A 57,020-nucleotide genomic window follows, 5' to 3' on the forward strand; every position below is an offset into this window, starting at 1 on the left:
GAGGCGGGCGCCACGGTGACGCCGGGCACGGAGGCGACGGCGGAGGAGACCGAGGAGATGACCGCCTTGTCAGCGTTCTGGGCGAACACGTCGATGGGCGGGATGGAGAAGAGGGGGATGGGCGGGATCTCCCCGGGCTTGTACCCGGGCACAGCGGTCCCGGGGGCCTGGGAGGAAGGGGCCTGGGTGGGGCCGACCGATTGCGCGGTCCCACCCGCGGACTGGTGCGATCCCCCAGAGCACCCCGCGGCCACGAGGATCGCTGCGGCCGCGAGGACCGCCGCTGTCATCGGGTTCTTCCTCATCATGTGTACTCCTCCTGAACTAACTGCGCGCCCACCGGTATCGCCGGGGGCACCCCTTTGATCGGAACACCGCCGCCCGCGCCGCGGGCCCTGGCGGTGATGGGGCTCTCCCGGCAGGAGCGCCTGTCACCGGCAGCATAACGCAAATTATGACCAATCGGTAGCACTGCGACCCATTGGTACGTCTCGGAGTCGTGTTCTGATTGTGAGTGGATGGGGCGGATGCGCTTGAATATCAGGAATGCGGTCAGGGGTGCTGGGGGGCTGAGCGCCGTGCCGCCCTCCGGACCCGCTGGCCAAGCCGTGTGTCCCGGTGGCACAATGGGGGACGAGTACTCCGGGGTCGGTGCAATTCCGAACCGGCGGTGAGAGTCCGCGACCCGTCCGCCAGACGCGGACGGCTGATCCGGTGGGATTCCGGAACCGACGGTGAGAGTCCGGATGGGAGGAGTGCGGAGGGCCTTCGGCGCCCTCTTCACCGTGCGTACCCGGATGCCGGAAAGAGACACCGTGGCACGCGGATCGAAGCCCCAGGGCGCACTCGCAGTGGTCGCTCCGCTCGCATTCCTCGCCATCTGCCTGCTCGGCTGGTGGGCCACGACGTCGACGACCGGCATCGAGGCGTGGAGGCTCCCCTCGCCAGCGGCGGTGGCAGCCCGGGCCGCGCAACTGGCCCGCAACCCGCAGACGTGGTCGCGCGCGGCGGTGACGGGCGGGGAGGCCCTGGCCGGGTGCGCAATAGGGACGGCAGTGGCGCTGCCACTGGCCTACGTCGTCTACCGCAGCCGCCTCGTCTCCGCCGCGGTCGAGCCATTCCTGGGGGCCACCCAGGCCCTCCCGGCCATCGCGATCGCCCCCATCGTCGTCCTGTGGACCGGCTACGGCCCCCTCTCCGTCGCACTCCTGTGCGCGCTCATGGTCTTCTTCCCCATCCTCGTCTCGTCGGTGGTCGGACTGCGCCACATCGACCCCGAGCTGCTCGAGGCCGCCGCCCTCGACGGCGCCTCCGGGGCCACGATGGCGCTCACGATGGAGCTGCCGCTGGCCGCGCACTCCATCCTGGGCGGGCTGCGCAACGGCTTCACCCTGTCCGTGACGGGCGCGGTCGTGGGGGAGATGGTCATGGGGGGCACCGGCCTGGGACAAGTGCTCGTCCAAATGAGAACCAATGTCGACACGGCCGGCATGTTCGTCGTCATCGCGCTGCTGTGCCTCATGGCGACCGTCCTCTACGCGGTCATCTACCGAGTGGAGCGGTCGAGGCGATACGACACCACCCGCTGAAGGAGCACCACAATGACCCTCTCACGCATCCTGCGCGCCGCAGCCGCCCTGGCGGTCACGGCCCTCGGGCTGAGCGCCTGCGGATCGCAGCAGGCCGCCCCCGACTCGGGCGGGAAGGACCGGTCCGCATCGGTCGTCGTGGGCCTCACCTACATCCCGAACGTGCAGTTCGCCCCCGCCTACGTGGCGGTCTCCGAGGGGATCTTCGCCAACAACGGCGTGGACGCCTCCGTGCGCCACCACGGCTCCGACGAGGGCCTGTTCACCGCGCTGCTCGCCGGCGAGGAGGACGTGGTCATCGCCTCGGGCGACGAGGCCGCCGTCGCCTCCACGCAGGGCATGGACCTCGTGTCCATCGGGAGCTACTACCGCGACTACCCGGGCACTGTCATCGTGCGCAGCGACTCGCCCATCCAGTCCCTGGACGACCTCAAGGGCGCCACCATCGGGATCCCCGGCGAGTACGGGTCCAACTGGTACGCGACCCTCGCCGCCCTCCAGGGGGCGGGCCTGACCCTGGCCGATGTCACCATCTCGTCCATCGGGTACACGCAGCAGGCCGCGCTCAAACAGGGCGACGTCGACGCCGTCGTGGGCTTCTCGAACAACGACCTCGTTCAGATGCGCCTGGCGGGCCAGGACGTGCGCTCCATCGACCTGCCCGACGACGCCCCGCTGGTCGGCGCCTCCATTATCACGACGCGCGCGTGGGCCGCATCGCACGCCGATGAGGCGCGCGGGGTCGTCGCCTCGCTGGGCGCGGCCATGGAGGCCATCCACGAGCGCCCGGACGCCGCGATCGAGGCGACCATGGCGCAGACGGGCGCTGACTCCGGAGCCGAGGCGGCCGCCCGCGCAGTGCTGGAGGCGACGGATCCCCTGTGGGTCGACGAGTCGGGCAGCGCCAGCACCGCGCAGGACTTGGAGCGGTGGGGCATGATGGCCGACTTCCTGCGCCAGATCAACGCCGTCACCACGGACATCGACGTGTCTGCGGTGGTGACCAACGACTACGCGCCCGCGCCCCGGTCCAGCTGAGGAGGGCGAGTGCGCTGCGGCCGCCCGCGGCTTCGAAGTAGGGTGGTCGCGTGGTAGAAACGCTGTCCGCCCAGGCCCGCCTGCTTGAGCTCTTCTTCGAGGTGCTCGGCGCTGAGCGCGGGCGCTCGAAGGCCCGCATCCGCCGCATGGACGCCTACAGGGAGCTGGGGGAGCGCGCCTTCGAGTCCCAGTTCCAACGGGACAAGGACGCGCTGCGCCAGATCGGCGTCGACCTGCGGGTGGGGGCCGGGCCCGACGGCGACACCTACTCGATCAGCCCCGGCTCCTTCGCCCGCGTCGGCGCGCGCCTCAACCCCGTCCAAGCCGTCCTGGTCGGCCTCGCCCTGCAGGCGTGGTCGCCCAGCGCGGGCCCCAAGGTCGCTGCCGCCTCGGACGGATCGGGGGCGCCCGACCTGCTGCGGATGGACCTCACAGGGGTTCGCGCCGCCGCGGACTTCGCCACCGGTATCCGCGAGCGCCGCGTCGTCTCCTTCGACTACGAGGGGGCGCAGGGCACCACGGAGCGCAGCGTCGAGCCCTGGAGGATCGTCGTGCGCGGCCGTGCGCTGTACCTGTGGGGCTTCGATCTGGACCGCGGGGAGGACAGGCTCTTCCGTATCAGCAGGGTCGCCTCCGCGGTGTCCTTCCTCGGGCAGGCCGGGGACGCGGACGAGGCGCCCGCGCGTCTTGACGACCCCTTCGCCGACCGTCGTGTCGCCCCGGTGCTCGCCGTCCTCGGCGACCCGGGGCGCTTGGCCCGCCACCTGGACGGGCCGATGGGAGGGGAGCTCCCATCGTCCCCGTGGCGCCTGTGGCGGGGGCGCGAAGCGGACGTGGGCCGGTGGATCAGCAGGGTCCTGGCGCGCGCCGAGGACGTGGTCGTCGTCGAGCCCGTGGAACTGCGCGACGCGGTCCTGCGGCGCCTGGAGGCCGCCGCCCGCCTCGACGGGGACCGGGGGAGGGAGGGGGACAATGCCTGAGGAGACATCGCAATCCGTCGTGCGCCTCCTGTCGCTGGTGGCGTGGCTGTGGGACCACCCCGGGGTCGGTGTCGACGAGGCGGCCGCGCACTTCGGGCGCTCGAAGCGCCAGATGCTGCGGGACGCGCGCCACCTCGCTGAGGTCGGCGACTCCCTGCCGGGCGCCTCGCTCGACCTCGACTGGGAGCGCCTGGAGGAGGACGGCGCCCTGGTGATCCGCTCCGCTCTGGGCGCCGACGCGCCCCTGCGGCTCAGCGCCCAGGAGGCGACTGCGATCCTCATCGGCCTCCAGGCCCTGTCCGACGTCGTCGGCGACGAGTACCGGCGGCAGATCCCGGGGGCGGCCATGGTGGTGCGCGCCCTGGCCTCCGGGGACGGCGGAGGGGATGTGACGCTGCGCTCCCGGGAGGACGACCAGGACCAGGACGCGGCGCTGCGCGTCCTCTTCGACGCGCTCGGCCGGGCCATAGCCGACCGCAAGCGGGTGGCCTTCACGTACACCAAGGCAACGGGGGGAGTCTCCTCGCGGCGCGTGAGCCCGTGGGCGCTGGAGCGCTCGGCCACGGGGTGGCTCCTGCGCGGCTGGTGCCACGGCGCCGGGGCGCAGCGGTCCTTCCGCCTGGACGGCATCGGCGGCCTCGAGGTGGAGGGGGGCCGTGCCCGTCCCGCTCCCCGGACCGGCGCCGGGGGCGGCGCGCCGTCGGTGCTGCGCCTGCGCGCGCGCCGGGGCGCGGCGTGGATCGTCGACGAGTACGGCGCGCGCGTGGCGGGCGAGCACAGCGACGGGACCCTCGCCCTGGAGGTGCCCGTGTGGGACCGGCAGTGGGCGCTGTCCCTGCTCATCGACTTGGCGCCCCACGTCGTCTCCGTGGACGGGCAGTGGGCCCGGGGAGCGACCGACCGGGCGCGCAGGGCCCTCGCCCGCTGGCGGGAAGCGGAGGAGGCGGTGGCCCTCCCATGAGTCCCAAACGCAAGAGGCGCCGCGCCCAGGCACCCGCCGCCGAGCCCCTGGCGCGCACCGGGCCATGGCAGGGCAGCCCCGCCCAGCGCTACGCGGCCTTCAAGGAGCAGGTGCGGGTGGACGCATCGGAGCGCGCCCGGTGGACGGCGGCCCTGCCCTTCACACCCGACGCCTTCCAGGTCGAGGCGCTCGACGCCGTCGAGGCGGGGGCGTCGGCCGTGCTCGTCGCCGCGCCGACGGGCGCGGGCAAGACCGTGGTCGGCGACTTCGGGGCGCACATGGCGCGCCGGGGCTCGATGCGCGCCTACTACACGACTCCCATCAAGGCCCTGTCGAACCAGAAGTACCTGGAGCTGTCGGATATGTTCGGCGCCGACCAGGTGGGCTTGGCCACGGGGGACACATCGATCAACCCCGGCGCCCCGATCGTGGTGATGACCACTGAGGTGCTGCGCAACATGATCTACGCGGGGGCCGGCCTGTCGGATCTGGCGGTGGTGGTCCTCGACGAGGTCCACTACCTGTCGGACCGGATGCGGGGGCCGGTGTGGGAGGAGGTCATCATCCACCTGCCCCGCCACGTGCAGATCATCGCCCTGTCGGCCACGGTCTCCAACGCCGAGGAGTTCGGCGCGTGGATGGGCGAGGTGCGCGGGGGGTGCGCCGTGGTGGTCTCCGAGGAGCGTCCCGTGCCCCTGTACCAGCACATGGTCGTGGGGGACGAGATCATCGACTTGTACACCCCCTCGGGCGCGCTCAACCCCCGGCTGGTCCAGCTCACCGCGCCTCGCTCCAGGCGGCCCGTCGGCGCCGCGGGGCGCCGGGGGGCCGGAGGGGGGCCCCGTGGCGGGAGGCGGCGCGAGTCGCGCCCCTCGACCCTGGTTGCCCTGGACAGGGCGGGCTTGCTGCCCGCGATCACCTTCGTCTTCTCCAGGGCGGGCTGCGAGGACGCCGTCCGCCAGGTCGTGGCGTCGGGCATCACGCTGACATCGCGGGCCACGGCCCGCCGGATCAGCGAGTACGTGGACGGGGTGGTCCGGGCGATCGCCCCGGAGGACTACCAGGTCCTCGGAGTCGACGCGTGGCGGGATGCGCTCGTGCGCGGCGTCGCCGCCCATCACGCCGGCATGCTGCCCCTGATGAAGGAGGCGGTCGAGCACCTGTTCTCCCAGGGCCTGATCTCGATGGTCTACGCGACCGAGACCCTTGCCCTGGGGATCAACATGCCCGCCCGCACCGTCGTCATCGAGTCCCTGCAGAAGTGGAACGGCTCGTCCCGGGCCCCGCTCAGCGCGGGGGAGTACACGCAGCTGTCGGGGCGCGCGGGCAGGCGCGGCATCGACACGGAGGGCCACGCCGTCGTGTCGCACCGGGGCGGCGCCGCACCCGAGGAGGTCGCCGCCCTCGCCTCGAAGCGCACGTACCCGCTCGTTTCGGCCTTCCGGCCCACGTACAACATGGTCGTCAACCTGCTCGAGCACTCCACTGTCGAACAGGCGCGGGAACTGCTCGAGTCGTCCTTCGCCCAGTTCCAGGCCGACCGCGCGGTGGTGTCCCTGGCTTCGCGCCTGCGCGACGCCAGGGCGCGGGCCGGGGCGCTGCGCGGGGACCTGGCGTGCCAGTACGGCGACGCGCTGGAGTACTGCGCGCTGCGCGACCGGATCTCCCGGGCGGAGAAGGAAGGGGCGCGGCGGCGCAGGGTGGCAGCGGGGGCCGGAGCCCGCGCCGTCATCGACTCCGCCCGCCCGGGGGACGTCCTCGCCTTCCGGGCGGGACGGCGCGTGCGCCACGTCGTCGTCGCCGCGTCGGCGCGCGCAGCCGATGGCAGGACCGCGCTGCGGGCCGTGACCATGGACGCGAAGTGGCGCACCCTCACCCCCCACGACTTCGCGGGAGGCGTCCGCATGGTTGGCCGCATGGCCCTGCCGGGCGCGGGCGGGCCGCGCGGGCGCAAGGGCCTGGTGCGCCTCGCGGCGGAGCTCGTGCGACTCGTGCGCTCCGGGGCGCTCGCCCCCTTCGAGGACGCGCGCGGGGACGGCGACGACGCCGACGAGCTGCGGACGCGGATGCGCGCCCACCCCGTGCACCGCTGCCCCCACAGGGAGGAGCACGCCCGCGCGGGGGCCGCGTGGGCGAAGGCCGACCGTGAGGCCGCCTCGCTGGCCCGGGCCGTCGAGTCGCGGACCCACTCCGTGGTCAAGCAGTTCGACCGCGTGCGCCGCGTCCTGGAATCCCTGGGCTTCCTCGACGGCGACCGCGTCACCGCCCGCGGCCAGCAGCTGCGCCGCGTCTACGGTGAGCGCGACCTCGTGATCGCCGAGGCGCTCGCCTCGGGCGCATGGGAGGGCCTCGACGCGCCCGCGCTGGCCGCCATCGTCTCGGCGTGCGTGTACGAGTCGCGCGGGGACGGGGCCTCGGCCCTGCCCGCTGGCCTGGGGCCCGCTTCGCGCCGGGCGTGGGAGGAGACCTCGCAGGTCGCCGCCAGGGTCGCGCGCGCCGAGGCCGCGGCCGGCGTCGACGCCTCCGCGCCCCTCGACCCCGCGCTCATGGCGGCGTGCTCCGCCTGGGCCCACGGCTCCACACTGGCGACCGCCCTGGCCGACTCGGGGATAGCGGGCGGGGACTTCGTGAGGTGGACGCGCCAGGTCATCGACGCCCTCGGGCAGATCGAGTCGGTGGAGCCCGCAGGGCGGGTGGGCGCCAGCGCGAGGCGCGCCCGTTCGCTCCTGGCGCGGGGAGTGGTCGCCTGGTCGGGAGTGGAGGAACGATGAGGGACGAAGAGGCGCAGTGGCGCGGGGCGAGGGCCGGCGCGCCCAGGGCGCTGGGGGCGATGGCGGTGTGCGCGGCAGCCGGATTCGCCCTGTACCTGGCGTTCCCGCCCGTCGGCTGGTGGTGGACGGCGGTGCCGGCGCTGGCTGTCCTGGTGGCCTGCGTGGACCGCGCCCGGATGGGGCGGGCCCTGCTCAACACCATGGCGTTCGGAGTGGCCTTCTGGACCCCGCTGATCCCGTGGGTCGTGGTCTCCACGCGCACGCCCCTGGCGTGGGTGGCGCTGGTCGTCTCCCAGGTCCTGTTCCTGTCGCTGTGGTCCCTGTCGGTCAGCCTCATGCGGGTGTGGTCGTGGGCGCGCTCGCCCGTCGGCCAGGCCCTCGGCTGCGCACTGGCGTGGACGGGCGTGGAGCAGGCGCGCTCTGCCTTCCCGTGGTCGGGGTTCCCCTGGGGGACCGTGGCGCTGCCGCAGGTGGACTCCCCGCTCGGGCGCCTCGCCCCCTACGGAGGGGTCGCCCTGGTGTCCTTCGCCGTCATGGCGGTGGCGGTCCTGGTGCGCCGCGCCTTCTCCTTGGCGGGATCGGCGCGGGAGCGGTGGTGGTGGCGCCCGGCCATGCTGGCAGGCGCCACCGCCGTGTGCGTGGCGCCCCTGGCCATCGACTTGCCCAGCGCCCAGGAGGCAGGCGCCCTGACGGTCGGCGTCGTCCAGGGGAACATCTCCCTGCCCGGCTCGCAGGCATACGCCCACGAGGGCGAGGTGACGGACAACCACGCCGCCCAAACGCGGCGGATGCTCGAGTCGGCGGGCGGGGGAGCGGTGGACCTGGTCGTGTGGGGGGAGGGGTCGGCCGACCGCGACCCGGCCGCCTCGGCCGTTGTGGCGCGCGAGCTGGAGGAAGTGTCCGACGAGGCCGGCGCCCCGGTGCTGATGGGCTACTCCGTCCTGGCCGACGACGACCACGTGTGGAACTGGCTGGCGCTGTGGTACCCGGACTCGGGCCTGGACGCCCAGTCGCGCTACGCCAAACAGGTGCCCGTGCCCTTCGGGGAGTTCATCCCGTTCAGGCCGCTGATCGCGAGCCTGGCGACCGAGGCGGCCCGGCAGAACCACGACATGGCGGCCGGAGGGGAGCCGGGGCTGATGACGGCGCGCCTCGCTGACGGCCGTGGGGTGCCGATCGCGGTGGGCATCTGCTTCGAGGGCGCCTACGAGTCCGTGATCGGCCAGGGGGTGGCCCTGGGCGGGCAGGTCATCATCACGCCGTCGAACAACTACCTCTTCGAGTCCTCCGCAGAATCCGCCCAGCAGGCGCAGCTGCTGCGCATGCGCGCCATGGAGTACTCGCGCAGCGCGGTCCAGGCGTCCACGACGGGCGTGTCGGCGGTCATCCGGCCCGACGGCTCCGTTCAGGCGTCCACGGCGGTGATGAGCGCGGCGAGCATGGTCGAGACGGTGCCGCTGCGCACGTCCCTCACGCCCGCGGCGCGCATGGGCGCGCTGCCCGCCCGCGCCGCCATGGTCCTGGCGGGGGCGCTGCTCCTCGCCTCCGCGGTCCGCGCCCGCATCGTGCGGGCCGCCGCGGCGAGGGCGGCCGGGGATGCGCGGGAGGAAGAAAACGGAGATGATTGAACCCATGTCACATTCTTCATCCCCGCGGCGGGCTCCGGGCAACGACGGCTCGGGACTCGTCATCGTCATCCCCACGTTCAACGAGCGCCAGACCCTGCCCGTGGTCGTCGAGCGCGTGTGGGCGGCCCTGCCCGCTGCGCACCTGCTCATCGTGGACGACTCCTCGCCGGACGGGACGGGGGAGTGGGCGGACTCCCTGGCCCAGGGGGACGGGCGGATCCACTGCCTGCACCGGCCGTCGAAGTCGGGTCTGGCGACCGCCTACGTGGAGGGGATGGGGTGGGCGCTGCAACGGGGCTACGACTTCGTGGCGCAGATGGACGCCGACGGGTCGCACCGCCCCGAGGACCTGCCCAAACTGGTGGCGCGCATGGGCGGCCCGGACCGACCGGACCTGGTGATCGGCTCCCGGTGGGTGCGCGGGGGCAGGGTCAACGGGTGGTCCCGCAAAAGGGTCCTGCTATCGAAGGCGGGAAACCGTTATGTCAGATTCTGCCTGGGGACGCCCGTCAGGGACGCGACCGCCGGCATGCGCCTGCACCGCGCCTCGTTCCTGCGCGACAGCGGGGTCCTGACGGAGGTGTCGACCACGGGCTTCGGTTTCCAGGTGGAGATGACGCAGGCGGAGGGGGCGCGCGGCGCCCGCATCGTCGAGGCGCCGATCACCTTCGACGAGCGCATGTCCGGCGAGTCGAAGCTGTCGGGCGCGATCTTCGTCGAGGAGCTCGTCATGGTGACGAAAGGCGGCCTCGGCCGTCTGGCCGGGGCCGCCCGCCGCCTCGTGGGCCGCTGAGCGAGCGGGGCTCACCCCTTGCGGTAGTGCCCCTCGGGGCGCAGGCGCCCCTCGCGGTACGCCGCCAGCTGTTCGGCGAGCACCTGGTCGAGCTCGGCCATCGAGCGCCGTTCGAGCAGCATGTCCCAGTGGGTGCGCTGCGGCTTGGCGGGCTTGGCGTCGTCGTCCTCGTCGGTTTCCCCGAGCAGCTCGGCGCTGCGCCCGCAGCGGCACTCCCACGTGGGAGGCGCGGTGGCCTCGGTCGACAGGGTCACCTCGAACTCGTGCCCTTTGGGGCACAGGTACCGGACGATGAAACGGTCGGCGAACACCACTCCGTCCTCGGACTCGAGGGACTTGGCGCCGATTTGCATGCCACGCAGTGCGCGGTCTGCCATGGTTTGCCTCCTGGGGGCTGATGGTGAACCCTTCGATTCTACCGGACTCGTCGGCGGGGCGTGCCCCTGTCCGCCGGGCCGGCGCCCTCATTCCCCGCACTCCGATCCGATAATGTACATTATGTCAGATTCGGCGGGGCGGCCCCGCCCCGCCGTGGCGGTCCGCCCCACTGGCCGCCGACCAGTACAGTTGACCGCATGACAGACGCATCCACCCGGCCGTCCGCCCCCATCGGGCGGCACTGGAGGCCGGCGGTCCTCGAGGCCCTGATGCTCATGGGCTGCTGCTGCGCGTACTCCGTGGCCTGCTTCCTCGCACCGGTCACGCGCGAGGCGGCCATGGCCCACGCCGCCCAGGTCGCGTCCTTCGAGGCGCGGATCGGCATCGACATCGAGCTGGCGGCCAACCAGTGGCTCGTCGCGCGCCCGCTGATCGCCCAGGTGGCGTCCCTGCAGTACGCCGTGTCCTTCTTCACCTTCACGGCCGCCGCGCTCGCCATCATGTGGTGGCGCAGGCCCGACCGCTACCACCAGGCCCGCAACGCGCTGTTCGTCATGACGGGCGGGGCGCTCGTCACCTACTGGACCTATCCCCTGGCGCCCCCGCGCCTCGTCGAGGGCAATGGCATTGTCGACGCTGTGGCGCGCCACACGTCCGCGTACTCCAGTGCCTTCGGCGCCCTCGCCAATCCCTACGGCGCGATGCCCTCGATGCACACGGGCTGGGCGGTATGGGTGGCAGTCGCCCTGGGGGCGTTCGTGTGGAAGCGCGCGTGGCAGCGCGCGCTCCTGGCCCTGCACCCCCTCGTGACGATCGCGTCCATCATTGCCACGGGCAACCACTACGTCGTCGATGCCGTTGCCGCCGTGGCCTACTTCCTCGTCGCGTGCGCGCTCGTCGCAGCCGTGGGGTTACTAGGAAACGTGAGATTGTGCCGCCCCAAGTCCTAGTCGCGGCGCTCTGCGGGGGCTAACCTTATGGCATGAAATGTGGCGTGGATTTTGGAACGACGACAACCACAGTCGCCGTCGCTGACAGAGGCAACTACCCCGTCGTGTCCTTCGAGGACGGCGCCGACACCCGGGACTACATTCCCTCGGTGGTCGCCTTCGACGACGGCAGACTGGTCTTCGGGTTCGAGGCCGACCGGGCCGCCCGGGCGGGCGCCCCGCACATCCGCTCCTTCAAGCGGTTCCTCGCCGACCCGGACGTCACGGCGTCCACCTCGATACGGCTGGGCTACCGCGACGTGGAGCTCATGGACGTGCTCACCCGCTTCCTCGCCCACGTCGCCGATTGCGTGCGCACCGGCTCGTCGGTGTCGCGCGTGAAGAAGTCCGAGCCCCTGGAGGTCGCGGTCGGCGTCCCCGCGCACGCGTGGTCCGGTCAGCGCTTCCTCACCCTGGAGGCGTTCAAGAACGCCGGCTGGGACGTCACCACGATGCTCAACGAGCCCTCCGCCGCCGGCTTCGAGTACACGCACCGCCACGCGGGCACTCTCAACTCCAAGCGGACGAGCGTCCTCGTCTACGACCTCGGCGGGGGCACCTTCGACGCCTCGCTCGTCGAGGCATCGGGGCGGCGCCACGAGGTCCTGGGCTCGCGCGGCCTCAACCTGGTCGGCGGGGACGACTTCGACACGATCCTGGCCAATCTGCTCGCCACGGCCGCGGGCACGGACTCCGCCCGCCTCGGCGAGCAGCGCTGGGCCGCCCTGCTCGACGACGCGCGCGCCGCGAAAGAGGCCCTCATCCCCCAGTCGCGCCAGATCACGGTCACCATCGACGACCAGCAGGTGACGATCCCCGTCACCGCCTTCTACGAGGCGGCGACCCCGCTGGTCGCCTCCACCATCGACGCCCTGGAGCCCCTGCTCACCCCGGTCGATGGCGTCGGCCAGCTCGGCCCCGACGTGGCCGGCCTCTACGTCGTCGGCGGCGGCTCCCAGCTGCCCCTGATCTCGCGGGTGCTCCGCGAGCGCTTCGGGCGCCGCGTCCACCGTTCCCCCCACACCGCGGCGTCCACCGCGATCGGGCTGGCCATCGGCGCCGACCCCGACTCGGGGTTCACCGTCCGCGAGCAGCTGTCGAGGGGCGTCGGCGTCTTCCGCGAGCTCTCGTCGGGCTCCACCGTCTCCTTCGACACGCTGCTCACTCCGGACATGGGCAGGACGCCCGGACAGAGCGCGGGCCTGAGCCGCCAGTACCTGGCCGCCCACAACGTCGGCTTCTTCCGTTTCGTCGAGTACACGTCGGCCGACGAGGCCGGCGTCCCCCGGGGCGACATCCACCCGTGCGGCGACGTCTACTTCCCCTTCGACCGCGCCCTGCAGGACTCGGACGCGGATCTGTCCTCCGTCGAGGTCGTGCGCACGGACGAGGGGCCGCTCATCCAGGAGCACTACTGGGTGGACGAGAACGGGATCGTGACCGTCGAGATCCGGGACACCGGGACGGGCTACACGGTCCGTAAGGAGCTCGGCAGGTAGTCAGCGCAATGGAGCGCCGGAGGCCGGTGCCCGGAGAGCGGATCTGCGGGCACCGGCCTGTTCGCGTCCAATGCGCTACTGACCGCCGCCCACTGGTCGCGCGGTCCCGGCAGCCCCTCGTGGCCGCTGGCTGGGTTCCACCCGGCTCTTCACTGGCCTGTTGCCATCGCACGGTGCGGCCAGGCGCAGGGACGGCGGCGCCCGCCGGAGCGGTGCCGACGGGCGCATGGGCGATCGGGGTGCGGCGCCGCTTGGCGGCGCGGATCTCAAGAGGCCGAGGACATCCTCTGCCTGCGCCTCTCGGCGAGCTCATCGACGAAGGCCCCCTCGTCGTCCGGGCGCTCGATCGGCAGTTCCGCCAGTGAGCCCTCGACCTCGCGCCAGACCCGCCCGACGGCGATGCCGAAGACGCCCTGCCCGCCCTGGAGCAGGTCGATCACCTCGTCGGTGGAGGTGCACTCGTAGACGGATGCGCCGTCGCTCATGAGCGTGATGGAGGCGAAGTCGTCCACTCCCCTGTTCTGCAGGGTGCCCACTGCGACCCGGACCTGCTGGAGGGACACGCCCGCGTCCAGCAGCCTCTTGACGATCTTGAGGACCAGGATGTCCTTGAAGGAGTACAGGCGCTGGGAGCCCGAGCCGCGGGCGGCCCTGATGGAGGGCTGCAGCAGGCCCGTGCGCGCCCAGTAGTCCAACTGGCGGTAGGTGATCCCGGCGGCGGAGCAGGCGACGGGGCCCCTGTAGCCCATGTCGTCGGTGTCGAGCCCTTCGAGGGGGTCGCCGAAGAGCATGCCCTGCCGCGCGGCGTCGGCGTGTAAAGGCTCGGCACTCACTGATGGCTCCTTGTGTTCACGTTCTTGATCCATTTAATACGCTAGAGGCTCGCACCCACCGGGTCAACGACCCACGCGGAGGGCCTCACCCTCAACTATAGGTTGAAACTCACTCGCCTATTCGGCGAGTTGGGACAGGGACACGCGCAGCAGTTCCCGGTGCAGGTCGGCCACGGCCTCCCCCAGCTCCAGGGAGCGCGCCGAGGCCCTCTCCTTGTCGGCGCTGCGGCCCCGGGCGCGCGTCGAGGAGACCGCCTGGTCGATGATGTCGGCGTTGCGGTCGGCTCCCGTGCGCACGGTGCGCAGGACGCGCGCGTCCACGCCCAGGGACTCGATCCGGGCGAGCAGGGCGACCACTTGGACGCACCGCGAGGGGAAGTACCCGGCCAGGTCCGGGGTGATAAGACCCAGGCGCGCGTACCGCGTCACAGTATCGACATCCACGCCAGTCAGGTCGCACAGGTCGGAGGCGGGGATGAAGCGCCTGCCCTGCGTGGACACGACCCTTCCCTCCGATGCGACCACCTGCGCCTTGCGGGAGGGGCCGAGGTCGTGCCCGGCGTCGAGGGCCGCCAGCTTCTCGCCGATCACGCGCAGGGGCGTGAAGGAGTCCCTCTGCTCGGTCAACACGAAACGAATGCGCTCGACATCCGCCTCGGAGTACTTGCGGTAGCCGGCCCCGGTCCGCGCCGGGCGCACGAGGCCCTGGTCCTCCAGGAACCGTATCTTCGACAGCGTAACGGCGGGGAACTCGGACCTCAACGATTCAACGACCCTGCCGATGGAGAACGCCGGCGCCCTGCTCGCGCCGTGGGGCCAGGGGCCGGAGCCCCGACCGGGGGACGCCTCGTCGTCGATCGGCTCGAAGGCGCGGGCCGCGTTCGCCATAGCGCCCCTCACGCCTCGTGGGGCGAGGGCTGGTAGGTGAGGCGGTACTTGCCGATCTGCACCTCGTCGCCCGCGCTCAGGCACGCCTGATCGACCCGCTCGCGGTTGACGTAGGTGCCGTTGAGGGAGCCGGAGTCGCGGACGATGTGCCCGCCGTTGTCGGCGATGAACTGGCAGTGCTTGCGCGAGACGGTGACGTCGTCGAGGAAGATGTCGGCCTTGGGCGAGCGCCCGGCGTTCGTCACGTTCGGGTCCAGCAGGAAGCGGGCGCCCGTGTTGGGGCCGCGCTGGACGATGAGGAGCGCGGAACCGGCAGGAAGGGCGCTGACCGCCTCGCGGTCCCTGGCAGACAGGACCACCGGCGTTTCCTCGCTGTCATCGGGGACGGGCGTGATGCCGAAAACCGATGTCGCTGTAGGATCGAAGTCTTGCTGGGGTTCCATGGCGGGCTCCGTAATTTACGTTGTCGAAGGCTGTTTCCGTTGCTTGTTTCCAGTGTAACGGGCATGGGGGCGGAGGGCATAGCCACCGGGCCGTCCGCCGACGGGAATTGCGGCCTCAGCCGAAGGACGCGTACTGCGGGCTCAGCGGCACCGCCAGGGAGTCGATGACCACGTCGTCGACGGGGGCGATGGACACCACGGCGCCCTTGGCGCGCATCTGCGAGGCGGAGCCGGCCTGGATCTCCAGCGCCGTCGATATCGTCTGCGACGAGCCGATCACCCTCCACTCGTAGGGCGGGTCGATGGCCGTGCCGTCGACGCTGATCCGCCCGTCCGCGCTGGTGAACGACGAGCGCGTGGACAGGCGGTTGCCGTTCAGCTCGATGGCCTCGGCCCCGGCGTTGCGCAGTTCCCCCAGCGTCATGACGAATTGCGCGGTCGTGAGCGCCCCCGCCGGATCCGAGATCCGCATGATGACGCCCGGCCCGTGGACTGCGACGGTGCCGGCGTTGATCTCCGCCTGCAGCTGGGCGTTCTGGGCGGCCTGGTCGCGGGCCTCCTGCTGGGAAGCGGCGTTCTGCAGGGCGCTGAGCCGGTCCTGCAGGTCGGTGCGCCTCGTGCGCAGCCCCCGCTCCTGGGTGGTGAGCTCGTCGAGGAGGACCACGAGGTCCTGCTCGGACAGGGAGTCGATGGGGTCCTGGCGCTGCGAGCGCACCTGCGTGACCAGGGCGAATCCCAGGACCATGCATATGACCAGCAGCACGGCGTGCAGTCCGCGCGGGACCGCCCAGAAAGCGCGGTAGGCGCGTTCCCACAGGCGGTGGGCCAAGTGGTCGTGGAGGCCGGCGCCCCCTCGTGCGAGTCGAGCCAGGCGCGCAGTGCGTCGAGGGTCTGGGCGATGGTGCCGGGCCTGTCGATGTCGAGGCCCGCGGCGAGCACGCCGCGCACGTAGCGCAGCGACATCCCGATCGTGTGGGACTGCCAGAACTCCTCCATCCGGTCGATGGCCGCGCCGGTGCCGGCCTCGCCCTCCCACGAGGAGGCGGCCAGCCCCGCCAGTGTGGCCGAGAGGATGTCGTTGGAAAGGCCGCCGGAGAACACGGACTCCCACGCGGCGGCCCGCGAGCCGGCGTCGGGCAGGGAGGCCAGGGCGCGGGCGGCGTGGCGGCGCGCCTCGCCCGACCCGTCCGCGTCCCGCCACGCGGTGATGCTATCGGCGTCCACCAGGCCGCGTGCGGCCAGGGCGCACCGGGCGCGCCACGCCAGGTCGGTGTCGTCGCCCTCCGCGTACCCGCGCACGGCCTCCGTGAAGACGGCGGGGCCGTAGGCCTCGAACTCGGTGATGAAAGCGCGGGTGAAGGCCCGCTCGGCGTCTTCGTCCCCGGTCTCGCGCGCGTAGCGGATCGTCGCGGCGGACAGGAGCTCGCGCAGGCCCTGGCGGGCGCCGCCGGGCAGGTAGTCGCGGATGGCGGTGCGGGCGAGCGCGAGCAGGCGGTCGCGCACGGCTGGCTCGGCCTCGGACTCGACTGCGACGAGGGCGGACCGGACGAAGCGCCGGGGATCCACCAGTCCGTCGCGCAGCGCGTTCCACAGCGCCGCCCAGACGACGGCCCGGGTGATCGCCTCCGGGCAGGTGCCGACGTAGGCGAGCGCCACGTCCGTGGAATGGGGATCGAGGCGGGACACTGCGTAGGTGAGGTCCTGGTCGTTGACGACCACCATGTCCACCTCGGCGGCCCCGCCCGGGTGGGCGAGGGCCCCCTCCGGGTCGATGGGGGCCGACTCCCCCTCGATGCGCACGTCGAAGCTGTGCGTGGCCTCCAAGCACCCGCCGCCGAACTTCCACGTGGAGACGACGAGCCTGTGGGGGCGCAGGACGCCGCCGCTGGCCCCGCCGCTCTGGTGCAGGGTGAAGTCGGTGACCTCGCCGAAGGGGCCGGTGGACCACGACGCGGAGAGGACGGAGGGGCCGGTGGTCTCCAGCCACGCGTTCTTCCACTGCTCCAAGGACCGCCCCGAGGCGGCCTCGAGGGCGGCGAGCAGATCCCCAAGGCGGGTCGCGCCGAAGGCGTGGTCCTGGAAGTAACGCCGGGCGCCGGCGTAGAAGGCGTCCTCGCCCACCCAAGCGACCAGCTGCTTGAGCACGGCGGCCCCCTTGGCGTAGGTGATGCCGTCGAAGTTGGTCTTGGCGGCCGCCACGTCGGGGATGTCCGCGGCGATGGGGTGCGTGGTGGGCATCTGGTCCTGCTCGTAGGCCCAGGCCTTGCGGTTCACCGCGAAACTCGCCCACTCCCCCTTGTAGCGGGTCGCTTCTGCGGCGGCCGTGGCGCCCTGGTTCTCCGCGAAGGACTCTTTGAGCCACAGGTCGTCCCACCACGCGGGGGTCACCAGGTCGCCGAACCACATGTGGCACATCTCGTGCAGGATCGTGTTGGCGCGGCGCTGGCGCTCGGAGCGGGTGGGGGCCGTGCGCGACAGGTAGGTTTCGTTGAAGGTCACGCAACCGGGGTTCTCCATGGCGCCCAGGTTGTACTCGGGCACGAACACCTGGTCGTAGGTGCCCCACGGGAAGGTGGTCCCGTAGCGCGCGTGGTAGAAGTCCAGGCCCGCGCGGGTCACCTCCAGGATGTCGTCGGAATCGATGAAGGGCTCCAGCGCCTTGCGGCACATGAGCCGCAGGCGCAGGTCCGCGCGGTCGCCGTCGGCCGCGCCTCCTTGCCAGTGGCCGCCGTCGACGACCGCCCACGGGCCCGCGACGAGGGCGGTGATGTAGCTGGACAGTGGCGGTGTCGTCCCGAAGTCGTGGCGCACTGAGTCCGGGGCCCCGGGCTGCTCCGCGGAGGCGTCCAGGGGCCCGTTGGAGGAGACGACCCACCCCGCCGGGGCGGTGACATGGAAGGTCCACCGGGGTTTGGCGTCGGGCTGGTCGATGCAGGGCCACGCCCTGTGGGCGTCGTTGGGCTCGAACTGCGTGTACAGGTAGACCAGCCCGTCCTCGGGATCCTGGTAGCGGTGCAGTCCCTCGCCGGTGCGCGAGTACCGGCAGCGCGCGTCGACCTCGATCTCGACGGGGGCGCCCGTGGGGACGCCGTCGATCCAGACACGGTCCTCCTCCGCGGTGAAAACGTGGTCCTCCCCGTCGATCCGCACGGCGTCCACCCGGCCGACGACGTCGATGAACAGACGGGGGCTGGCGGTGGTGAGCGCCAAGCGCGATGTGACGGGGTAGTCCTCGCGAGCGAGTTCCGGCGCGCCGGAGACATCCACCGTGACGTCGACGGAGGAGAGCTGAATGTTCTCACTTCGGTCAGATGCTTCGCTGCGTGACAGGATCTGCATAGCCCTATTCTAATGCCCGGGGCGGTGCGCCAGCGCATCGCGACACGTTGACCGCCCGCAATAGGCACTAGAGTGGGGGCCATGAGCTCCGTGACAGACATCCGCCCCTCCACCTCCGCCGTGCCCCTGGCCAAGGTCCTCCCCGGTTCCGCCGTGCGCGCCGTCTACGGCCCCGACGGCGCCGAGACCGACTGGGCGGAGCTGGGCACGCGAATCACGGGCGTCACCGTCTCCTCCGACGACTGCGAGCCCCAGTGGCTCTTCGTCGCGATCCCCGGTCTGTCCCAGCACGGGATCCGCTTCGCCCACGCCGCGAAGGAGGCGGGGGCCGTCGCGGTCCTCACCGACGCCGCCGGGGCCAGCCGGGCCACCGCCGAGGGCCTCGGGCTGCCGGTCGTCGTCGTCGACGACCCGCGCTCCCACGTGGCGGCCCTGGCCGCCGCCGTTTACGGCCAGCCCGCCCGCGGCCTCGTGACTCTGGCGGTGACGGGGACCAACGGCAAGACCACGACCTCCTACCTGATGCGCGCCGCCCTGGCGGCCGCCCACCCGCGGGCCGCGCTGTGCGGCACTGTGGAGACCCAGGTGGGGCCGGTGTCCTTCGAGGCCGAGCGCACCACCGCCGAATCCCCCGTCGTTCAGCGCTTCCTCGCCCTGGCCCGCGAGTGCGGGGCGGGTGCGGCGGTCATCGAGACCTCCGCGCACGCCCTGAGCCTGCACCGCGTCGACAGCGTCGTCTTCGATGTCGCCGCCTTCACGAACCTGCAGCACGACCACTTGGACTACTACGGGGACATGGAGGGGTACTTCAACGCGAAGGCACTGCTGTTCACACCCGAGCACGCCAAGCGCGCAGTCGTGTGCGTCGACGACGAGTGGGGCCGGCGCCTCGCCGGCTCCGCCCCGATCCCCGTCACGACCGTGTCGGCCCTGACGGACGCCCCCGCGCACTGGCGCGTGCGCGGCGCCCACCCCGACCCGTCCATCGGCCGCACCGTCTTCACTCTGGTGGACCCGGACGGGACGGGACACGAGGTCCGCATGCCGATCCTGGGCGAGGTCAACGTCCAGAACACCGCCGTCGCCCTGGTGTCCGCCGTGGCCGCGGGCATCCCCCTCGACGGGGCTCTGCGCGCACTGGAGGCCGCCCCCCAGATCCCGGGGCGGATGGAGAAGGTCAACCCCGAGCCGGGCAACCAGCCGCTGGTGGTCGTCGACTACGCGCACACCTCGGAGGCGCTTGAGTGGACCCTGCGCTCCACGCGCGAGCTCACCGCCGGCCGGGTGCACATCGTGTTCGGCACCGACGGGGACCGCGACGCCTCCAAGCGCGAGCAACTGGCCGGGATCGCCGCGGCGGGGGCGGACGTCCTGTGGGTCACCGACGAGAACCCGCGCACCGAGGACCCCCAGTCGATCCGCGACTACCTGCTCAGGGGCATCGCCTCCCAGCGGCCCTCCATGGCGGACGTCACCGAGGTGAGGACGTGCAGGCGGGACGCCGTGCGCCGCGCGATCCTGGCCGCCCAGCCGGGCGACACGGTGATCATCACGGGCAAGGGCGCGGAATGGTACCAGGAGGTCGAGGGCATCAAGCACCGTTACAACGACGTGCCCGTCGCCCGCGAGGTACTCGAATGCGACCTGCGCTCCCACGTGTGAGGCGGCGCGCCGCCGCCCCGCCCCGCGCCCAGGGCGGGATTTCCACGTAAACTGGGCCGGTGAGCGAGCACTACCCCATTCACGGAACCGAAGCGGAAGGCGCCCCGGCCGCGCCCGGGGAGGGCAGCGGGCAGGACGACGAGGCCCGCGCGCGGGCAATGCGCGCCTCCCTCGACCAGTTCGAACTGGACGAGGAGGATCTGGCGCTGCTCGATTCCCCCCTGTCGGAGGACGACGACGCGGGCACCCGGCCCGCTCTCCCGGTCCTCGCCGTCGTCGGGCGGCCCAACGTCGGAAAATCGACGCTGGTCAACCGCATCCTCGGCAGGCGCGAGGCCGTCGTCCAGGACACACCGGGCGTCACCCGCGACCGCGTCTCCTACCCCGCCGAGTGGGCGGGCCGCGACTTCACCCTCGTGGACACGGGCGGATGGGAAGTCGACGTCAAGGGCCTGGACCGCGCGGTTGCCGAGCAGGCGGAGACCGCCGTCGACCTGGCCGACGCGGTCGTGCTGGTGCTGGACGCCACCGTCGGAGTCACAGCATCGGACGAGAGGATCGTTACGATGCTGCGCGCGAAGCGCAAGCCCGTGGTCCTGGCGGCCAATAAAGTCGACTCCGCGGTGCAGGAAGCGGACGCCGCCTACCTGTGGGGCCTGGGCATGGGCGAGCCCCACCCGGTGTCCGCGTTGCACGGGAGGGGCATGGGGGACCTGCTCGACGCCGTCGCCGCCGTGCTGCCCGACGAGTCGGCGCACGCCCCCGCCCAGCCCTCGGGCGGGCCGAGGCGCGTCGCCCTGGTGGGGCGCCCCAACGTCGGGAAGTCGTCGTTGCTCAACGCGCTGGCCGGGTCCCGGCGCGTCGTCGTCAACGAGCTGGCCGGCACCACCCGCGATCCGGTCGATGAGCTCATCGAGCTCGACGGGCGCTCCTGGTGGTTCGTCGACACCGCCGGGATCCGCCGCAAGATGCACCGCACGACCGGCGCGGACTACTACGCCTCCATCCGCACGCAGGCGGCCATCGAGAAGGCCGAGGTCGCCCTGGTCCTCATCGACGGCTCCGAGCCCCTCACCGAGCAGGACGTGCGCGTCGTCCAGCAGGTCATCGACGCCGGGCGCGCCCTGGTGGTCGTCACGAACAAATGGGACCTGGTCGACGAGGAGCGCCAGCGCGCGCTCCGGGGCGAGCTGGAGCGGGACCTCGTGCAGATCCAGTGGGCTCCGCGCATCAACCTGGCGGCCAAGACCGGGTGGCACACGAACCGGATCGTGCGGGCACTGGACACGGCTCTGGAGGGCTGGCAGACGCGCATCCCCACCGGCCATCTCAACGCCTTCCTCGGGCAGCTGGTGGCCGCCCACCCGCACCCCCTGCGGGGCGGGAAGCAGCCGCGCATCCTCTTCGGCACCCAGGCCTCCTCCAAGCCCCCCCGTTTCGTCTTGTTCACGACGGGCTTCCTGGACCCCGGGTACCGGCGTTTCATCGAGCGGCGCCTGCGCGAGGCATTCGGTTTCGCGGGCACGCCCATCCGCATCTCAGTGCGGGTGCGCGAGCGCCGCAGGAGGTGACGGCCCCACCGGGCGCGGATCCGTCAGTCGTCGACGTCCACGAACTCGTCGTCCTCCAGGTCGTCATCGTCATCGTCGAACTCGTCGTCGTAGTCGTCTTCATCGTCGAGCAAGTCGAAGGGCAGCTCGACGCCGTAACGGGTGAAGAGCTGGTCGTCGTAGGTGAAGAACGCGTCGCGCAGCGCCTCCTCGGCGGCCACCAGGGTGTCCTCGTCCACTTCCCCGCCGTCCCGGGCGATGTCGAAGTGGTTTTCGAACGCGTTGAGCAGCCTCGTGAGGGCGCGTCGAGGATCCGTTGTCATGGTGTCAATCCTACTGGCTGCGGCCCGCCGTCATGGCAGGTTGAGTTGCGAACGGATAACGGAGACCATCAGGTCGGTGCCCTTGATCTCCGCGGTCTGCTCCGCGCCGAGGATGCGCACCGCGCCGTCGGAGTCGAGCAGCTGGGAGGCCCCCATCGCAGGGCCCAGCGGCAGGATCACCCATTCCTTCGTGGGCTCGTAGGTGGTGTCGGGCTCCTCCCCCTCCAGCTGGGCGGAGATGTTCGCGATGACCACGCGGGCCTGCTGGCGCGCGGCGTCGGCCCGCTTGGACTCGCGGACGTCGGTGATGTCCCCGACGGCGTAGACGTTGTCATAGCCCTTGACCCGCAGGGTCGGCTCAACGGCGATGGTGCCGTTGGGGTGCAGCAGCGGCTCGAAGGCGGTGCCCGACAGGAACCCCGTCACGGGGCGCGCGCCGTAGCACTGGAACCAGATATCGCCCTCGACGGCCTCGCCGTTCTTCGTCTCGACCATGAAGTGCGCCAGGTCGCCCACGTTCTGCGGGGGCAGGTAGGCCAGTTCGGATCCGGTGACGACGCGGACACCCAGCTGCGCGAGCTGCTCGCCGATCTCGGCGCGCAGGCCCGGGGAGTAACCGGGCGTGGACAGGATCTCGTCGCACTTCTCGACGATGGTGATCTCCAGGTCGGGGAAGGCACTGGCGAGCTCACCGGTCAACTCGATGCCCACGGTGCCGCCGCCGACGACCAACGCCGAGCGCGCGCCCTCCAGGTTCTCGTGCAGCTGCTCGAGGCGGGCCTTGGCCACGCCGGACCTGTAGGAGGAGTACTTGGCGGGGAAGGGGTAGCTCGAACCGGTCGCGAGCACCACGTAGTCCGCCTCGATGGGCTCGCGCCCGAAGACGTGGACGGTCGTTCCCTCGACCTTCGACACGGTCCCCTTCACGACCTCCCCATGGGACAGGAGGTTCGTGTAGGGCATGAAGATCGCCTGCTCCCACACGGAGTCGACTGCCGCGCGCAGGGCCGCGGCGTGGTGCACGAACTGGTCCTTCTGCTCGATCAGGACCACGTCCGCTAGGGGGTCGAGTCCCTTCGCGACCGTGACGCCGCCGTATCCGCCGCCGATGATCGCAACGCGTGCCATGTCCATCCTCCTTCGTTCGGACCGTGACCATTGTGTCATGGCGGACCCGGTCCCGCTTGGGACCCCGCGCCGCGCCCGCGAGGAGCGCGCGGAGGGCGCCGAGGGCGGCCGCGGGCGCGTCAGCCGGCGCCGTCCAGTCCCAGGGCGCGGCGCACGTCGGGCGGGAAGAAGCCGGGGCCCTTGAGGACCTTTCCGTCCTCGCGCAGCCGCACTGTGCCGTCGGGCATGAGTTTGGACAGGTTCGAGGCCTGGACCTCGGCGAGGACCCGGTCCAGGTCGATGCCGGACTCGATGGCCATCCCGTAGACCACGTAGACCAAGTCGGCCAGGGCGTCGGCGGCCTCCACCACGTCGCGGACCCCCTCGTCGGCGCCCGCGGCCGCCCGGGCGGCCTCCTCGACCAGGGAGCGGGCGGTGGGGCCGTAGACGGCGCCGATGAGCTCGGCGTACTCCTCGCTGACCAGCGCGACCCGCATGCCGAGGCGCTCGTAGTCCAGGGTGGGCGCCGCGTGCTCGGCGAGGCGGTCGGGCATCGAGTACGTCTGGTGGAACTGGCGGACCAGGCCCATGGGGCGGCCGGGGTCCAGGGCAGCGGGCGCCCCGGCGCCGGGCCCGTCCCACGGGGTGTCGGGCTCGCGCGGGTCCGTGGCGAGGATGCCCGCTGCCCACAGCCGCTTCCCCGCGCGCCTCTGGACGCCCTCGCGGCGCAGCCCGTTGCGCCATACCGCCTTCCACGACCCCCAGTTGCCCTCGTTGCCGTACCACTGGACGCGGGTGGCGCCCATGGCCGTGAAGGCGGTGTCGAGGGCGAGGGCGACGGCCCTGGTCATCACTCCCTCCCCCCAGTGGTCCTTGGCGGTGAAGTACCCCAGTTCGAGGCAGTCCGGGATGAGGGTGGCGGGGCGCAGCTCGATCCTGCCGAGGAACTCCCCGGTCCCCTCCCCCACGATCGCCCAGTCGCAGCCGCCCCGCTCCCAGCTCTCCGCAGTGGCGGCGACGTTCGCCTCGGCCATGGAGCGCTCGTAGGGCCACGGGATCGTGGTGAAGCACGAGTAGGCGCGGTCCTGGAGGACAGTCGTCATCGGGTCGATGAACTCCTCCCCCATCGGGACCAGCTCTATCCCGGGCCCGGGCACGGTCAGCGGTTCGATGGCTCTCATTGTCCGTCCTTTCGCGAGTGCTCCCACGCGGTCGTGAGCACGTTGGCCATGGCTGTCGCGCTCAGGCGGTCCTGGACGACGAAGCGCGAGTCGAGGATGTAGGTGGGGAGGGCGTTGACGCCCATGCCCACGCCCATCTGGTGGTCGGAGTAGACCTGGGAGGCCCAGCGCCCGTCCGCCAGGGCGCCCGCCGCGACGGCGGCGCCGAGCCCGATGTCCTGGGCGCAGCCGATGAGCACGTCGGGGTCGGACACGTCGAGCCCCATCTCGAAGTGCGCCCGCATAATGGCCTCGGCGGCTTTGAGGTGGGCGGTGCCCGGCCCCGTTGTGGTGCCCGCGTCGATGTCGGCCTCCCCCGCCGCGGCGATGAGGCGGTGGGCCCGGGAGGTGGGTGCCACGACGAGGGACTCGAAGTCGAAGACGACCCCCTCGGCGCGCCCCAGGGCGCGCAGGCGCTCGTCCTCCTCGGCGACCGCCTCCGGCCCCATCCCCGTGGTCCGGGCGAGGTGGGCGGCGCGGGGCGCGTCGACGGGGCCCTCCAGGTCGGGTTCGAGCACGTGGGCGCGCAGGACGACCTCGACTTGGCCGGCATGGGGGAATGCGGACAGGGCCGCGCGCAGGTGGCGCAGCCCCAGGTAGCACCACGGGCAGGCGGTGTCCATCCACATGTCGATGCGCATCCGCACTCCCTCCGGGCCGCGCCCACTGCTCTACGGGAAAGCCCCGGAGCCTTCCGGCCCCGGGGCACTTTTCTCGTGCGCGGAGGGGGACTTGAACCCCCACCCTCGTAAAATGAGGACTAGCACCTCAAGCTAGCGCGTCTGCCTATTCCGCCACCCGCGCAGGCGGCCCGGACGACGTGTCGTCCGCAAGCGAGAAGAACTCTAACACGTTTGTTTCGCGCCGCGCCAATCGGGCGGGGCGGCCCGACAGGGGCCTCAGCGCTTGCGCTTGCGCTCGCGCGCGAAGGAGCCCTTGAGGCGCGAATCCAGCGTGGAGAACACCTTGACAATGGCCCCGATGTCGTCGTCGGTCATGCCGTCCAACAGGTACTCGCGCACCGTCTGCTGATGCAGTTCCGTGGCGGCCAGGACTGTTTCGACGCCCTGGGTGGTCAGGCACGCGTCGTAGCCGCGCCGGTCGATGGCTGAGGGGACGCGCTCGACCCAGCCGTCGCGTGAGAGGTTCGACACCAGGTAGGTGACGCGGGAGGGCGAGTAGACGACTTTGTCGGCCAGCTCCCCCATGCGGAGTCGGTGCTTGGGGGCTTCCCACAGGGCCAGGAGGATGTTGTAGTCGGGCATCGTCACGCCGAAGGTGCGCTTGAGGCGCGTCTCGAGGATCCCCTGGAGGCGCCCGGATGCCTCGAAGAACACGCGCCAGGCGGCGGCGCGGTCGTTGCCCGGGTCCGTGATCGGGTTGAGCCCCGGTCGATCGTCCACATCTCCTCCATTCCGTGCTCGGCGCGCTGGTGCGGCGGCCCGCTCCTTTCGGGAATAATAGGCGATAGTGACATGGAAAGCACTCAACCCACCGAGGCGGTGTTCATGGGAACCACATTCAGTTGCGCCCTTTTCGACGTGGACGGCACGGTGGTGGACTCCGCGCCCGAGGTCGTCGGCGCGTTCGAGCGGACCCTGGAGTCCTTCGGCCTGCCCGTCCCGGAGCGGGAGAGGCTGCGCTCCTATGTGGGCCCTCCCCTGTGGTACTCCTTCGGGGACCTGGGTTATGCCCCGCCCCTGCTGGAGCGCCTCATCGCCACGTACCGGGACCTTTATTCCCACTGCTTCCTGGAGCCGCGGCCCTTCGACGGGATCGAGGACCTCTTCGCCGCGCTGCGGAGCGCGGGCGTGGCCCTGGCGACGGCGACGTCGAAGCAGGCGCCGATGGCCCTCGCCCAGTTCGAGCACCTGGGGTTCATGGAGTACTTCGACGTCGTCGCCGGGGCCACGCCGGACCCGGAGTCGACGAAGACCACGGTGATCCACGAGGCGCTGGAGCGCCTGGCCGCCCTCGGGGCGGACGTGTCGCGCCCCGTCATGGTGGGCGACTCGGTGTGGGACGTGCGCGGCGCCCACGAGGCGGGGCTGCCGGTCATCGGAGTCGGCTGGGGGTACGCCACCGAGGGCGGCCTGGACGAGGCGGACTGGCGGGTGGAGACGATGGAGGAGCTGGCCGCCCTGTGCGTGGGCGGGGGCCCGGTCTAACGGAAGTCGCGGGACCTGGCGCCGACGGGGGCGGCGACTTCCCGCAGGGAGTGGGCGCGCACGCACACGGCCCCGTCGCGGCGCTCGAGGCGACCGCGGACCTCGACGGCGCGTGCGCGCAGGGCGGCTGCGCGGTGGGCCGCCCACATGCCCGCCGCGCACGTGACGTTCACCAGCCCGCTCTCGTCCTCCAATGAGAGGAAGACGGTCCCCGCCGCCGTCGGGGGCCTCTGCCGGTGGGTGATGAGGCCCGCGATGGACACGATGGCGCCGTCGTCGCAGCTGTGGAGGGCGCTGATGGGGAGCACGCCGGGATCCAGGTGGGCCCGGACGAGGGCGAATGGGTGGTCCCCGGTGGTCAGGCCTGTGGACTCGGTATCGGCGCGCAGTTCCTCGACGGCGTCCATGGCGGGCAGGTCCGGCGCCGGGGCCGGGTCGATCCCCGGCAGGGCGGGCTGCCATCCCCCGTCCGCTCCCAGGGGCTCCCGGGGTGCTCCCAGTGCCCCGGCCGACCACATTCCCTCCCTCCGGGAGACGCCCAGGGAGGCGAGCGCGCCCGCATGGGCGAGGCGCTCGAGGTCCTTCTCGCCCAGCCGGGCCCGCCGGGCCAGGTCGCCCACCGACGAGTAGGGGCCCTCCCCCCTGGCGGTGGCGGTGCGCTCGGCCGCCGCGCCCAGGCCCGCGATGGAGCCCAGGCCGATTCGCACAGCCAGTCGGGGGTCGGCGTCGAGGGGGACGGCTTGTGGGACGGGCGCCGCCGCCCGCGCGCCTTCCCCCTCGTCCGACTCCTCCACTACTGCCCCCACGCGCGAGTGGTTGACATCGGGCGGGGCCACGCGCACCCCGTGGCGGAGCGCGTCGTGCACCAAGGAGGAGGGCGAGTAGAAGCCCATGGGCTGGGAGGCCAGGAGGGCGGCGTAGAAGTGCTCGGGGGCGCGCAGTTTGAGCCACGCGGAGGCGTAGACGATGTGCGCGAAGGAGAATGCGTGGGACTCGGGGAAGCCGAAGTCCGCGAAGCCCTTCAGCTGTTCGACGACGGCCGCGCCGGTCGCCGCGTCGATCCCGTTCCTCCCCATCCCCTCCATCAGGGCCGGGCGCAGCCCCTCCACGCGCTCGGTGCCCCGTTTGGCCCCGAGGGCCCGGCGGAGGCGGTCCGCCTGCGCCGGGGTGAAGCCCGCGGCGTCGACGGCGATCCGCATGAGCTGCTCCTGGAAGAGGGGCACGCCCAGGGTCTTGGCCAGCGCCGGCTCGAGCAGGGGGTGCAGGTAGGAGACCTCCTCCTCGCCGGCGCGCCTGCGCAGGAAGGGGTTGACGGATCCGCCCTGGATGGGCCCGGGACGGACGAGCGCCACTTCCACGACGATGTCGTAGAAGCAGCGGGGCTTGAGCCTGGGGAGGGTGCTCATCTGCGCCCGCGACTCCACTTGGAAGACGCCGACCGTGTCCGCCGCGCACAGCAGGTCGTAGACCCCGGGGTCCTCCTGGGGCAGGGTGTGCAGTCCGATGGGGAGCCCCCGTCTCCCCAGCAGGGGGCTGCTCCTGCGCCCCCACGACTCCCCCTCCGGGGCCCCGGCGCCGGCCAGATGGTCGAAGGCCAGGCGCAGGGCCGAGAGCATCCCCAGCCCCAGCAGGTCGAACTTCACCAGGCCCGCGTCCTCGCAGTCCTCCTTGTCCCACTGCAGCACGCTGCGGCCCGGCATGGACCCCCAGCTGATGGGGCAGACGCTGGAGACGGGCTGGTCGGTGAGCACCATGCCCCCCGGGTGGATGCCCATGTGGCGGGGCAGCCCCGCCAGGGCCTCCGCCGCACGGGCCACCAGGGGCGGCGCCTGCGCCTCGCCCCTCGACCACGCGGCCGCCTGCTCCGGGGAGTGGCCCAGCGCCCGCGCGGCGTCGCGGATCGCTGAGCGCGGGCGGTACGTGATGACGTTCGCGACCTGCGCTGCCCTGTGGCGGCCGTAGGTGTCGTACACGTGCTGGATGACCTCTTCCCGCCTGCCCGACTCGATGTCGATGTCGATGTCGGGCGGGCCGGACCTGGCCGATGAGAGGAAGCGCTCGAAGAGCAGCTGGTGGCGCACGGCGTCGACCGCGGTGATCCCCAGGCAGTAGCACACTGCGGAGTTCGCGGCCGACCCCCTTCCCTGGCAGAGGATCCCCCGCGCGGAGCAGAAGTCCACGATCTCCTTGACGATGAGGAAGTACCCGGCGAAGCCCAGTGAGGCGATGACCTCCAGCTCGTGGTCGATCGTCCGCCACGCCCCCGGCGACTCCTCGCGGTCTCCGTAGCGCTCGCGGGCGCCCTCGTGCGCCAGGCGCGCCAGCCACGAGTCGGGGGTGTGTCCGTCGGGCACGCGCGTGCGCGGCAGGCGCGGCGCCACCAGGCGCAGGTCGAAGGCCGCCTCCCGCGCGATGTCGGCGCTGGCCGCCACCGCCCCGGGGTGGTCGGCGTGGATGAGGGCCATCTCCTCCGGGCCGCGCAGGAAGGGCCGCGCCGCCGTCAGGTGCCCCTCGGCCTCGTCGAGGCACATGCCCAGCCGTGCCGCCGCCAGCACGTCCCCCAGGGCCTGCGAGGCGGGGCCCGCCATGCGCGCCCCCGTCGTCGCCACGAGGCGCAGGCCCCGCGAGCGCGCCAGGCCGGCCAGTGCGTCGGCCTCCTCGGGGCCGTCACCGGCCCTGCGCTGCGCCTCCACCACGACGGCGTCGCGCCCGAAGAGCTCCACGAGGGAGTCGAGGACGCGCCTGGCTCCGGCGGTGCCGTGGGAGCGCAGGGCGCGGCGCAGCGGGCCCCGGCCCGATCCGGTGAGGACCAGCCAGTCCCGGGCGCGCCCGGACAAGTCGCCCAGCCGGTGGCAGCTGTCGCGCCGTCCGGGCCGTGACAGCGCGTGGTCGCTCATCGCCGAGACCAGGGCGGAGTACCCCCGCGGGGAGGCCGCCAGCACCGGCAGCCGCACCCCGGGGTCGTGGGCGCCGGGGCGCAGTCCCCAGCCCCGCCCGCCGGCGCCGGGCAGCACCGGGCGCAGCGATGAGGCGTCGATGGTGAGTTCGGAGCCGTGGACGATGGGCAGGCCCGCCTCGCGCGCCGCCATGGTCGTGCGCACCGCGGAGTGCATGCCGTCCACGTCGAGCACCGCGAGGGCCTCGAGGCCGAGGCTGTGGGCCGCCCGCACCATCTCGTCGGGCTCGCACGTCCCGTCGAGGAAGGTGAAGGCGCTGTGCGCGTGCAATTCCGCGTAACGGGGCCGGGTTCCACTCACCGCGCCAGAATATCGAACATGTGTTCGATTTGTGGGGCGGGGCGCGCACGGGCAGTGGCGTACCCTGTCCCCATGGCAACCATGCGCGCGGCCGCGCTCGAATCACCGGGCTCCCTGGTCCTCACGACCCGCCCGGTCCCGGCGAGGTCCTCCTGGCCGTCGAGGCCACGACGATCTGCGGCACCGACTTGCGCATCGAATCGGGTGCGAAGACGCGCGGAGTGACCCCGGGCGTCGTCCTCGGCCACGAGATCGCGGGCAGGGTCGCGGCACTCGGCGGTGCTCTGCGCCCCGGCGCCCCCGCGGTCGGGTCGCAGGTGGGGCTCGCTCCCGAATGGGTGTGCGGGTCGTGCGGCCCCTGCGCCTGTGGGCGAGCCAACGTCTGCGAGAACATGCGCCTGTTCGGCACCACCGTCGACGGGGGCCTGGCCGACTACCTGCTGGTCCCCGCCCCCGCAGTCGCCCAGTGCGTCGTCGCGGTGGAACGGGAGACCGACCCGGCGCTGCTCGCCCTCGCCGAGCCGCTCTCGTGCTGCCTGCGCGCCCACACCCGCCTCGGCATCGGAGCCGGGGACACCGTGGCCGTCCTGGGCACCGGGCCCATCGGGCTCATCCACTGCGCCCTGGCCGCTCGCGCGGGGGCCAGGGTCATCGCCTCGGGCAGGCCCGCCAGGCTCGAGCCCGCCCTGCGTTTCGGAGCCGCCCACGCGACCGCCGCCACTGGCGCAGAACTGGTCGCCGAAGCGCGCCGCCTCACCGGGGGCCGCGGGGCCGACGTCGTCATCGTGGCCGTGGGCGCCCCGGAACTGGCGGGGGCGTCACTGGAACTCGCCGCCGTCGGCGCCCGCGTGTCCTACTTCGCGGGGTTCAGCGCCGGGGCCTCGGCCAGCATCGACCCCAACCTGGTCCACTACCGCGAACTCGTCGTCCTCGGTTCGGCGAACGCCACCCACGCCGATTACGCCGAGGCGGTGCGCCTGCTGTCGTCGGGGGCCCTGGAGCTGGGCGGGCTCGTCACCCACCGCTTCGCCCTGGGCGATGTCCACGCGGCCTTCGACGCGGTGCGCCGCAGGCGCGGCCTGAAAGCGGCTGTGCTGCCGGGCACGGGGTGAGGCCGGCTGCGGCCGCTCCACAGCATCATCGGGCCGCCGGGCGCAGTGACGGGCGCGGTGCAGCCCTGCGGCGGCTACTCGGAGAGGAGCGGCCGGGCCCCGTCCCGCGTCAGCTCCACCACGAGCGCCCGCCGGGCCCCCTCGCGCGCGCCGCGCACCCTGAACCCCGTTCTCTCGTACAGTGCCCTGGCGCCGGCGTTGTCCTCGTAGACCGACAGCGACACGGTGGAGACGCGCTCGTCGCCGAACACGATCCGGAGGAAGGCGTTCAACGCCCTGCGGCCCAGGCCGCGCCCGGTCCTGGCCGGGTCGATGATGAAGCGCCCGATGTGGGCCTCTCCCCCGTCGGTGTACATCCACTGCACCACGCCTACGAACTCGCCCCCGCAGCGAATCGAGTGGAGGCCCTCCAGGGCGGCCACGCGCCCGCGGGTCAGTGGGAAGGACAGGGCAGGGCCCGCCCACTGCTCGAGGAAAGCCGCGCCACGCGCGTTCACCCAACCGCACAGCGCCTCCGCGCCGTCGCCGTCCACGCCCTCCAGCACCTCGATATCGTCCACGCAGTCCTCCTCCGCCGCCGCACTCGGCGGCACCGCCACCCTACTCCAGCAGGGCGCGCAGGTCCTCGGCGCCCAGGGAGGCGCCCGTCGCCGCGCCATCGACCACCTTGGACACCAGGCGCCGCTTGCGGTCCTGCAGCTCCACCACCTTCGCTTCGATCGTGTCGTCGGCGACCAGGCGGTACACGTTGACCTTCTTCGACTGGCCGATCCTGTGCGCGCGGTCCACTGCCTGCGCCTCGGCCGCGGGGTTCCACCACGGGTCCATGACGTACACGTAGTCCGCCTCGGTGAGCGTCAGCCCCGTCCCCCCGGCCTTGAGGGAGATGAGGAAGACCGGGGCGGCGCCGCTGCGGAAGCGCTCGATGACGCGGGCCCTGTCGCGCGTCGCCCCGTCCAGTTGCGCCACTGTGATGCCCCTGCGTTCCAGGGCGCGGCGTATGCGCGCCAGGAAGGACGTGAACTGGCTGAAGACCAGGGCCTGGTGCCCGCGGGGCACGATCTGGACGAGCTGGCCCACCAGGTACTCGGTCTTGGCTGAGCCCACGTGCGCGTAGGCGCTGTCCACCAGGGCGGGGTCCAGGGCCAGTTGCCGCAGCCGCGTGATCGACGCCAGGACGTCCATCCGGTTGCGGGGGAAGTCCTCCATGAGGGACAGGGCCCTGGCGCGCTCGCGGGTGAGGTGCTGTTCGTAGATGTGCCTGTGCTCCTCCCCCAGTTCCACGCGGGCGAGCGTCTCGACCTTGTCGGGCAGGTCGGGGGCGACCTCCTCCTTGGTGCGGCGCAGCACGAAGGGCGCGATCAGCCTGCGCAGACGGTCGAGGGCTGCGGGATCCCGCCCCGATTCGACCGGCTTGCGGATCTTCTCGTTGAACACCTCCCACCGGGGCAGCAGCCCGGGGCACGCCAGGGCGAGCACCGACCACAGGTCGGCGACCGAGTTCTCCACGGGCGTGCCCGTGACTGCGAAGCACCAGGGGGCCCTGACCGCGGCCAGTGCGGCGTGGACCGCGGTGCGGGGGTTCTTCACCGTCTGCGCCTCGTCGATGACCAGTCCTGAGAACTCCTGGGCAGCCCATTGCCCGGCCTCGAGGCGGGCGATCGTGTAGGAGGTGATGACCAGGTGGGCGCCCGCGCACTCCTCGGCGACGCTCGTGCCGCGCCTCTTGGCAGTGCCCGCGACGACGCGCGCGTCCAGGTCCGGGGCGAAGCGGCGCGCCTCGTTCTCCCAGGCGCCCAGCACGGAGGTGGGGGCGACGACGAGGACCGGCGGCGCCTCCGGATCGGCGTCGCGCAGGGAGCAGACCGCGCTCAGCAGCTGCACGGTCTTGCCCAGGCCCATGTCGTCGGCCAGTACGCCGCCCAGCCCCGCCTCGGCGCGCGCCGTCAGCCAGTCGTGCCCCACCCGCTGGTAGGGGCGCAGCCGGGCGGTCAGGGCGGGCGAGAGGGCCAGGCCCGCGTCGGAGGGGCCGTCGGCCCCGTCCAGGAGGAGGCTGACGGCCCGCCTCCACCGCTCGCTGGCGCGGACCTGGTCCGCGGACTCGGCGAGCGCGCCCCACAGCCCGGCCTGGGCGGCGCTGATGCGCGGGGAGTCCGCCCCGGAATCCGTGAGCACCGCCGCCTCGGCCAGCAGTGCCCGCAGGCGTTCGACGCGCTCCCCGTCCAGGGCGACCCACGTCCCGTCGACCAGGACGTGGTCCTCGCCCCTGGCCAGGGCGGCCAAGACGTCTTCCATGGCGATGGCGGCCCCCGCGACCGTGACCTCCAGGCGCAGGCCGAACCAGTCCGTGCCGGAGTCGTCGACCACCGCGGTGACCCTCATGCCGTCGTCGTCCACGCCGATGCGGCGCACCTCGTCGGCGATGTCCCACACGACGCCGGCGCCGGCCAGGGCGTCCACGACCGCGTCCAGGAAGCCGGGAACCCTCCACGCGGGGATCCGCGCCGAGGAGGGCACTGCCCGCCACAGCCCGTCTTCGCTGAGCGAAGCGCCCAGGGCGTCGATCTGCTCCGCGCGCGAGGCGAGGCCGGGGTCCGAGGCCATGGCCCCGGCCAGGGGCACGCGGGAGGAGGCGGCGCCGAAGTCGTACTCCGCCCACCATCGCACCGCCACGCGGTCCCCGCCATCGGGGCGAACGGTGGCGACGACGGCCGCGCGGGCGTCCTCCACGTCGGCGAAGGTGGAATCGAGGGAGACCACGTGGGCGCGCCTGCGCAGCCCGGGCAGCCACGAGGCGCGGAACTCAGCGAGGTCCGCCACGGGCACGTCCACGGCGCCCCCCTCGGGCAGGGCGTCCAGCAGGGACACTCCGTTGACCCTGGCCAGGGCCGTGCCGCCCTTCGAGACGAGCAGCCGGGGTTCGACGGCGATCCTGGGAAGGCGCTCGATGCGGTCGCCGTCGCGGGCGACAGCCCGCAGGGTCAGGGCCGTCGGCCCCAGGGAGGCGTCCAGGTCGACGTCCCAGGTCGTGTGCTCGAGCTCGAGTGGCGTGAGGGGGTCCATCCCCGCCCATAGTGCCACCCCCGCCCTCTGGAGCCTGCGCAGCCAGTCGAAGGCGCCGTCGCCCAGGGACTCCAGGGACACCTCGCCCCGCGAGCGCCATGCCCCGCCCTCGCGGGAGCGCCGGTAGGCCTCGCGCATCAGGGACAGGTGCGTGGGGTTGATCCCCTCGGTCACCGACTCCCACCGCGTGTTGGTCAGGTCCGGCCAGCCCGCGCGTTTGTCCGTCCACGCCGTCCTGGCGCCGCGGCGCAGCGGCTTGAGCCAGATCGGCGCCGAGGGGTCGTGGGCGTCGACGAGGAGCCCCAGGGGCTCGCCCCCGGAGGCCGCCGTTCCGATCATCGTGGCCAGGGCCCGCTTCCACGGCGCTTCTTCCGCTAGGGTCTGTCCGCGCAGGTCCTCGCGGCAGGCGATCACGGTGGCGACGCCGTGGACGCAGTCGACTCCGATGGGGCAGGCGCACGAGATGCCCGGCCTGGTGGGCTGGGGGACGATCCGCGTCTTGTAGGTGAGGGCCCCGTCGCGGACGCGGCCGACCAGGCGGTCCCCGTCCTCCCACTTGGTCTCCACGACCTTGCCCGCCCTGTAGGCGGCCAGGCCCTTCGCCCACACGGCGGCCCCGGTGCAGGCGATGATGTCGTCGTCGTCGAGGGCGGCGATGCTGTGCGCGAACGAGGAGGAGGGCATCCCTCCAGTCTACGCGCGGCCGCGCCTGACCCGTGCCGTCGCGCGCGGGGAACCCTGTCCCCTGGTGGAGACAGCCACTTGCGCATCTCAGGGCTAAGGCCGTCGGGCACGGGGAACCCTGTCCCCTGGTGGAGTCCTGTGTTGCGAAGCGGGCCGGTCGGGACTGTGCACCGACTGATCGGCCGGTCGGGGCTGTGTTTGGCAGGACGTGCCCTCCTCGCGGAGGCTTGTATTGAAAAATGGGCCGGTCGGGGGGCGAGCACCGTTCGTTTTGCAAGCGAAGTGGAGTTTTCAAAGGGATGCCTCGCCCACTGGGCTCCTGCGGGGGCTGTTTTGCAAGTGAAGCGGAGTTCTCAAAGGGATACAACACTTTGCAAGCGTTATAACGCTTGCAAAGTGTTGTATCGCTGTGAAAGCGGAGGTATCGCTGTGAAAACGGGGCCCGTCGTGTCGGTATCGCTGCGAAAACAGCCCACGGTGCGCAGCGCCCGGGCTCAAACGCTCGCCGGCAAGGTGTTTCCAGTATGGAACACCGATCCTGACGGACAAGCACTGCGCGCTCCGGCGCCCGAGGGGAAGACCGGCCCCACCACGGAACCCTCTCGAACCCAACGGAGGGCATTGGGGCAGGAAACCACCTACTGGGGCAGGTTAACCCCCATTGGAGCAGGTTAATAACCTACCCCCATGCACCGTAACCTACCCCAATGCGACAGCGCACCCACCCCAGCAGTGCCCGGCTGCGGAGAAGCTGCTCCCATTGCCTACCCCAATGACCCGTTTCCTACCCCAATGCGGGGCGCGCTCGCACACAACCGCACAGCGGCCGCGGAAGGCGCATGGCCACAGACGCCCCGCGCAGCAGTCCCGTCCCCGGTCCGCACGGAGTCGCGGCCCGTGCGGAAGGGGCCACCGTAGACGACGCCGACGCCGACGACCAGCGCGACGCCCCTGGCCTGTGCGGAAGGGGCTCAGTCTCGCACCCATCCCCGCCTACGAGGACGGCGATGCCCCCGACCTGTGTGGAAGGGATTTCCGAGCCTCAGGCGTAGGCCCCCTCGACCGACCAGGCCCCCGCGCGGAACACGAGCAGCAGATCCTCCGCGCCGCCGCCCTCCCCCTCCAGTGCGACCCGCAGGTAGGCGCGGGCAGAGCCCTCCGCGTCCCACCAGCGCCCGGCGACGGCCCACGGGCCCGCCAGTGGGCGGACGGGGACCGTCCTGGCCCGCCCCTGCGGGTCGAGGACCAGGCGGGCCGGTTCCGCGCTGAGCAGTCCGCGCGCGGTGACGCCGATGGGGGCGCGCCCCGGGTCCGCGCCCAGCAGGAGCACCGGACGCGGCTGGTCGTAGAGGGCCGCGGGCGGCTCCTCCACTCCCCCCTCCCAGTCCCCGCCCCGGGCGTGGGCGCTGGGGGCGCCCCAGGGGACCAGGACGGCGCGCGAGCGCGGGTCGTACCCGCCGCGCAGCTGCGGCCGGGACACGGCCCCCTCCCCCGCCAGCCCTTGGAGCCTGGCGGCGAGGCGCTCGATGCCGCGCTGCCGGGCGTCAGCCCCCCACAGGGGCGTGAGGGCATCGGCCGGGTAGGGCTCGACGGCTGTGAGGCGGAGGGAGCGGATGGGGCCCTCCGGCCGGGCGGCGCCCTCGGTCCACCCCAGCAGGTTCCAGCGCACGCGCTCGGCGATCTCGTCGGGGCTCATGAGGTCGACCCCGCGCCACCTCCTGGTCAGCTCCCCTCCTCCCCCGGCGCTGGCCTCGACGAGGAGGGCGTCGGCGAGCAGGCCGCGGCGCGCGAGGCGGTCGGCGAGGTCGTGGGCACAGCGCAGGGCGGGGACCAGCACGGCGTCGATGTTCTCCCCTCCCTCGTCGATGTCCACCCCGGTCCCGATGTCGCCGAGGGGGCGCAGCGCTCCCGCCAAGGCCAGTTCCCCGCCGCTGGCAGCCCGCCACAAGAACTCCCCCGCGACCCCGAAGCGGCTGGAAACGGCCGTGGCGCCCATGCCCAGCAGGTCCGCGCACACACGGATCCCCAGGCGGCGCAGCAGCGCCACCGCCTCCTCGACGCGGTCGCGCAGCCCCGGTGGCGCCAGGCCCGCCACCACCGGCCCCAGGGGAACGGCCGAGAGGAAGCGGGCCGTTCCCCCCGCGGGGACGATGCGCCCCTGCCTCGCCGCGCAGACGGCGCCCAGGGGGCCCTCCGCGATTCCGGCGAAGCACTCGACGCCGACGCGCTCCTCCACGGCCTCGACGAGGCCCCGAGCGGCCACCTCCTCACCGCCGGCCCAGCGGGCGGGCCCCGTGGCATTCGCCCAGGCGAGGCCGGGCCGCAGGCACTCGACGCCCGCGGCCACCTGGTCGAAGGCGCTCAGAACGGCCTCGAAGGCCCTCCCCTCCCTCTCCTCGTCGCGCGGAAGGCACACGAGTTCCGGGCACAGGGAGGAGGCCGCCCTCGTCCTCATACCCACTCGGACCCCCCTCGACCGGGCGGCGGCGGTGGCGGCTTCGACGCGCCCCGAGGCCACCACCGCCCCGGGCTCCCCCGCCTCCAGGTCGGCGGCGAGGGAGTTGACGGGCCAGTCGGGGACCCATAGCGCGATGCGCCTCATCTCATACCGCCTCCCGCAGGAGTGTGGCGAGGGGGCGGGAGACGCCCGGCCAGGGGCGCTCGGTGATGATGCGGCGCCCCCGCGCGCGGGCGCGGGCGGCGAGGCGGCGTTGCTCCTCACGGCTCAGCGCGGCCCGGCCCACGCACAGGACGTCGACGGCATCGAGGCACAGTGAGCACACCAGTGCCGCGCCGACGTGCTCGGGAACCGCCACGACGAGGACGCGGTCGAGGTCGAGCCCCTCCTGGTGGGCCCACTCCCACCCGATGTCGGCCACTCCCACGAAGGCGGCCCACCCCCCGTCCGGGCAGGAGTCGAGGACCGCGCGCACGAGGTGGGACCGCGCGGCGGGGGCCTCGACCACCGCAGAGCCAACGAGTTCCAGGTCCCCAGCTGGCCGTGCGGTGCCTGAGGACGGGGGGAGGGAGGACGGCGCCCTCACCAGCCCCGTGGTCCTCTCGGCCGCGGCTAGCGCGCTGCGGGCCGCCGCGAGTCTGTCGATGGCGGATGCCCCCACCTCCCCTCCTCCCGTAGAACAAGTGTTCGACTCAATCATTTTAGGGGAGGGCGCTCGCGCCTGCGTCCAGGGGCCTCCGGTGGCGCGCGGGCCCCGCCGGTCCGACAATGGAGGCCCCGCCCGACTCCCGGAACCCCGATGGAGGAACCATGGATCTGACGACGCGCCCGAGTGCCCGCGCCCCCTACGAGGGAATGGGCGTCCCCTCCTTCTCCCTCACCAGCGACACCCTGGCTGACGGGGGGACGATGCCGGCCAGCGCGACCGCGGAGGGCGGTTCGCGCTCCCCCCACCTCGCCTGGTCCGGCGCCCCAAGCGGAACCCGCTCGTTCATGATCACCTGCTTCGACCCGGACGCCCCCGTCCCTGCCGGGTGGTGGCACTGGGCCGTCCTCGACCTGCCGGCCTCGGCCTCGTCCCTGGACGAAGGGGCAGGGCGCTCCGACCTGGAGCTCGACGGCCCCGCATTCCACCTGCGCGGGGACACCGGCGACGCCTCCTACTTCGGCGCGGCCCCTCCCCCCGGCGACCGCCCCCACAGGTACGTGTTCTCCGTGCACGCCCTGGACGTGGACACCCTGGGGCTGGACGATGACGCGACTCCCACGATGGCGGCGTTCACGGCCCTGGGCCACACGTTGGCGCGAGCCGACCTGACCGTCACCTTCCAGGCCTGAGGCCCGATGCTCCACATCGTCTTCTGGGAGCCCGAGATCCCCGGGAACACGGGCGCGGCCATCCGCCTGTCGGCGTGCACCGGCTCGATGCTCCACCTCGTGCGCCCGCTCGGCTTCGACATGGACGACGCGAAACTGCGGCGGGCGGGACTGGACTACCACGACTTGGCGCACGTCCGCGTCCACGACTCCCTGGACGGGGCGCTGGCCGGGATCCCGGGCCGTGTGTGGGCGCTGACGGGCCACGCCGAGCGGGCGTACACGGACGTGGCCTACAGCGACGGTGATGGACTGCTGCTCGGGCGCGAGTCCGTGGGCCTGTCCGAGGAGGCCATGTCCCACCCGGGGGTCGCCGGCCGCGTGCGCATCACGATGGCGCCCGGGGTCCGTTCCTTGAACCTGGCGAACTCGGCCTCCATCGTCCTCTACGAGGCGTGGCGGCAGCTGGGTTTCCCCGGGGGCGTGTGAGGGGGCCGGCTCCCCCGCCCGCTCGGCGGCGCGCCTGACCGGAGGGGTGGCTGGAGGGGCCCCGCCCCCCGACGGCCCCGGTCCTTGCGCGGACGGCGCGTCAGCGCTGACCGGCACCCCAACAGATCTACACCACCCCGGTCCCGGCACGGGCGAGGCGCCACCCGGGGGTGGTTGCACCGCACGTGCGGCGCGTCAGCGCTGCCAGCGCGACGGCCGCTCGATGGACTCGGCGATCTCGACGATGCGGCGGGGGTTGGAGCGCCACATCCACACCAGGCCGATGAGGGAGACGGCCAAGGGCGCGTAGTAGAAGTCGGAGCCCAATCCGGTCCACGCCGACCGGGGGCCGTTGAGCTCGGGGACCCCCAGGCCCGCGACCCACAGGACGAGGGGGGCGGCGATGGTGACGCCTATCGACGTCCACCCCACGATCCGCATGCGCCTGCCGTTGTGCGTCAGGGCGGTCGCCGCCGCCAGGTACGTGGCCCCCGCCAGGACCGCCAGGATGGGCGGCCCCCAGGGCTCGTCGGCGTTGTGGTGGAACAGGTCCACCACGGCGACCACCAGGATCCATGCGCCGAGCAACCAGAACAGGGCGATGACGATGCGTCCCAATCCGAACGACGGTGGGCGCTGGTCCCCGTGCGACCCCGGGCTCTCGACGGGGCTATCTGGCTGATCGGGCATAGTCCCTCCTTGTAGGCGCCTTCAGATCATAACCGCCGCGCCCCCTTTCGTCGTTGCTGCGCGGCCGAGGGGGCGCACCCCGGTGTGGGCCGTTGCACCTGGCGACTTCCACGAGTGGGCGGACAGCGCGACGGCGCCGTGGGACAATGGGCCCAGAGGGGCAGTGAGTCCTGTCATGAAATCGGATCTACCAGGGCGGTGCCCGTTGCCGTCCCACAAGGAGTTCAGACGTGAGTGAGCCACAGTACGACATCGTTGTCCTCGGCGCGGGCTCGGGCGGTTACGCGACCGCGCTGCGCGCCGCCCAGCTCGGCATGAGGGTCGCCCTCATCGACGGGGACAAGGTCGGCGGCACGTGCCTGCACCGCGGCTGCATCCCCACGAAGGCCTACCTGCACGCCGCCGAGACCGCCGACACGGTCCGGGAGTCGGCCAGGTTCGGTGTCCGCTCCACGTTCGGCGGCATCGACATGGCGCAGGTCGCCGAGTACCGCGATTCCGTCATCGGCGGCCTGTACAAGGGGCTGCAGGGCCTGCTCTCCTCCAGGGGCGTCGAGGTCGTCAAGGGGTGGGGGCGCCTGGTGTCGTCCGACACTGTCGAGGTGGGCGGGCGCGCCCTGGTGGGCAGGAACGTCGTCCTGGCGACCGGCTCCTACTCGCGCTCGCTTCCCGGCCTGGACATCGGCGGCCGCGTCATCACCTCCGACCAGGCGCTGCAGATGGACTGGGTGCCCCAGTCGGCGGTGATCCTCGGCGGCGGCGTCATCGGCCTGGAGTTCGCCTCCGTGTGGAGGAGCTTCGGCGCCGATGTCACGATCATCGAGGCGCTGCCCCGTTTGGCCAACAACGAGGACGAGGCGATCTCCAAGCAGCTCGAGCGCGCCTACCGCAGGCGCGGCATCAAGTTCCACACGAACACGCGCTTCGCGGGCGCCGTGCAGGACGAGGGCGGGGTGCGCGTGGCCACGGAGGACGGCAAGTCCTTCGACGCCGACGTCCTGCTGGTGGCCGTGGGCCGCGGGCCCGTCACCGAGGGCCTGGGCTACGAGCAGGCGGGCATCCGGATGGACCGCGGCTTCGTCCTCACCGACGAGCGCCTGCGCACGGGCGTGGGCAGCGTCTACGCGGTCGGCGACATCGTCCCGGGCCCGCAGTTGGCCCACCGCGGATTCCTGCAGGGGATCTTCGTCGCCGAGGAGATCGCGGGCCTGGGTCCGAGGATGCAGGCCAACGTGAACATCCCCCGGGTGACGTTCTGCGAGCCGGAGATCGCCTCGGTCGGTCTGACCGAGAAGCAGGCGCGCCAGGAGTACGGCGACGCCGTGCGCACGGTCGAGTACAACCTGGCGGGCAACGGCAAGTCCACGATCCTTGGGACCTCGGGCCTGATCAAACTGGTCTCCGTCCAGGACGGGCCGATCGTCGGCTTCCACGGGATCGGCTCGCGCATCGGCGAGCAGATCGGCGAGGGCGGGCTTATGGTCAACTGGGAGGCGTTCCCCTCGGACGTGGCCTCGATCATCCACGCCCACCCCAGCCAGAACGAGTCCATCGGGGAGGCTGCGATGGCCCTGGCCGGCAAGCCCCTTCACGTCCACAACTGAGCCCCCAGATTTACTAGGAGATTACTTATGGCAACCGCAGTGACTATGCCGGCGCTGGGCGAGTCCGTCACGGAGGGCACGGTCACGACGTGGCTGAAGTCCGTGGGCGACCGCGTCGAGGTGGACGAGCCCATCGTCGAGGTGTCCACCGACAAGGTCGACTCCGAGGTCCCCTCCCCCGTTTCCGGCGTCTTGCTGGAGATTCTGGTGCCTGAGGACGAGACCGTCGAGGTGGGCGCCCACATCGCCCTCATCGGCGACCCCTCTGAGGTGCCCGCCGTTTCCCCGGAACAGGCCGCGGCGGCTCCCGCCCCTGCTCTCGCCCCCGCTGCTTTCGGCGGCGCTTCCCCGGAACAGGTCGCGGCGGCTCCCGCCCCTGCTCCCTTCGGCGCCGCCCCGGTGGCCGGCACCGAGGTGACGATGCCCGCCCTGGGCGAGTCCGTCACGGAGGGCACGGTCACGACGTGGCTGAAGTCCGTGGGCGACCGCGTCGAGGTGGACGAGCCCCTGCTGGAGGTGTCCACCGACAAGGTCGACTCCGAGGTCCCCTCCCCCGCCGCCGGATTCCTCGCCGAGATCCGCGTCCCCGAGGACGAGACCGTCGAGGTGGGCGCCGTGGTGGCGGTGATCACCGCTGAACTCCCCTCGGCCCCCGCCGCCCCTGTTCAGCCGTCCGCGCCCGTCGCTGCCCACGCGGCTCCTCCCGCTCCTGCGGCGCACGCCGCCCCCCCGGTGCCCGTCGACCCTTTCCCCAGCGCCCAAGCACTGGCGAAGACCGCCGACGCGGCCCCTTCCGCCCCCGCGCCCGCTCCCGCCCAGGCGGTGTCCGGCTATGTGACGCCGATCGTCCGCAAGCTGGCGCGCGAGGCCGGGGTCGACCTGGCCGCAGTCGTCGGCTCGGGGGTCGGCGGGCGCATCCGCCGTGAGGACGTGGAGGCGGCCGCCGCCGCAATGAGGGCGGCGGAGGAAGCCGCCTCCTCCGCCAAGCACGCAGCGGTTCCCGGGGACCCGGCGCCCAGCGCCGCGCCCTCCCGCGAGCCCTCGCCGCTGCGCGGGACGACTGAGAAGATGTCCCGCCTGCGCCAGACGATCGCGCGCCGCATGGTGGAGTCGCTGCAGACCGCGGCCCAGCTCACCACCGTCATCGAGGTGGACGTGACCAGGGTGGCGGCCCTGCGCGCCCGCTCGAAGGACGCCTTCGCCGTGGCGCACGGCACGAAACTCACCTTCCTGCCCTTCTTCGTCAAGGCGGCCACCGAGGCGCTGCAGTACCACCCGAAGATCAACGCCACGATCGACGGGGCCCAGGTGGTCTACTTCGACCACGAGCACATCGGTATCGCCGTCGACACCCCGCGGGGACTGCTGGTTCCGGTCATCAAGGACGCGGGCGCGAAGACGCTGGCGGGCATCGCCGAGGCCATCAACGACCTGGCCGTGCGCACCCGCGAGTCGAAGGTCGGCCCCGACGAACTGTCCGGCTCGACTTTCACGATCACGAACACGGGTTCGGGCGGCGCCCTTTTCGACACGCCCGTCCTCAATATGCCCGAGACGGCGATCATGGGCGTGGGCGCGATCGTCAAGCGCCCGGTGGTCGTCAAGGGCGCTGACGGTGCCGACGCCATCGCGATCCGCTCGATGGTCTACCTGTCCCTGTCCTACGATCACAGGCTGGTGGACGGCGCCGATGCCTCGCGCTACCTCATGGACGTCAAGCGGCGCCTGGAGGAGGGCGATTTCGAAGCCGATCTGGGCCTGTGAGCCCCGGGGCCGGTCCGCATTGCGGACCGGCCCCGCTGCCGAGGGCGTCAGTGCCCCTCTGCGCCGGACTGGCCGGAAGTGCCGCGGGCGGCGACGACCAGTCCCGAAGCCCGTTCGATGTCGAGGATGACCTCCTGAGGGGGCTGCGCTGTGGCGTCCGTGCACGTTCCGTTCGCGCAGGCGCGCAGCGCGGTCTGGGTCAGCGTGGCCCTGGCGCGGATGAGGGAGTCGGTGCACGCCATGACCTCTTCGACGTGCACCTGCGTCTCGAGTTTCTCAACGGTGATCCCCTGTTCAGCCAGGGACTCGATGCGCTTGCGGTCGGCCTCGGCCAGAGCGCCGCCCACCACGCCGTCCAGGGCGGAGGCGTCGCCTGCGACGATGGCGGCGTCGCGGGCGCGGATGGCCGCGCCCAAGCGGGCCTCGACGACCCCGACGGCGCACGGGTCGGACGAGGGCTGCTCCTGCGGCGCTGCGGCGGCCCCCGCTCCCGCAGAGGACTGCCCGGTTTGTGTCTGGGAGGGCTCGGAAGCCCCGTTGAGGGCGCCACTGCGCCACACGAGCACCCCGCCGACTGCGAAGAGGACCACCGCGAGGGCGAGCAATGCGGACACGCGGCGCCGACTGCGGCGGGGGGCTCCGCCCTTCTTCGCGCCGCCCTCCGCATCCGCCCGGTCTTCCCCGGGCGCCAGGGTGTCCTCCCTCAGGGCTGCGGCCCGCAGATCGGCTACGACTTGAGCGGGGTCGATGACACCGCCATCGACGAGCACGGGAGAGTCGTCTGCTCCGGCGCTATCGGCGTCCGACGGGTCGATGCCCAGGAGCTCGCCGATGCGGTCGGCGCACGCCTCGTCGCCCTCCTGTCCCTCCGGCGCGCCCAGCGACCATCCCCGCGTTCCTGCGCCCGGACGGGGCGGGTCGATGATGTCGATGATGACGGCGCGCCCCTGCGGGTCGACGATGATGTTCGCGGGACTGATGTCGCCGTGGACGATTCCCGCCTCGTGCAGCGCCTCGACGCCGGCTGCCACCCCTTCCCACACCCTCCGGCGGGTGCGCGGCGAGCGCAGCGCGTGCGAGGCGAGGGCGATGTCGAGCGGGCGTCCCTCGATGTACTCCTGGACGACCGCCCATTGCCCGTCCTCGTGGCGGACGACGTCGAGCAGGCGGACCACGTGCGGGGAATCGATGCCGGCCCACGCGCGCCAGCGGTCCACGCTCCCGCGCGCCTCGCGCTCGCCCCGGATTGCGACGACGCCAGGGCCCTTGCTGGTCTCCGTCAGCCACAGCGGCCCGTTGGCGCCCATGTGGATGATGGTGCCGAGTTCGTACCCTCCGATTTCCATGGTCCAATCTTTCCGAAGACTCCCGTGTGAGGCAAGTCATGCGTGTGCGCGCGGGCGGCCCCCGTGTCCGGGCCCGGCCCGCGTGGCGGTAGAATGGGGGTGCTATGAGTGAGAAGAAACCCCCCGCAAAGCGCCGCTGGTACCACAATATGGCGGACGCGTACCGCGTCTCCGCCCGCTCCTACCCCTGGATCCCGTGGGTCCTGGTGGGCGCGGCGATCTCCGTGATCGGTCTGTTCCTCATCATCGCCGCCCTCCTCCACCTGAACTGGATCGCGTGGCTGTTCGTCGGTCTCCTCGCCGCGTTGACGACGGATATGGCGATCCTGTCCTTCCTGGTGCCCCGCGCCCTGTACTCGCAGATCGAGGACACCCCCGGGGCCTCCAAAGCAGTGCTCCAGCAGATCAAGCGCGGGTGGATCATCCCGGAGGAGCCCATCGCCGTGACCCGCGAGCAGGACCTGGTGTGGCGGATCGTGGGGCGCCCTGGCGTGGTCCTCATCTCCGAGGGGCCCTCCTCCCGGGTCCGTCCTCTGCTCAACGCCGAGGCGAAGCGCGTCACGAGGATCCTCCAGAACGTCCCGGTCCACCAGATCCAGGTCGGCAAGGACGAGGGGCAGGTCGCCCTGGGCAAGTTGCAGGCGGCCATCAACAAGCTCAAGAACGCCCTCACCAGCGAGGAAGTCCCGCAGGTCTCCTCCCGCCTGGCGGCTTTGAGGGCGAACAACCCGCCGATCCCCAAGGGCGTCGACCCGCAGCGGGCGCGCCCGAACCGGCGCGCCCTGCGGGGCAAGTGAGTGGCGCACGCGTAGCGCGGAATGGGGCGGCTCCGGCCGCCCCATTCCTGTCCTCTGGACCCGGGGTGGCGTTTCCGACCGGGCAACAGTCGTCCTGATGGGGCCGGAAAGGCAGTCCGCCGGAGCGGCGCCTTTCGCGGAGCGGGCGAGGGGACTGCCGCCCGGCCGTCCGCATTGCGAACAGGCATCCATCACATATTATGCATAGCCATGCATGATGATGCATACTGATGCTGTACCGACAGTCCCCGCACTAAGGACCCCGAGATGCACACCCTGCACAAGCCCACGACAGCGGCCCTCCTCGCACTGACTGCGGCGTCCGCGCTCGTCCTCGCGGCGTGCTCCGACCCCGGCGCCACCGCGCAGTCCGCCTCGGACCCCAACGGCGCGGCCGCCTCGGGGGGCGCCGCGACCACGGATGCCACCCCCTTCGACGTCTCCCAGATCCCCACCGTCGACGAGATCGCCGCCCTGGTCCCCGACGAGGTCAAGGCCCGCGGCACCCTGCGCAACGGCGCCTCCGCCGACTACGCCCCCGGCGAGTTCCGCGCGAGCGACGGCCAGACGGTCGTCGGCTACGACGCCGACCTCACCAGGGCCCTGGCCAAGGTCATGGGCCTGAAGGACGGGACGACCTCGCACGCCGAGTTCCCCACGATCATCCCCTCCATCGGCACGAAGTTCGACGTCGGCATATCCTCCTTCACTATCAACTCCGAGCGCGAACAGCAGACGAACATGATCGCCTACGTCCAGGTCGGCTCCGCCTACGGGGTCGCCCAGGGCAACCCGAAGGGCTTCGACCCCGCCCAGCCGTGCGGCAAGACCATCGGCGTGCAGACCGGAACAGCGCAGGAGGAGTACATCAATACGCTGTCCCAGGAGTGCGTGTCCGCGGGCAACGAGGCGATCACCGTCATGCCCCACGACGTCCAGACCTCCGTGGCCACCAAGGTCGTCGGCGGCCAGTACGACGCGACCCTGGCCGACTCCACGGTCATCGGCTACACCGCGGCGCTGTCCCAGGGCAAGATCGAGCAGATCGGCGACGTCATCGAGTCCGCCCCCCAGGGCATCGCGGTGAACAAGCAGGACACCGCGCTGACCGAGGCCGTCCAGAAGGCCGCGCAGTACCTCATGGACCACGGCTACCTGCAACAGATCCTCGCGCCCTACGGGGCCGAGGGCGCCGCCCTGACGACCGCGGAGCTCAACCCGCAGGTCAACGACTGAGCGCGGAAGGACCGATCATGTCCCATGTGAAAGACGGAGTCGAGCTGCTCGACGCCAAGCCGGTCCCCCGGCCAGGGCGCTGGGTGGGCGCCGGAGTCGTCGCGGTGATCGTGGCGATGGCTGTCCACGGGCTCGTCACCAACCCGAACTACCAGTGGTCGACCGTGTGGGCATGGCTGTTCTCCCAGTCGATCATGTCGGGGGTGCTCTTCACGATCATCCTCACCGTCCTCGCCATGCTGATCGGCACTGCCCTGGCGATCACGATGGCGATCATGCGGCAGTCGATCAACCCCGTGCTCAAGTGGGTGGCCACCGCCTACATCTGGTTCTTCCGCGGAACCCCCATCTACACGCAGTTGATCTTCTGGTCCCTGCTACCGACTCTCTACCCGAAGCTGTCACTGGGCATCCCCTTCGGCCCGGAGTTCGCCACCTTCGAGACGGCCGCCTACTTCACGCCGTTCTGGATGGCGTTCGTGGGCCTGGGCCTCAACGAGGGCGCGTACCTGGCTGAGATCATGCGCGCGGGCCTGCTCAGCGTCGATAAGGGGCAGTGGGAGGCCGCCACCGCCCTGGGCATGCCGCGCTCCTTGATATTCCGCAGGATCGTGCTGCCCCAGGCGATGCGCGTCATCGTGCCGCCGATCGGCAACGAGACGATCTCCATGCTGAAGACGACGTCGCTCGTGTCGGCCATCCCCTTCACGTTGGAGCTGACCTTCGTCGCCAGGCAGAAGGGGCAGGCGATGTTCGCCCCCGTCCCCCTGCTCATCGCCGCCGCGATCTGGTACTTGCTCATCACGACACTGCTCATGTGGATCCAGTCCTACATCGAGAAGCACTTCGCCAAGGGCTTCGACCGGCACGAGACGACGGCGGCCTCCCCCGCCCAGTCCGGTTCCGACGACGAGCACTCCCCCTCCCGGCCCCGATTCCTGGATGTGACCCCATGACCCCTGATTCCTCCCCCCAGCCGATGGTGTCGGTGCGCGGCGTCCACAAGTTCTTCGGCGACTTGCACGTGCTGCGCGGCATCGACCTCGACATCGCCAGCGGCGAGGTGTGCGTCATCCTGGGCCCGTCGGGCTCGGGCAAGTCCACTCTGCTGCGCTGCCTGAACCAGTTGGAGCGGATCAGCGCGGGCCGCGTGTACGTGGACGGCACGCTTCTGGGTTACCGCGAGGACGCCTCCGGCCAGCTCCACGACCTCAAGGACCGTGAGATCGCCGCGCAGAGGGCCCACATCGGCATGGTGTTCCAGCGCTTCAACCTATTCCCCCATAAGACGGCGCTGGAGAACGTCATGGAGGCCCCCGTCCACGTTGCGAAACGGCCGGCCGCCCAGGCGCGGGCGCGCGCCCTGGAGCTCTTGGACCGCGTGGGATTGGCGGACCGGGCCGACCACTACCCGGCGGAGCTGTCGGGCGGCCAGCAGCAGCGCGTCGCCATTGCCCGCGCCCTGGCGATGGACCCGGAGATCATGCTCTTCGACGAGCCGACGAGCGCACTGGACCCCGAGTTGGTCGGAGAAGTCCTGGCGGTCATGCAGGACCTGGCCGCGTCGGGGATGACGATGGCCGTGGTGACCCACGAGATCGGTTTCGCCCGGGAGGTCGCCGACCACGTGGTCTTCATGGACGGCGGCTCGATCGTCGAGGCGGGGACCCCCGCCCAGGTCATCGACAATCCGTCCTCGGAGCGCACGAAGGAGTTCTTCTCGAAGGTCCTGTAACCGGATCCGGTACCGCTCGCGCGGTGGGAACTGGCGGACCGGGCAGGGCAGCCCGCGCGGAGGCAACCAGCGGACACACCCCGGCGAAAAGGGCCGGGCCGCCCGGCACCGCCTAGTGTGGTGGCATGATGACTACGTTCTGCGGGCGCAGCGGGCTGCGCGTGTCCTCCATCGGCCTGGGCACCCTCACGTGGGGGCGCGACACGGACGCCGCGGAGGCCTGCGAGATGCTGGCGCACTTCGTCGACGCAGGGGGTAGCCTGGTGGAATGCTCCCCCATGCACGGCGAGGGCAGGGCCACCGACGTGCTCGCGGAAGCGGTCGCCGCCGTGGGCCGCCACCGCGTCGTCCTCGCGTGGCGCGGCGCCTCGCGGCCCGACGCCGACTCGTGGAGGCCCGCAGGCGGGCGCGGCGACATGCTCCGCAGCCTCGATGACGCGTTGGAGCGCCTGGGCAGTGACTTCGTCGATGTGTGGCTGGTGTCGCCCGAGGCGGGCGTCCCCCTGGAGGAGACCCTGTCGGCGGCGGAGCACGCCCACCGCACCGGAAGGGCCCGCTACATCGGCATGGCCTCCTCGCGCACGTGGGACATCGCCGAGGCCGTGACGCGCGGCGCCATGCCCGGCGGTGCGCCCATCACGGCCGTCGAGGCCCCCCTGTCCCTGGTGGACACGCGGCTCGCCGGACTCGTCGCGGAACTGGAGGACCGGGGCATCGGGTTCTTCGCGGCCTCCCCCCTGGCCGGAGGGGCACTGACCGGCAAGTACCGGCACTCCACTCCCCCGGATTCGCGGGCGGCCTCCCCGCACTTGCGCCACCTCGTCGAACCGCACTTCACCGCGGCCGCCAGGGGCGTGATCGAGGCTACCGTCAAAGCAGCCGAGGGGCTGGACCGCACGGCCGCTGACGTGGCGTGCGCGTGGGCGAGCGGCTACCCGGGCGTGTCCAGTGCTGTCATCGGCCCGCGCACGACCCGCCAGCTCGACGCGGTCCTCGAGCGCGAGGCGCCGTTGCCCGTGCCGATACGGCAGGTGCTCAACGAAGTGGCGGGATTGCGCTAGGCGCCGTCCGCGCCACGTGGGGTATCCTTCATCAGTGCGCACGCCCGTGATGATTGTGAGGCTTGGTGTATGGCGAAACGAGGGTTCCAGGGCGCCGTCCTGAAGGTCCTCCGCGCGAGGGAGTACCCGCTGGCGGTCGTGGAGCGAGGTGCCCTCACCCCCTCGTGCGTCCGCGTCGTCTTCTCCGCCCCCGAGCTCCTGAGCGCCGTCCCCCTCTCCGCCGCCTCGTGGCTGCGCCTGTGGGTCCCCGATCCCGAGCGCCCCGATGTCGAGCACCAGCGGGGCTACACGATCGCCGCCCACGACGGGCGGGCCGGGACGATCACCATCGACTTCGTGCTGCACGAGCCGTCGGGCCCCGCCTCCACGTGGGCGGCGCGGGCCGAGGCGGGCGACCGCATCGGTGCGATGAGCATGGGATCCACGGAGATCTCCTTCGCCGGGGAGGACCAGCCGGAGGGCTACCTCATGATCGGGGACGCCGCCTCGGTGCCGGCGATCCGGTCGTTGGTGGCCGAGGTGCCCGCCCACGTCCCCGTCCGCGTGTACTTGGAGGAGCACTCGGACTCGGACCGGGATCTGCCCTTCGCCTCCCACCCCTGCCTCGATGTGCGCTGGGTGCCCCGCGAGGGCCCGGAGTCGCTGGCGCGCGCCATCGTCCCTGGCGACTACCAGGGGTGGTGCGCGTGGGCGACGCCGGAGTTCCGCTCCCTCAGGGCGCTCAAACCCCGCTTGAAGGAATGGGGGCTGGCGAAGGGGCGCCTCCACGCGCAGGCGTACTGGATCGAGGGCCGAGGCGTGGGCCGCTCGCGCGGGGAGAAGCGGTGAGGCCGTCCCCGCGCGAGCGGATGGGGTGTCAGGTCGAAACCATCCCCGTTGACGACTTCGACCTACCGTTACAGTTTAGCGCGTCCCATGACACCCGGGGGCCATTCCTGCAACTCGAACCACCCCCTCTGACCAGGTTAAAAGCCAGGCATGCATGCCGGATAATCGCGGATGATCTGGAACGACAGCCGCCCTTTCCAGCAGGTCACAATTTGATCACGAAAGACCGGGGAACTGCGGGAACCCCGTTGGGGCGCGCTGCGGGCGACGAACTGGCATGATTGGAGGCATGGCAATGTCGAAGAAGCTCCTGAGCCGCGACGAGGTCGTGGTCCGGCACATGCACACCCACATCAAGGTCCTCCTGTGGAGGATCATCGCCTGGTTCCTCCTGATCGCGGCCGCCGTGGCGGGCACGGTCTTCATACCCGCCGACTGGCAGCCCTCGGCGGCCGTCGCGCTGTGGGCGGTGGTCCTGGTCGTGAGCTTCCCCCTGTTCTTCATCCCGTGGCTGCTGTGGTACATGCACACGTACACCGTGACCACGAAACGGGTCATCACCCGCCGGGGAGTCTTCCGGCGCACCGGCCACGACCTGCCGCTCACCCGCATCTCCGACGTGCAGCTGGAGAAGGACTTCAACGACCGCTTCTTCGGCTGCGGCACCCTGGCCCTGCAGACATCCTCCGACGACCCGCTGCTGCTGCGCGACGTGCCGAAGGTCGAGATGGTCCAGGTCGAGATCTCCAACCTGCTCTTCGAGGACGTCCAGGGCGCCATCGACGCCGACCCTGATAACTGAGGCGCGGCGCGGGACCAGGCCCTCACGACGCAGGTGGTCGAATCGACGCCGACCCTGATAACTGAGGCGCGGCGCGGGGGTGTGGGGGTTCCGCGCCGTGGGCGCCTTACGGCCCGGTGCGGGGCAGGCGGCAGGTCACTGGGGTAGGAAACAGTGCATTGGGGCAGGTTAATAACCTACCCCAATGCAGTCTAACGTGCCCCAATGCGGCTCGCGGCGCCCGGGAGGGGCGCTATGCCGACGAGGCGGGGCCTGTTTTCACAGCGATACCACACTTTGCAAGCGTTATAACACTTGCAAAGTGGCGGTATCCCTTTGAAAACTCCACTTCGCTTGCAAAGCGGCCTCCACACTGCCTCCGCCGGGTCCGCTTTCCAATACAAAACTCCGCCAGGGGACCCCGAATGACCTGACGCGGGTCGGACCATGCTGGTATCCGATACGAAACTCCGCCAGGGGGCCGCAGTCGACCTAATACCGTTCCTGTCGGCCCACTTTCCAATAGGAAAATGGCCCTTCGCCGTTTGAGTATGACAGAAGCCGACATAGGGTCGGGGCCTGTCGGATGATTGAGGTTGCTGCGCAATTATTATCTGGGTGGCCCGGCCAGACGGACACGGCTTGGGCTATCCTGCTCTTCTTCGAACTCAAAAAACCGTTGAACAGTCCTCATCGTGGCCGCGATTGTCGCCGGTACCGCTGCCGCCGCAGGGCCCTGCTGAACCACCCGTTCCCCGCAGCGCCATCCTCATCGCCAGCTCCTTCCGGGCCTCTCGTGCCCACTTCGTCCGAGCCGCCGTGTTCGAGGCTCGACTCATGGCGACGCAAATACTTCTCCACGTTCTGAGCACTGAATAAGTTGGACAGCGCCCCCAGGGCGAGTTTGACGTCCTGCTCGGTCCAGGTCCCGTTGTTCTTCGCCCTGCCCTTCGACCATCGCAGCCACTTGAGCAACAACCACGACCGCGAGTACGACCACACCCACTTGCCGCACGTCGGGCACTTCACTTGCCGACGGTCATTCATAGCGCCCATGTACTCGTCCTTGAGCAGAACGCTGTCATCGTCGTGGTGCTCGACCCGGAAAGACAGCAGAACGCCGGTCCTCGTCCTCCGTTCATCGAGCGCTATTGGCGGATCGCGGTGCTCGATCGCGAAATGGTACCAGCATTTCACCACGAACACGGACAAACCAGCATCGAAACCCAGATCCTGCATACACTTCTGAAGGACGTTCCTCCTCCTGGTCTCCTCACTCTCAGTAAGCCTGCTCACATATATGACGATGACTGCTGCGCACATCGCGAGCACCGCGCTCAGATTCACCAGCCTCACCACCTGCGCTATAGAAGTGGAATCGAACTGCGCGGGCGACGACGATCCAGAGCCGGTGGATAGCAGACGATCCGAAAGCGTCAGCGCCGCCCATACCCCCAGGACCGGCAGCAGGTTCCAGTAGGAGAACTCCTTCTGGCTGATCCGGACGTTCAGCCGCCGGGAGTGGACGTAGTCGAGGCGGAGCCTGTTGAAGACGAGGTTCTGCCTCCACAGCGCGGGATCGCTCGTCCGCAGGAAGGAGTCCTCGCTGGCCCAATCATCCGGATCCTTGAGGCGGCTCCTGATGTTGATCAGGCTCTCGGTGGCGACGATGATACGGGGCGCCAGCCACATGGCCGCGGCGATGGCGACCGTCCCGATCAGCGCGGCCATGGCCCACGGGTGGCTGTTGAGGACCGGGAACAGGGAGCCCAGCACTCCGACGATGTCAATCATGGCGTCCTCGCTCCTCTCACCAACGGCGGCCGGGTCGCCCCCTCAAATTCTAGACTACGCCCCTTCTGTGATCCGGCGGCCCCTGCCCTTGCGCAGCACGTCCACCAGGAAACGCCGCGTTTGGGAGGAAAACTACTGTGTGTTCGGCGTGCGTAAGATGCGTATCTTCGTCAACCACCGGGAGGCGGGCGTTGGTCGTGTCGGACGCTGCACCATTGAGCGTTGATGCGGCGCATGCGCATTCGCATCTTAAATCAGCGCCGCGTGCTGCGCACTGTCTCTCGGCACCACGGCACACTTGTCTCGTGAATATTGTCAACTGCTGTTTCGTCACCCGTGGTCTCACCGAGTTGTGAGTCACCAACATCCCTATGCGCGCGTGCAGGTCACCTGGGTCCACGCCTTTCTTCGCACCAATGTATGCTCGTGCAGGATCCTGGGTTGACACGGGATCTCTCCCCATGCACTGAGTTGGCCCTGGGCGCACTGAACATGGCCGCCCCTTGACATCCCACACTGCCGAAAACGTCTGTACGTCACTAGAGTAACTATGTGCCATACGGACGCAAACCTTGCACACCAGCTTCTGCGCACCAGTAATTAATCTCTTGTATGCACCGAATGTGCAGAATGGAATCTGCGTCCAAAGCGGAATACACACTTCTGCGAATATCGCGCTCCCCCGCTCTCCGTTTGCCACCACATAATGAAGCAAGTAGTAAAAACAGTAAATGATCGCCTGTGGGTTTCGTGTACAGAATACCTAGTCTATCCACAATTTGTTCGGCGATCTCGATCCAGTGAGATCTATCCACCTCGCACCCCTTATTTTGTTTGAGAAAAAAGGCTATAAGGAAATCGTAATCCCACGAACCTTCTGTCAAATTCGGGTTGTTGCAAGACTTATATTCAAGTTTATACCCAAGTAGATCAGCAGCCAGTTTCAGCCCAGAAATGCGCCGAGCGAAACCTAGCGCCTTCGAAACAAGAGATCGGGCATCGCGTATCTTCTCCACATAGCCACTCATTGCCCGCTCGAGTAGCTGATTATCCGCCTCGATGCACTCCATCCACAAATCATGCTCGCCAGTAGAAAATACGCCCGAGGGATATGGATCGTTCTTATTCGAATGATCATACCATTCATTATGGAATCGGTCAAAATCGGAGTCAATCAAGTATCGAACATTCCTGAAAACACTGTCTCCCTTAAGTGTGCGCGCAGCGTCAAGCACAGCGTTTCGCCCACCTGCACACATGATTTCTAAGCCGTGTTCAAGCCTAGACTCAATGAGTTTCTTATCTTCCTGCCCCTCAACAACAAGAACTGCCGCGTTGTTCCTATCTAACAACATGCGCAACTGGACGATACGCGACGATTCGGTAATATGCTCTTTCATGCGCTCAAATACCCATTGCCCAGTCGAACGGCATGATCCCAGTCCTCGTTGATAATTTGTGGCGAATGTGTAGCGAGAATAAACCTACTATTTGTAAGTTCTGCCACCTTCTTCAGGTCGTCAACGTAGTGAAGTTGCCATGCTATGTGCAAAGAGATCTCAGGTTCGTCTATCAATACTAGAACTCCATCCTCGGCGCCAAACAACAACTCAGCGAACATTACAATTTCATGCTGTTCGCCAGATGACAGGCGATCAAGCCTAATTGTCTGATTGGAATTCTCAAGCCTTACAACCAGACCGTCTTCGTCTGTTGCTTTTAGTTGTTTTCCACTAAACCGTCGATTTATAAGATCCTCAAGAAGTTCTACCCGTTTAAGAATGTCGACGAGTGGAGCTAGTTTCCTTTCCGTGTCTTCAATATACAGACTCAGAAGCGTCAACTGCCAATCTGCTAATTCGCCGAGAGGAAGGCTTAATGATTGATCCTCTTTCATTTCAAATATCTTGCCGATCCGTCTCCTAATTTGATTATACGACTCATACGCTTCCTGCAGCTTGCGTTGATCGTACTCATGATGCGATTCAGCATCTTCTAACACACGTTTGGGGAACGAGCGATCAAGCTCTTGAGAAATTTTGGAATTTTCTGTCTGCGCTTCGTTCAGGCAACGTCGTATAACACTTGCAATATCTTCGATTCTCGAATTGTGGTTTCTAACTCGCGCGCGACTTTCGTCGAAATACTGACGGTGACTGGACTCGTACGATCTCAGTCGTTGAACGTTAACAAATGCGCATCGAAACTCCTCAGAAAAGCTCCTGAACATATCAGGCACTTCTTCAGAAGTTGTGCTAATCGCTCCCCTTCTGCGAGCGCTTGTTCTCATGAAAATTTCATCATCATTGATGACATCCCCTTCATCATCTACCCATTCGTTATGCCCAATCGATCGTAATCCATAACGCATTATGTATCGTTCGTACATCGGATCTAGAACCGGACTCCACTTGCACAGGAGACGGCCCCCCTTAAGAAGACTGTAAGTGATTTTATAGTCGAATATTCCGTCATTCTCTGTTGGACTTCTATCTGCGCAAAGTTCTGTCTCGTCATCGAAGTATAAGTGAACACTTTCGAATGGAATAGTCACTTGCAACCGCCACTCAAGATTCGCACACGCATATATTAGCTCGAGGAACTTAGTTTTCCCGACCCCGTTCTCGCCGTACAATATAACATAAGGCTCATCATCCACGAAACTGACACGGTGATCATAGATTCCAAGGACTTTTGTCGCATGGGCTCGTACAAGCCTCCGGTATTTTGAAGTCATACTTCAATATTATACACCTATATGGTGCCTCCCCTGCGTCTTACGCCCCTTCTGCGATCTGGCGGACCCTGCCCTTGCGCAGCACGTCCACCAGGAAGTGGCCCGTGTGGGACTCGGGGACCGCGCTCACCTGCTCGGGGGTGCCCTCGGCCACCACCTGGCCGCCGCCGGAGCCGCCCTCGGGGCCCATGTCGATGACCCAGTCGGCGCTCTTGATGACGTCCAGGTTGTGCTCGATGACGATGACGGTGTTGCCCTTGTCGGCCAGGGACTGCAGGACCAGCAGGAGTTTGCGGATGTCCTCGGAGTGCAAACCCGTGGTCGGCTCGTCCAGCACGTAGACGGTGCGCCCCGTGGAGCGGCGCTGCAGCTCGGAGGCCAGCTTCACGCGCTGCGCCTCGCCGCCGGACAGGGTCGTGGCTGACTGGCCCAGGCGCACGTAACCGAGCCCCACCTCGACCAGGGTGTTGAGGTGGCGGGCGATGCGCGAGATGGGCGCGAAGAACTCCGCGGCCTCGGCCACCGACATGGCGAGCACGTCGGCCACCGTCTTGCCCTTGTACTCCACCTCCAGGGTCTCCCGGTTGTAGCGGGCCCCGTGGCACACCTCGCACGGCACGTACACGTCGGGCAGGAAGTTCATCTCGATCTTCAAGGTGCCGTCGCCCTTGCAGGACTCGCAGCGCCCGCCCTTGACGTTGAAGGAGAAGCGCCCGGGCCCGTAGCCGCGGACCTTCGCCTCCTGCGTCTCTGCGAAGAGCCTGCGGATCTGGTCCCACACGCCCGTGTAGGTGGCGGGGTTGGAGCGTGGCGTGCGCCCGATGGGCGACTGGTCCACGTGGACGACCTTGTCGAGGCCGCTGATGCCCGAAATAGTGCGGTGCCGTCCCGGAATGGTGCGCGCGCCGTTGAGGCGGGCCGCCAGGGACCGGTAGAGGATCTGGTTGACCAGCGTGGACTTGCCGGAGCCGGACACTCCCGTGACCGCGGTGAACACGCCAATGGGGAAGGACACGTCGATGCCGCGCAGGTTATTCTCCCTGGCGCCCTTGACGGTGATGAGGCGCCTGCGGTCGATGGAGCGCCTGGCCGCGGGCAGGGCGATGGCCCGCCTGCCGGACAAGTACTGGCCGGTGAGGGACTTCTTGTTGACCAGCAGCGAGTCCAGGGTGCCCGAGTGGACCACCCAGCCACCGGTCTCGCCCGCGCCGGGGCCGATGTCGACGATCCAGTCCGCGGCCTCCATCGTCTCCTCGTCGTGCTCGACGACGATCAGCGTGTTCCCCAGGTCCCTCAGCCGTTCCAAGGTGGCGATGAGTTTGCGGTTGTCGCGCTGGTGCAGGCCGATTGAGGGCTCGTCGAGGACGTAGAGGACGCCCACCAGGCCCGAGCCGATCTGCGTGGCCAAGCGGATGCGCTGCGCCTCGCCGCCCGACAGGGTGCCGGCCGCGCGCGACAGCGTCAAGTAGGTGAGGCCCACGTCCACCAGGAAGTCGAGGCGGGCCGTGATCTCGGTGAGGATGGGCGCGGCGATCGAGGCGGAGCGCTCCTCCAGCTCCAGGTCCGCCAGGTGGGCGCGTGCGTCGGCGATGGACAGGTCGGACAGCTGCGCGATGGACAGGCCGCCCACGGTGACGGCCAGGACCTCGGGCTTCAAGCGGGCTCCGTGGCACGAGGGGCAGGGGACCTGGCGCATGTAGCCGTCGAGTTTCTCGGTCACCCACTCCGACTCGGTCTCCTCCTTCTTCCGTTCGATGTAGGCGACCGCCCCTTCGAATCCGGTCGTGTAGGAGCGCTCCCTCCCCCACCGGTTGCGGAACTTCACCTGGACCTCGTAGTCCTTGCCGTACAGGACGGCGTCCTTGACCTTCTTGGGCAGGTTCTTCCACGGCGTGGACATGTCGAAGCCGAGCTCGGCCGCCAACGACTCCAGCAGTCGCTTGTGGTACTTGAAGTTGGTGCTCCACACGCTGACGGCGCCCTCGGCCAGGGACAGCTCCTCGTCGGGGACCACCAGCTCGGGGTCGACCTCGTTGCGGAAGCCCAGGCCCGTGCAGTCGGGGCACGCGCCGTAGGGGGCGTTGAAGGAGAAAGTGCGGGGCTCTATC

The 57,020-nt window shown here is 70.4% G+C and carries 47 protein-coding genes, 1 tRNA gene and 1 riboswitch (2 of these 49 cut by a window edge); of the genes, 24 read left to right on the plus strand and 24 right to left on the minus strand.

Annotated features, from left to right (window positions below):
- On the minus strand, positions 1–308 hold the 5' end (the start) of the coding sequence (locus G447_RS0103995; RefSeq protein ID WP_026430138.1) for an OmpA family protein. 907 nt of this gene lie to the left of the window's left edge; only the first 308 of its 1,215 coding nucleotides appear in the window; it begins with the start codon at positions 306–308; its stop codon lies beyond the left edge, outside the window.
- 326 nt (positions 309–634) lie between these two features.
- Positions 635–762: riboswitch (FMN riboswitch) on the plus strand.
- A 53-nt stretch (positions 763–815) separates the two neighbouring features.
- Between G447_RS0103995 and G447_RS0104000 the strand changes: the two genes are divergently transcribed.
- The 7 genes from G447_RS0104000 to G447_RS0104030 are packed head-to-tail and all read left to right on the plus strand — an operon-like array spanning position 816 to position 9,760.
- The gene (locus G447_RS0104000) at positions 816–1,589 is read left to right on the plus strand and encodes an ABC transporter permease (protein ID WP_026430139.1); all 774 of its coding nucleotides are present in this window, start codon (positions 816–818) and stop codon (positions 1,587–1,589) included.
- 12 nt (positions 1,590–1,601) lie between these two features.
- Entirely contained in the window at positions 1,602–2,627 is a 1,026-nt protein-coding gene (locus tag G447_RS0104005) for an ABC transporter substrate-binding protein (RefSeq protein ID WP_026430140.1), read from the plus strand.
- A gap of 50 nt (positions 2,628–2,677) precedes the next feature.
- Entirely contained in the window at positions 2,678–3,607 is a 930-nt protein-coding gene (locus G447_RS0104010) for a helix-turn-helix transcriptional regulator (protein WP_026430141.1), read from the plus strand.
- Positions 3,600–4,568, plus strand: coding sequence for a helix-turn-helix transcriptional regulator (locus G447_RS0104015; protein WP_026430142.1), 969 nt, complete (start codon positions 3,600–3,602; stop codon positions 4,566–4,568). Before G447_RS0104010 ends, G447_RS0104015 begins: the two co-directional genes overlap by 8 nt.
- Positions 4,565–7,339, plus strand: coding sequence for a DEAD/DEAH box helicase (locus G447_RS0104020; protein ID WP_026430143.1), 2,775 nt, complete (start codon positions 4,565–4,567; stop codon positions 7,337–7,339). Before G447_RS0104015 ends, G447_RS0104020 begins: the two co-directional genes overlap by 4 nt.
- Complete coding sequence (gene lnt / locus G447_RS0104025; protein WP_026430144.1) at positions 7,336–8,967, plus strand: apolipoprotein N-acyltransferase; 1,632 nt, start codon at positions 7,336–7,338, stop codon at positions 8,965–8,967. Before G447_RS0104020 ends, lnt begins: the two co-directional genes overlap by 4 nt.
- Positions 8,968–8,971: 4 nt before the next feature.
- Positions 8,972–9,760 (plus strand): polyprenol monophosphomannose synthase, encoded by a 789-nt coding sequence (locus G447_RS0104030; protein WP_051226238.1) that lies wholly within the window; start codon positions 8,972–8,974, stop codon positions 9,758–9,760.
- 11 nt (positions 9,761–9,771) lie between these two features.
- On the opposite strand, the gene G447_RS0104035 is transcribed toward G447_RS0104030, so the two are convergent.
- Complete coding sequence (locus tag G447_RS0104035; RefSeq protein ID WP_005868001.1) at positions 9,772–10,137, minus strand: RNA polymerase-binding protein RbpA; 366 nt, start codon at positions 10,135–10,137, stop codon at positions 9,772–9,774.
- Between the two features lie 198 nt (positions 10,138–10,335).
- Here G447_RS0104035 and G447_RS0104040 point away from each other — a divergent pair, with 198 nt between their 5' ends.
- Both G447_RS0104040 and G447_RS0104045 read left to right on the plus strand, forming a co-directional pair.
- The gene (locus G447_RS0104040; protein ID WP_051226239.1) at positions 10,336–11,088 is read left to right on the plus strand and encodes a phosphatase PAP2 family protein; all 753 of its coding nucleotides are present in this window, start codon (positions 10,336–10,338) and stop codon (positions 11,086–11,088) included.
- A gap of 32 nt (positions 11,089–11,120) precedes the next feature.
- Positions 11,121–12,626: an Hsp70 family protein gene (locus tag G447_RS0104045; RefSeq protein WP_026430147.1), complete on the plus strand. Its 1,506-nt coding sequence runs from the start codon at positions 11,121–11,123 to the stop codon at positions 12,624–12,626.
- Between the two features lie 266 nt (positions 12,627–12,892).
- On the opposite strand, the gene G447_RS0104050 is transcribed toward G447_RS0104045, so the two are convergent.
- The 5 genes from G447_RS0104050 to pepN form a co-directional block, all read right to left on the minus strand.
- Positions 12,893–13,459: a MerR family transcriptional regulator gene (locus G447_RS0104050; RefSeq protein ID WP_005868011.1), complete on the minus strand. Its 567-nt coding sequence runs from the start codon at positions 13,457–13,459 to the stop codon at positions 12,893–12,895.
- Positions 13,460–13,576: 117 nt separating this feature from the next.
- Complete coding sequence (gene ftsR / locus G447_RS0104055) at positions 13,577–14,347, minus strand: transcriptional regulator FtsR (protein ID WP_026430148.1); 771 nt, start codon at positions 14,345–14,347, stop codon at positions 13,577–13,579.
- A gap of 8 nt (positions 14,348–14,355) precedes the next feature.
- Positions 14,356–14,790, minus strand: coding sequence for an FHA domain-containing protein (locus tag G447_RS0104060; protein ID WP_005868006.1), 435 nt, complete (start codon positions 14,788–14,790; stop codon positions 14,356–14,358).
- A 115-nt stretch (positions 14,791–14,905) separates the two neighbouring features.
- Entirely contained in the window at positions 14,906–15,262 is a 357-nt protein-coding gene (locus tag G447_RS12910) for a DUF881 domain-containing protein (protein WP_481133057.1), read from the minus strand.
- The gene (gene pepN / locus G447_RS11055; protein WP_481133058.1) at positions 15,211–18,129 is read right to left on the minus strand and encodes an aminopeptidase N; all 2,919 of its coding nucleotides are present in this window, start codon (positions 18,127–18,129) and stop codon (positions 15,211–15,213) included. The genes G447_RS12910 and pepN overlap by 52 nt, the downstream gene beginning before the upstream one ends.
- A gap of 81 nt (positions 18,130–18,210) precedes the next feature.
- Between pepN and G447_RS0104075 the strand changes: the two genes are divergently transcribed.
- Positions 18,211–19,791 (plus strand): Mur ligase family protein, encoded by a 1,581-nt coding sequence (locus G447_RS0104075; protein WP_026430149.1) that lies wholly within the window; start codon positions 18,211–18,213, stop codon positions 19,789–19,791.
- 59 nt (positions 19,792–19,850) lie between these two features.
- Positions 19,851–21,362, plus strand: coding sequence for a ribosome biogenesis GTPase Der (gene der, locus G447_RS0104080; protein WP_026430150.1), 1,512 nt, complete (start codon positions 19,851–19,853; stop codon positions 21,360–21,362).
- Between the two features lie 23 nt (positions 21,363–21,385).
- On the opposite strand, the gene G447_RS0104085 is transcribed toward der, so the two are convergent.
- From G447_RS0104085 to G447_RS0104110, 6 genes are all read right to left on the minus strand, one after another.
- A complete protein-coding gene (locus G447_RS0104085; protein ID WP_026430151.1) occupies positions 21,386–21,664 on the minus strand; it encodes a hypothetical protein in 279 nt (92 codons plus the stop codon).
- Positions 21,665–21,694: 30 nt separating this feature from the next.
- On the minus strand, positions 21,695–22,792 hold the full coding sequence (locus G447_RS0104090) for an NAD(P)/FAD-dependent oxidoreductase (RefSeq protein ID WP_005868704.1): 1,098 nt from the start codon (positions 22,790–22,792) through the stop codon (positions 21,695–21,697).
- Between the two features lie 119 nt (positions 22,793–22,911).
- On the minus strand, positions 22,912–23,952 hold the full coding sequence (locus G447_RS0104095) for a GNAT family N-acetyltransferase (protein ID WP_026430152.1): 1,041 nt from the start codon (positions 23,950–23,952) through the stop codon (positions 22,912–22,914).
- Positions 23,949–24,632: a DsbA family oxidoreductase gene (locus tag G447_RS0104100; protein WP_005868701.1), complete on the minus strand. Its 684-nt coding sequence runs from the start codon at positions 24,630–24,632 to the stop codon at positions 23,949–23,951. Before G447_RS0104100 ends, G447_RS0104095 begins: the two co-directional genes overlap by 4 nt.
- Before the next feature lie 76 nt (positions 24,633–24,708).
- Positions 24,709–24,795 (minus strand) — tRNA-Leu (locus G447_RS0104105).
- Between the two features lie 95 nt (positions 24,796–24,890).
- Positions 24,891–25,394: a MarR family winged helix-turn-helix transcriptional regulator gene (locus G447_RS0104110; protein ID WP_005868698.1), complete on the minus strand. Its 504-nt coding sequence runs from the start codon at positions 25,392–25,394 to the stop codon at positions 24,891–24,893.
- A gap of 72 nt (positions 25,395–25,466) precedes the next feature.
- Here G447_RS0104110 and G447_RS0104115 point away from each other — a divergent pair, with 72 nt between their 5' ends.
- Complete coding sequence (locus tag G447_RS0104115; RefSeq protein WP_026430153.1) at positions 25,467–26,159, plus strand: HAD family hydrolase; 693 nt, start codon at positions 25,467–25,469, stop codon at positions 26,157–26,159.
- On the opposite strand, the gene G447_RS0104120 is transcribed toward G447_RS0104115, so the two are convergent.
- The gene (locus G447_RS0104120; protein ID WP_026430154.1) at positions 26,156–29,416 is read right to left on the minus strand and encodes an error-prone DNA polymerase; all 3,261 of its coding nucleotides are present in this window, start codon (positions 29,414–29,416) and stop codon (positions 26,156–26,158) included. The two genes, G447_RS0104115 and G447_RS0104120, sit on opposite strands and share 4 nt — an antisense overlap.
- Positions 29,417–29,436: 20 nt before the next feature.
- Here G447_RS0104120 and G447_RS11060 point away from each other — a divergent pair, with 20 nt between their 5' ends.
- Positions 29,437–30,528, plus strand: coding sequence for a zinc-binding dehydrogenase (locus G447_RS11060; protein WP_341532730.1), 1,092 nt, complete (start codon positions 29,437–29,439; stop codon positions 30,526–30,528).
- A 74-nt stretch (positions 30,529–30,602) separates the two neighbouring features.
- Here G447_RS11060 and G447_RS0104130 read toward each other — a convergent pair whose 3' ends face one another.
- The 4 genes from G447_RS0104130 to G447_RS0104145 form a co-directional block, all read right to left on the minus strand.
- Positions 30,603–31,088 (minus strand): GNAT family N-acetyltransferase, encoded by a 486-nt coding sequence (locus G447_RS0104130; RefSeq protein WP_034476377.1) that lies wholly within the window; start codon positions 31,086–31,088, stop codon positions 30,603–30,605.
- Between the two features lie 40 nt (positions 31,089–31,128).
- Complete coding sequence (locus tag G447_RS0104135) at positions 31,129–34,275, minus strand: DEAD/DEAH box helicase (protein WP_026430156.1); 3,147 nt, start codon at positions 34,273–34,275, stop codon at positions 31,129–31,131.
- 1,042 nt (positions 34,276–35,317) lie between these two features.
- Positions 35,318–36,877 carry a DNA polymerase Y family protein gene (locus G447_RS0104140; RefSeq protein ID WP_051226240.1) on the minus strand — a complete coding sequence of 520 codons (1,560 nt, stop codon included), beginning with the start codon at positions 36,875–36,877 and terminating at the stop codon, positions 35,318–35,320.
- A 1-nt stretch (position 36,878) separates the two neighbouring features.
- Positions 36,879–37,394 carry a hypothetical protein gene (locus tag G447_RS0104145; RefSeq protein WP_026430158.1) on the minus strand — a complete coding sequence of 172 codons (516 nt, stop codon included), beginning with the start codon at positions 37,392–37,394 and terminating at the stop codon, positions 36,879–36,881.
- Between the two features lie 149 nt (positions 37,395–37,543).
- On the opposite strand from G447_RS0104145, the gene G447_RS0104150 reads away from it, so the two are divergent.
- Both G447_RS0104150 and G447_RS0104155 read left to right on the plus strand, forming a co-directional pair.
- On the plus strand, positions 37,544–38,071 hold the full coding sequence (locus tag G447_RS0104150; RefSeq protein ID WP_005872007.1) for a YbhB/YbcL family Raf kinase inhibitor-like protein: 528 nt from the start codon (positions 37,544–37,546) through the stop codon (positions 38,069–38,071).
- Between the two features lie 6 nt (positions 38,072–38,077).
- Positions 38,078–38,539, plus strand: a complete 462-nt coding sequence (locus tag G447_RS0104155; RefSeq protein ID WP_026430159.1) for a tRNA (cytidine(34)-2'-O)-methyltransferase — start codon at positions 38,078–38,080, stop codon at positions 38,537–38,539.
- A gap of 195 nt (positions 38,540–38,734) precedes the next feature.
- Here G447_RS0104155 and G447_RS0104160 read toward each other — a convergent pair whose 3' ends face one another.
- Entirely contained in the window at positions 38,735–39,229 is a 495-nt protein-coding gene (locus G447_RS0104160; protein ID WP_005871999.1) for a hypothetical protein, read from the minus strand.
- Between the two features lie 230 nt (positions 39,230–39,459).
- On the opposite strand from G447_RS0104160, the gene lpdA reads away from it, so the two are divergent.
- On the plus strand, positions 39,460–40,833 hold the full coding sequence (gene lpdA / locus G447_RS0104165) for a dihydrolipoyl dehydrogenase (protein WP_026430160.1): 1,374 nt from the start codon (positions 39,460–39,462) through the stop codon (positions 40,831–40,833).
- Between the two features lie 27 nt (positions 40,834–40,860).
- Positions 40,861–42,597 (plus strand): 2-oxoglutarate dehydrogenase, E2 component, dihydrolipoamide succinyltransferase, encoded by a 1,737-nt coding sequence (gene sucB, locus G447_RS0104170; protein ID WP_026430161.1) that lies wholly within the window; start codon positions 40,861–40,863, stop codon positions 42,595–42,597.
- Between the two features lie 47 nt (positions 42,598–42,644).
- On the opposite strand, the gene G447_RS0104175 is transcribed toward sucB, so the two are convergent.
- On the minus strand, positions 42,645–43,943 hold the full coding sequence (locus G447_RS0104175) for a protein kinase domain-containing protein (protein ID WP_026430162.1): 1,299 nt from the start codon (positions 43,941–43,943) through the stop codon (positions 42,645–42,647).
- A 104-nt stretch (positions 43,944–44,047) separates the two neighbouring features.
- On the opposite strand from G447_RS0104175, the gene G447_RS0104180 reads away from it, so the two are divergent.
- The 7 genes from G447_RS0104180 to G447_RS0104210 all read left to right on the plus strand — a co-directional run bounded on the left by G447_RS0104180 (position 44,048) and on the right by G447_RS0104210 (position 50,402).
- Entirely contained in the window at positions 44,048–44,740 is a 693-nt protein-coding gene (locus tag G447_RS0104180; protein ID WP_005872029.1) for a DUF4191 domain-containing protein, read from the plus strand.
- Positions 44,741–45,007: 267 nt separating this feature from the next.
- Complete coding sequence (locus tag G447_RS0104185) at positions 45,008–45,976, plus strand: ABC transporter substrate-binding protein (protein ID WP_026430163.1); 969 nt, start codon at positions 45,008–45,010, stop codon at positions 45,974–45,976.
- 17 nt (positions 45,977–45,993) lie between these two features.
- Positions 45,994–46,932: an amino acid ABC transporter permease gene (locus G447_RS0104190; protein ID WP_026430164.1), complete on the plus strand. Its 939-nt coding sequence runs from the start codon at positions 45,994–45,996 to the stop codon at positions 46,930–46,932.
- A complete protein-coding gene (locus tag G447_RS0104195; RefSeq protein WP_026430165.1) occupies positions 46,929–47,711 on the plus strand; it encodes an amino acid ABC transporter ATP-binding protein in 783 nt (260 codons plus the stop codon). The genes G447_RS0104190 and G447_RS0104195 overlap by 4 nt, the downstream gene beginning before the upstream one ends.
- 125 nt (positions 47,712–47,836) lie before the next feature.
- On the plus strand, positions 47,837–48,772 hold the full coding sequence (locus tag G447_RS0104200) for an aldo/keto reductase (protein ID WP_005872019.1): 936 nt from the start codon (positions 47,837–47,839) through the stop codon (positions 48,770–48,772).
- 69 nt (positions 48,773–48,841) lie between these two features.
- Complete coding sequence (locus G447_RS0104205; protein WP_026430166.1) at positions 48,842–49,600, plus strand: siderophore-interacting protein; 759 nt, start codon at positions 48,842–48,844, stop codon at positions 49,598–49,600.
- A 289-nt stretch (positions 49,601–49,889) separates the two neighbouring features.
- A complete protein-coding gene (locus tag G447_RS0104210; protein ID WP_026430167.1) occupies positions 49,890–50,402 on the plus strand; it encodes a PH domain-containing protein in 513 nt (170 codons plus the stop codon).
- Positions 50,403–51,071: 669 nt separating this feature from the next.
- Here G447_RS0104210 and G447_RS0104215 read toward each other — a convergent pair.
- From G447_RS0104215 to uvrA, 4 genes are all read right to left on the minus strand, one after another.
- Complete coding sequence (locus G447_RS0104215) at positions 51,072–52,175, minus strand: hypothetical protein (protein ID WP_026430168.1); 1,104 nt, start codon at positions 52,173–52,175, stop codon at positions 51,072–51,074.
- 548 nt (positions 52,176–52,723) lie between these two features.
- Positions 52,724–53,575: a hypothetical protein gene (locus G447_RS12250; protein WP_131295679.1), complete on the minus strand. Its 852-nt coding sequence runs from the start codon at positions 53,573–53,575 to the stop codon at positions 52,724–52,726.
- Entirely contained in the window at positions 53,572–54,912 is a 1,341-nt protein-coding gene (locus G447_RS11960) for an AAA family ATPase (RefSeq protein ID WP_081697853.1), read from the minus strand. The genes G447_RS12250 and G447_RS11960 overlap by 4 nt, the downstream gene beginning before the upstream one ends.
- A gap of 40 nt (positions 54,913–54,952) precedes the next feature.
- Positions 54,953–57,020 carry the 3' portion of an excinuclease ABC subunit UvrA gene (gene uvrA / locus G447_RS0104220; RefSeq protein ID WP_005872009.1) on the minus strand. Its footprint extends 800 nt past the window's final position, so only the last 2,068 of its 2,868 coding nucleotides appear in the window; the start codon falls outside the window, past its right edge; it ends in the stop codon at positions 54,953–54,955.

It is taken from the genome of Schaalia georgiae DSM 6843, from assembly GCF_000429245.1.
GTDB classification, from domain to species: Bacteria; Actinomycetota; Actinomycetes; order Actinomycetales; family Actinomycetaceae; genus Pauljensenia; species Pauljensenia georgiae.

What these genes read in the sequence shown, in the direction of transcription:
- G447_RS0104005 (WP_026430140.1), top strand. Translation starts at nt 1,602, where the DNA reads ATGACCCTCTCACGCATCCTGCGCGCCGCAGCCGCCCTGGCGGTCACG.
- G447_RS0104015 (WP_026430142.1), top strand. Translation starts at nt 3,600, where the DNA reads ATGCCTGAGGAGACATCGCAATCCGTCGTGCGCCTCCTGTCGCTGGTG.
- G447_RS0104020 (WP_026430143.1), top strand. Translation starts at nt 4,565, where the DNA reads ATGAGTCCCAAACGCAAGAGGCGCCGCGCCCAGGCACCCGCCGCCGAG.
- lnt (WP_026430144.1), top strand. Translation starts at nt 7,336, where the DNA reads ATGAGGGACGAAGAGGCGCAGTGGCGCGGGGCGAGGGCCGGCGCGCCC.
- G447_RS0104030 (WP_051226238.1), top strand. Translation starts at nt 8,972, where the DNA reads ATGTCACATTCTTCATCCCCGCGGCGGGCTCCGGGCAACGACGGCTCG.
- G447_RS0104035 (WP_005868001.1), bottom strand. Translation starts at nt 10,137, where the DNA reads ATGGCAGACCGCGCACTGCGTGGCATGCAAATCGGCGCCAAGTCCCTC.
- G447_RS0104040 (WP_051226239.1), top strand. Translation starts at nt 10,336, where the DNA reads ATGACAGACGCATCCACCCGGCCGTCCGCCCCCATCGGGCGGCACTGG.
- G447_RS0104045 (WP_026430147.1), top strand. Translation starts at nt 11,121, where the DNA reads ATGAAATGTGGCGTGGATTTTGGAACGACGACAACCACAGTCGCCGTC.
- ftsR (WP_026430148.1), bottom strand. Translation starts at nt 14,347, where the DNA reads ATGGCGAACGCGGCCCGCGCCTTCGAGCCGATCGACGACGAGGCGTCC.
- G447_RS0104060 (WP_005868006.1), bottom strand. Translation starts at nt 14,790, where the DNA reads ATGGAACCCCAGCAAGACTTCGATCCTACAGCGACATCGGTTTTCGGC.
- G447_RS12910 (WP_481133057.1), bottom strand. Translation starts at nt 15,262, where the DNA reads ATGCGGATCTCGGATCCGGCGGGGGCGCTCACGACCGCGCAATTCGTC.
- pepN (WP_481133058.1), bottom strand. Translation starts at nt 18,129, where the DNA reads ATGCAGATCCTGTCACGCAGCGAAGCATCTGACCGAAGTGAGAACATT.
- G447_RS0104075 (WP_026430149.1), top strand. Translation starts at nt 18,211, where the DNA reads ATGAGCTCCGTGACAGACATCCGCCCCTCCACCTCCGCCGTGCCCCTG.
- G447_RS0104085 (WP_026430151.1), bottom strand. Translation starts at nt 21,664, where the DNA reads ATGACAACGGATCCTCGACGCGCCCTCACGAGGCTGCTCAACGCGTTC.
- G447_RS0104090 (WP_005868704.1), bottom strand. Translation starts at nt 22,792, where the DNA reads ATGGCACGCGTTGCGATCATCGGCGGCGGATACGGCGGCGTCACGGTC.
- G447_RS0104095 (WP_026430152.1), bottom strand. Translation starts at nt 23,952, where the DNA reads ATGAGAGCCATCGAACCGCTGACCGTGCCCGGGCCCGGGATAGAGCTG.
- G447_RS0104100 (WP_005868701.1), bottom strand. Translation starts at nt 24,632, where the DNA reads ATGCGCATCGACATGTGGATGGACACCGCCTGCCCGTGGTGCTACCTG.
- G447_RS0104115 (WP_026430153.1), top strand. Translation starts at nt 25,467, where the DNA reads ATGGAAAGCACTCAACCCACCGAGGCGGTGTTCATGGGAACCACATTC.
- G447_RS0104135 (WP_026430156.1), bottom strand. Translation starts at nt 34,275, where the DNA reads ATGCCCTCCTCCTCGTTCGCGCACAGCATCGCCGCCCTCGACGACGAC.
- G447_RS0104140 (WP_051226240.1), bottom strand. Translation starts at nt 36,877, where the DNA reads ATGAGGCGCATCGCGCTATGGGTCCCCGACTGGCCCGTCAACTCCCTC.
- G447_RS0104150 (WP_005872007.1), top strand. Translation starts at nt 37,544, where the DNA reads ATGGATCTGACGACGCGCCCGAGTGCCCGCGCCCCCTACGAGGGAATG.
- G447_RS0104155 (WP_026430159.1), top strand. Translation starts at nt 38,078, where the DNA reads ATGCTCCACATCGTCTTCTGGGAGCCCGAGATCCCCGGGAACACGGGC.
- G447_RS0104160 (WP_005871999.1), bottom strand. Translation starts at nt 39,229, where the DNA reads ATGCCCGATCAGCCAGATAGCCCCGTCGAGAGCCCGGGGTCGCACGGG.
- sucB (WP_026430161.1), top strand. Translation starts at nt 40,861, where the DNA reads ATGGCAACCGCAGTGACTATGCCGGCGCTGGGCGAGTCCGTCACGGAG.
- G447_RS0104175 (WP_026430162.1), bottom strand. Translation starts at nt 43,943, where the DNA reads ATGGAAATCGGAGGGTACGAACTCGGCACCATCATCCACATGGGCGCC.
- G447_RS0104180 (WP_005872029.1), top strand. Translation starts at nt 44,048, where the DNA reads ATGAGTGAGAAGAAACCCCCCGCAAAGCGCCGCTGGTACCACAATATG.
- G447_RS0104185 (WP_026430163.1), top strand. Translation starts at nt 45,008, where the DNA reads ATGCACACCCTGCACAAGCCCACGACAGCGGCCCTCCTCGCACTGACT.
- G447_RS0104190 (WP_026430164.1), top strand. Translation starts at nt 45,994, where the DNA reads ATGTCCCATGTGAAAGACGGAGTCGAGCTGCTCGACGCCAAGCCGGTC.
- G447_RS0104195 (WP_026430165.1), top strand. Translation starts at nt 46,929, where the DNA reads ATGACCCCTGATTCCTCCCCCCAGCCGATGGTGTCGGTGCGCGGCGTC.
- G447_RS0104200 (WP_005872019.1), top strand. Translation starts at nt 47,837, where the DNA reads ATGATGACTACGTTCTGCGGGCGCAGCGGGCTGCGCGTGTCCTCCATC.
- G447_RS0104205 (WP_026430166.1), top strand. Translation starts at nt 48,842, where the DNA reads ATGGCGAAACGAGGGTTCCAGGGCGCCGTCCTGAAGGTCCTCCGCGCG.
- G447_RS0104210 (WP_026430167.1), top strand. Translation starts at nt 49,890, where the DNA reads ATGGCAATGTCGAAGAAGCTCCTGAGCCGCGACGAGGTCGTGGTCCGG.
- G447_RS0104215 (WP_026430168.1), bottom strand. Translation starts at nt 52,175, where the DNA reads ATGATTGACATCGTCGGAGTGCTGGGCTCCCTGTTCCCGGTCCTCAAC.
- G447_RS12250 (WP_131295679.1), bottom strand. Translation starts at nt 53,575, where the DNA reads ATGAAAGAGCATATTACCGAATCGTCGCGTATCGTCCAGTTGCGCATG.
- G447_RS11960 (WP_081697853.1), bottom strand. Translation starts at nt 54,912, where the DNA reads ATGACTTCAAAATACCGGAGGCTTGTACGAGCCCATGCGACAAAAGTC.